This is a genomic window from Mycobacterium sp. 29Ha (genome assembly GCF_032883055.1).
Taxonomy (GTDB): domain Bacteria; phylum Actinomycetota; class Actinomycetes; order Mycobacteriales; family Mycobacteriaceae; genus Mycobacterium; species Mycobacterium gallinarum.
Genome location: NZ_JAMQTI010000033.1, coordinates 1 through 56,731, shown reverse-complemented (window position 1 = coordinate 56,731; position 56,731 = coordinate 1). Strand labels below are relative to the sequence as shown.

General features: G+C 66.5%; 58 protein-coding genes and 1 pseudogene (1 of these 59 cut by a window edge). 20 read left to right on the top strand and 39 right to left on the bottom strand.

The annotated features are described in order from the left end of the window. The 4 genes from trpC to M1248_RS29875 form a co-directional block, all read right to left on the bottom strand. Window positions 1-779: the 5' portion of an indole-3-glycerol phosphate synthase TrpC gene (trpC, locus tag M1248_RS29890; protein WP_163727702.1), read on the bottom strand. The gene continues 40 nt to the left of window position 1, outside the view; only the first 779 of its 819 coding nucleotides appear in the window; the start codon lies at window positions 777-779; the stop codon falls past the left edge of the window. 72 nt (window positions 780-851) lie between these two features. Next, window positions 852-1,430 (bottom strand): TIGR02234 family membrane protein, encoded by a 579-nt coding sequence (locus M1248_RS29885; RefSeq protein WP_317150572.1) that lies wholly within the window; start codon window positions 1,428-1,430, stop codon window positions 852-854. Further along, complete coding sequence (locus M1248_RS29880; RefSeq protein ID WP_317150571.1) at window positions 1,427-2,953, bottom strand: anthranilate synthase component I; 1,527 nt, start codon at window positions 2,951-2,953, stop codon at window positions 1,427-1,429. The genes M1248_RS29885 and M1248_RS29880 overlap by 4 nt, the downstream gene beginning before the upstream one ends. A gap of 3 nt (window positions 2,954-2,956) precedes the next feature. Further along, the gene (locus M1248_RS29875; RefSeq protein ID WP_317150570.1) at window positions 2,957-3,676 is read right to left on the bottom strand and encodes a phytanoyl-CoA dioxygenase family protein; all 720 of its coding nucleotides are present in this window, start codon (window positions 3,674-3,676) and stop codon (window positions 2,957-2,959) included. Window positions 3,677-3,743: 67 nt separating this feature from the next. Between M1248_RS29875 and M1248_RS29870 the strand changes: the two genes are divergently transcribed. Then, a complete protein-coding gene (locus tag M1248_RS29870) occupies window positions 3,744-4,208 on the top strand; it encodes a peroxiredoxin (protein ID WP_317150569.1) in 465 nt (154 codons plus the stop codon). Continuing rightward, the gene (locus tag M1248_RS29865; protein ID WP_317150568.1) at window positions 4,205-5,005 is read left to right on the top strand and encodes an ABC transporter ATP-binding protein; all 801 of its coding nucleotides are present in this window, start codon (window positions 4,205-4,207) and stop codon (window positions 5,003-5,005) included. Before M1248_RS29870 ends, M1248_RS29865 begins: the two co-directional genes overlap by 4 nt. Before the next feature lie 97 nt (window positions 5,006-5,102). On the opposite strand, the gene M1248_RS29860 is transcribed toward M1248_RS29865, so the two are convergent. The 10 genes from M1248_RS29860 to M1248_RS29815 form a co-directional block, all read right to left on the bottom strand. Beyond that, window positions 5,103-6,095 carry an alpha/beta hydrolase gene (locus M1248_RS29860; protein WP_410506760.1) on the bottom strand — a complete coding sequence of 331 codons (993 nt, stop codon included), beginning with the start codon at window positions 6,093-6,095 and terminating at the stop codon, window positions 5,103-5,105. A gap of 2 nt (window positions 6,096-6,097) precedes the next feature. Beyond that, complete coding sequence (hisI, locus tag M1248_RS29855; RefSeq protein WP_163727681.1) at window positions 6,098-6,448, bottom strand: phosphoribosyl-AMP cyclohydrolase; 351 nt, start codon at window positions 6,446-6,448, stop codon at window positions 6,098-6,100. After that, entirely contained in the window at window positions 6,445-7,218 is a 774-nt protein-coding gene (gene hisF, locus M1248_RS29850; RefSeq protein WP_163727677.1) for an imidazole glycerol phosphate synthase subunit HisF, read from the bottom strand. Before hisF ends, hisI begins: the two co-directional genes overlap by 4 nt. Continuing rightward, window positions 7,219-8,034, bottom strand: coding sequence for an inositol monophosphatase (locus M1248_RS29845; RefSeq protein ID WP_317150566.1), 816 nt, complete (start codon window positions 8,032-8,034; stop codon window positions 7,219-7,221). It abuts the gene before it with no gap. Then, a complete protein-coding gene (gene priA, locus M1248_RS29840) occupies window positions 8,035-8,769 on the bottom strand; it encodes a bifunctional 1-(5-phosphoribosyl)-5-((5-phosphoribosylamino)methylideneamino)imidazole-4-carboxamide isomerase/phosphoribosylanthranilate isomerase PriA (protein ID WP_410506756.1) in 735 nt (244 codons plus the stop codon). 10 nt (window positions 8,770-8,779) lie between these two features. Beyond that, the gene (gene hisH / locus M1248_RS29835) at window positions 8,780-9,397 is read right to left on the bottom strand and encodes an imidazole glycerol phosphate synthase subunit HisH (RefSeq protein ID WP_317150565.1); all 618 of its coding nucleotides are present in this window, start codon (window positions 9,395-9,397) and stop codon (window positions 8,780-8,782) included. Next, window positions 9,394-10,023 carry an imidazoleglycerol-phosphate dehydratase HisB gene (gene hisB, locus M1248_RS29830; protein WP_174262221.1) on the bottom strand — a complete coding sequence of 210 codons (630 nt, stop codon included), beginning with the start codon at window positions 10,021-10,023 and terminating at the stop codon, window positions 9,394-9,396. The genes hisH and hisB overlap by 4 nt, the downstream gene beginning before the upstream one ends. Beyond that, on the bottom strand, window positions 10,005-11,165 hold the full coding sequence (locus M1248_RS29825; RefSeq protein ID WP_317150564.1) for a histidinol-phosphate transaminase: 1,161 nt from the start codon (window positions 11,163-11,165) through the stop codon (window positions 10,005-10,007). The genes hisB and M1248_RS29825 overlap by 19 nt, the downstream gene beginning before the upstream one ends. Next, window positions 11,165-12,490, bottom strand: a complete 1,326-nt coding sequence (gene hisD / locus M1248_RS29820; RefSeq protein WP_317150576.1) for a histidinol dehydrogenase — start codon at window positions 12,488-12,490, stop codon at window positions 11,165-11,167. Before hisD ends, M1248_RS29825 begins: the two co-directional genes overlap by 1 nt. 96 nt (window positions 12,491-12,586) lie before the next feature. Further along, a complete protein-coding gene (locus M1248_RS29815; protein WP_317150563.1) occupies window positions 12,587-13,060 on the bottom strand; it encodes a hypothetical protein in 474 nt (157 codons plus the stop codon). A gap of 104 nt (window positions 13,061-13,164) precedes the next feature. Between M1248_RS29815 and M1248_RS29810 the strand changes: the two genes are divergently transcribed. Continuing rightward, window positions 13,165-13,578 (top strand): nitroreductase family deazaflavin-dependent oxidoreductase, encoded by a 414-nt coding sequence (locus M1248_RS29810; protein ID WP_163727656.1) that lies wholly within the window; start codon window positions 13,165-13,167, stop codon window positions 13,576-13,578. A 3-nt stretch (window positions 13,579-13,581) separates the two neighbouring features. Here the strand turns inward: M1248_RS29810 and M1248_RS29805 are convergent, their stop codons facing one another. Beyond that, window positions 13,582-14,607, bottom strand: coding sequence for an alcohol dehydrogenase catalytic domain-containing protein (locus M1248_RS29805; RefSeq protein ID WP_163727654.1), 1,026 nt, complete (start codon window positions 14,605-14,607; stop codon window positions 13,582-13,584). Between the two features lie 63 nt (window positions 14,608-14,670). Between M1248_RS29805 and M1248_RS29800 the strand changes: the two genes are divergently transcribed. Further along, a complete protein-coding gene (locus tag M1248_RS29800) occupies window positions 14,671-15,237 on the top strand; it encodes a TetR/AcrR family transcriptional regulator (RefSeq protein ID WP_163727651.1) in 567 nt (188 codons plus the stop codon). On the opposite strand, the gene M1248_RS29795 is transcribed toward M1248_RS29800, so the two are convergent. The 4 genes from M1248_RS29795 to nadA are packed head-to-tail and all read right to left on the bottom strand — an operon-like array spanning window position 15,238 to window position 19,220. Beyond that, window positions 15,238-15,717 (bottom strand): hypothetical protein, encoded by a 480-nt coding sequence (locus M1248_RS29795; RefSeq protein ID WP_317150562.1) that lies wholly within the window; start codon window positions 15,715-15,717, stop codon window positions 15,238-15,240. It lies immediately after the preceding gene. A gap of 28 nt (window positions 15,718-15,745) precedes the next feature. After that, on the bottom strand, window positions 15,746-16,612 hold the full coding sequence (nadC, locus tag M1248_RS29790) for a carboxylating nicotinate-nucleotide diphosphorylase (protein WP_163727645.1): 867 nt from the start codon (window positions 16,610-16,612) through the stop codon (window positions 15,746-15,748). Next, a complete protein-coding gene (locus M1248_RS29785; protein WP_163727642.1) occupies window positions 16,612-18,180 on the bottom strand; it encodes an L-aspartate oxidase in 1,569 nt (522 codons plus the stop codon). The genes nadC and M1248_RS29785 overlap by 1 nt, the downstream gene beginning before the upstream one ends. Beyond that, the gene (gene nadA / locus M1248_RS29780; RefSeq protein WP_163727639.1) at window positions 18,177-19,220 is read right to left on the bottom strand and encodes a quinolinate synthase NadA; all 1,044 of its coding nucleotides are present in this window, start codon (window positions 19,218-19,220) and stop codon (window positions 18,177-18,179) included. The genes M1248_RS29785 and nadA overlap by 4 nt, the downstream gene beginning before the upstream one ends. Window positions 19,221-19,267: 47 nt before the next feature. Between nadA and M1248_RS29775 the strand changes: the two genes are divergently transcribed. Beyond that, window positions 19,268-19,960, top strand: coding sequence for an NUDIX hydrolase (locus tag M1248_RS29775; RefSeq protein ID WP_163727635.1), 693 nt, complete (start codon window positions 19,268-19,270; stop codon window positions 19,958-19,960). A gap of 42 nt (window positions 19,961-20,002) precedes the next feature. Continuing rightward, window positions 20,003-21,340: a lipase family protein gene (locus tag M1248_RS29770; protein WP_163727632.1), complete on the top strand. Its 1,338-nt coding sequence runs from the start codon at window positions 20,003-20,005 to the stop codon at window positions 21,338-21,340. Here M1248_RS29770 and M1248_RS29765 read toward each other — a convergent pair. From M1248_RS29765 to bioB, 3 genes are read right to left on the bottom strand one after another with little or no spacing between them, the layout of a single operon-like run. Beyond that, complete coding sequence (locus M1248_RS29765; RefSeq protein WP_163727629.1) at window positions 21,306-21,938, bottom strand: DUF2567 domain-containing protein; 633 nt, start codon at window positions 21,936-21,938, stop codon at window positions 21,306-21,308. The genes M1248_RS29770 and M1248_RS29765 overlap by 35 nt on opposite strands. Next, window positions 21,935-22,126, bottom strand: coding sequence for a hypothetical protein (locus M1248_RS29760; RefSeq protein ID WP_163727625.1), 192 nt, complete (start codon window positions 22,124-22,126; stop codon window positions 21,935-21,937). Before M1248_RS29760 ends, M1248_RS29765 begins: the two co-directional genes overlap by 4 nt. Window positions 22,127-22,137: 11 nt before the next feature. Next, entirely contained in the window at window positions 22,138-23,133 is a 996-nt protein-coding gene (gene bioB, locus M1248_RS29755) for a biotin synthase BioB (protein ID WP_163727621.1), read from the bottom strand. 124 nt (window positions 23,134-23,257) lie between these two features. Between bioB and M1248_RS29750 the strand changes: the two genes are divergently transcribed. Further along, window positions 23,258-23,821 (top strand): TetR family transcriptional regulator, encoded by a 564-nt coding sequence (locus M1248_RS29750; protein ID WP_163727618.1) that lies wholly within the window; start codon window positions 23,258-23,260, stop codon window positions 23,819-23,821. A 2-nt stretch (window positions 23,822-23,823) separates the two neighbouring features. Continuing rightward, the gene (locus M1248_RS29745; protein WP_317150561.1) at window positions 23,824-24,159 is read left to right on the top strand and encodes an MmcQ/YjbR family DNA-binding protein; all 336 of its coding nucleotides are present in this window, start codon (window positions 23,824-23,826) and stop codon (window positions 24,157-24,159) included. Here M1248_RS29745 and M1248_RS29740 read toward each other — a convergent pair. Genes M1248_RS29740 through M1248_RS29725 form a run of 4 tightly spaced genes read right to left on the bottom strand, consistent with a single transcriptional unit; the run spans window position 24,156 to window position 27,837 of the window. After that, window positions 24,156-24,674, bottom strand: a complete 519-nt coding sequence (locus M1248_RS29740; protein ID WP_317150560.1) for a 2'-5' RNA ligase family protein — start codon at window positions 24,672-24,674, stop codon at window positions 24,156-24,158. The genes M1248_RS29745 and M1248_RS29740 overlap by 4 nt on opposite strands. A 2-nt stretch (window positions 24,675-24,676) precedes the next feature. Next, window positions 24,677-25,351 carry a dethiobiotin synthase gene (gene bioD, locus M1248_RS29735; RefSeq protein ID WP_317150559.1) on the bottom strand — a complete coding sequence of 225 codons (675 nt, stop codon included), beginning with the start codon at window positions 25,349-25,351 and terminating at the stop codon, window positions 24,677-24,679. Beyond that, window positions 25,348-26,493 (bottom strand): 8-amino-7-oxononanoate synthase, encoded by a 1,146-nt coding sequence (locus tag M1248_RS29730; protein WP_317150558.1) that lies wholly within the window; start codon window positions 26,491-26,493, stop codon window positions 25,348-25,350. The genes bioD and M1248_RS29730 overlap by 4 nt, the downstream gene beginning before the upstream one ends. 51 nt (window positions 26,494-26,544) lie before the next feature. After that, window positions 26,545-27,837, bottom strand: coding sequence for an adenosylmethionine--8-amino-7-oxononanoate transaminase (locus tag M1248_RS29725; protein WP_317150557.1), 1,293 nt, complete (start codon window positions 27,835-27,837; stop codon window positions 26,545-26,547). 23 nt (window positions 27,838-27,860) lie between these two features. Between M1248_RS29725 and M1248_RS29720 the strand changes: the two genes are divergently transcribed. From M1248_RS29720 to treZ, 4 genes are read left to right on the top strand one after another with little or no spacing between them, the layout of a single operon-like run. Further along, window positions 27,861-30,038 carry an acyltransferase family protein gene (locus tag M1248_RS29720; protein ID WP_317150556.1) on the top strand — a complete coding sequence of 726 codons (2,178 nt, stop codon included), beginning with the start codon at window positions 27,861-27,863 and terminating at the stop codon, window positions 30,036-30,038. Further along, on the top strand, window positions 30,038-32,188 hold the full coding sequence (glgX, locus tag M1248_RS29715; RefSeq protein ID WP_163727596.1) for a glycogen debranching protein GlgX: 2,151 nt from the start codon (window positions 30,038-30,040) through the stop codon (window positions 32,186-32,188). The genes M1248_RS29720 and glgX overlap by 1 nt, the downstream gene beginning before the upstream one ends. A 3-nt stretch (window positions 32,189-32,191) precedes the next feature. Then, on the top strand, window positions 32,192-34,399 hold the full coding sequence (gene treY / locus M1248_RS29710) for a malto-oligosyltrehalose synthase (RefSeq protein WP_317150555.1): 2,208 nt from the start codon (window positions 32,192-32,194) through the stop codon (window positions 34,397-34,399). Beyond that, complete coding sequence (treZ, locus tag M1248_RS29705) at window positions 34,392-36,119, top strand: malto-oligosyltrehalose trehalohydrolase (RefSeq protein WP_163727588.1); 1,728 nt, start codon at window positions 34,392-34,394, stop codon at window positions 36,117-36,119. The genes treY and treZ overlap by 8 nt, the downstream gene beginning before the upstream one ends. On the opposite strand, the gene ilvA is transcribed toward treZ, so the two are convergent. Both ilvA and M1248_RS29695 read right to left on the bottom strand, forming a co-directional pair. Beyond that, window positions 36,116-37,396, bottom strand: coding sequence for a threonine ammonia-lyase IlvA (gene ilvA, locus M1248_RS29700; protein WP_317150554.1), 1,281 nt, complete (start codon window positions 37,394-37,396; stop codon window positions 36,116-36,118). The genes treZ and ilvA overlap by 4 nt on opposite strands. Before the next feature lie 45 nt (window positions 37,397-37,441). Continuing rightward, the gene (locus tag M1248_RS29695; protein ID WP_163727583.1) at window positions 37,442-37,879 is read right to left on the bottom strand and encodes a nitroreductase family deazaflavin-dependent oxidoreductase; all 438 of its coding nucleotides are present in this window, start codon (window positions 37,877-37,879) and stop codon (window positions 37,442-37,444) included. Between the two features lie 90 nt (window positions 37,880-37,969). Here M1248_RS29695 and M1248_RS29690 point away from each other — a divergent pair, with 90 nt between their 5' ends. Then, entirely contained in the window at window positions 37,970-38,164 is a 195-nt protein-coding gene (locus M1248_RS29690; protein WP_083123357.1) for a hypothetical protein, read from the top strand. A 54-nt stretch (window positions 38,165-38,218) separates the two neighbouring features. On the opposite strand, the gene M1248_RS29685 is transcribed toward M1248_RS29690, so the two are convergent. Both M1248_RS29685 and M1248_RS29680 read right to left on the bottom strand, forming a co-directional pair. Then, entirely contained in the window at window positions 38,219-38,455 is a 237-nt protein-coding gene (locus tag M1248_RS29685; protein ID WP_163727580.1) for a hypothetical protein, read from the bottom strand. A gap of 135 nt (window positions 38,456-38,590) precedes the next feature. Continuing rightward, window positions 38,591-38,996, bottom strand: a pseudogene (locus tag M1248_RS29680) (SRPBCC family protein). Between the two features lie 71 nt (window positions 38,997-39,067). On the opposite strand from M1248_RS29680, the gene M1248_RS29675 reads away from it, so the two are divergent. Next, entirely contained in the window at window positions 39,068-39,766 is a 699-nt protein-coding gene (locus M1248_RS29675; protein ID WP_410506759.1) for a hypothetical protein, read from the top strand. 47 nt (window positions 39,767-39,813) lie between these two features. Here the strand turns inward: M1248_RS29675 and M1248_RS29670 are convergent, their stop codons facing one another. From M1248_RS29670 to lspA, 6 genes are all read right to left on the bottom strand, one after another. After that, window positions 39,814-40,614, bottom strand: a complete 801-nt coding sequence (locus M1248_RS29670) for an isocitrate lyase/phosphoenolpyruvate mutase family protein (RefSeq protein ID WP_317150553.1) — start codon at window positions 40,612-40,614, stop codon at window positions 39,814-39,816. Then, the gene (gene dnaE, locus M1248_RS29665; protein ID WP_163727570.1) at window positions 40,614-44,147 is read right to left on the bottom strand and encodes a DNA polymerase III subunit alpha; all 3,534 of its coding nucleotides are present in this window, start codon (window positions 44,145-44,147) and stop codon (window positions 40,614-40,616) included. Before dnaE ends, M1248_RS29670 begins: the two co-directional genes overlap by 1 nt. 118 nt (window positions 44,148-44,265) lie before the next feature. Next, entirely contained in the window at window positions 44,266-44,448 is a 183-nt protein-coding gene (locus M1248_RS29660) for a hypothetical protein (protein WP_163724382.1), read from the bottom strand. A 9-nt stretch (window positions 44,449-44,457) separates the two neighbouring features. Continuing rightward, the gene (gene rarD, locus M1248_RS29655; protein WP_163727567.1) at window positions 44,458-45,402 is read right to left on the bottom strand and encodes an EamA family transporter RarD; all 945 of its coding nucleotides are present in this window, start codon (window positions 45,400-45,402) and stop codon (window positions 44,458-44,460) included. Next, window positions 45,399-46,313 carry an RluA family pseudouridine synthase gene (locus tag M1248_RS29650; protein WP_410506758.1) on the bottom strand — a complete coding sequence of 305 codons (915 nt, stop codon included), beginning with the start codon at window positions 46,311-46,313 and terminating at the stop codon, window positions 45,399-45,401. Before M1248_RS29650 ends, rarD begins: the two co-directional genes overlap by 4 nt. Before the next feature lie 11 nt (window positions 46,314-46,324). Then, on the bottom strand, window positions 46,325-46,900 hold the full coding sequence (gene lspA, locus M1248_RS29645) for a signal peptidase II (protein ID WP_163727563.1): 576 nt from the start codon (window positions 46,898-46,900) through the stop codon (window positions 46,325-46,327). A 42-nt stretch (window positions 46,901-46,942) separates the two neighbouring features. Here lspA and M1248_RS29640 point away from each other — a divergent pair, with 42 nt between their 5' ends. After that, window positions 46,943-47,866 (top strand): asparaginase, encoded by a 924-nt coding sequence (locus M1248_RS29640; protein ID WP_163727561.1) that lies wholly within the window; start codon window positions 46,943-46,945, stop codon window positions 47,864-47,866. Between the two features lie 30 nt (window positions 47,867-47,896). On the opposite strand, the gene M1248_RS29635 is transcribed toward M1248_RS29640, so the two are convergent. Beyond that, window positions 47,897-49,240, bottom strand: coding sequence for a DNA polymerase IV (locus M1248_RS29635; protein ID WP_410506757.1), 1,344 nt, complete (start codon window positions 49,238-49,240; stop codon window positions 47,897-47,899). 48 nt (window positions 49,241-49,288) lie between these two features. On the opposite strand from M1248_RS29635, the gene M1248_RS29630 reads away from it, so the two are divergent. The 3 genes from M1248_RS29630 to M1248_RS29620 are packed head-to-tail and all read left to right on the top strand — an operon-like array spanning window position 49,289 to window position 51,290. Further along, window positions 49,289-50,044 (top strand): ferritin-like domain-containing protein, encoded by a 756-nt coding sequence (locus M1248_RS29630; protein WP_163727557.1) that lies wholly within the window; start codon window positions 49,289-49,291, stop codon window positions 50,042-50,044. Beyond that, the gene (locus M1248_RS29625; RefSeq protein ID WP_163727554.1) at window positions 50,035-51,069 is read left to right on the top strand and encodes a TIGR03617 family F420-dependent LLM class oxidoreductase; all 1,035 of its coding nucleotides are present in this window, start codon (window positions 50,035-50,037) and stop codon (window positions 51,067-51,069) included. The genes M1248_RS29630 and M1248_RS29625 overlap by 10 nt, the downstream gene beginning before the upstream one ends. 14 nt (window positions 51,070-51,083) lie before the next feature. Beyond that, window positions 51,084-51,290, top strand: a complete 207-nt coding sequence (locus M1248_RS29620) for an RNA-binding S4 domain-containing protein (protein ID WP_163727551.1) — start codon at window positions 51,084-51,086, stop codon at window positions 51,288-51,290. Between the two features lie 14 nt (window positions 51,291-51,304). Here the strand turns inward: M1248_RS29620 and ileS are convergent, their stop codons facing one another. Beyond that, window positions 51,305-54,424 (bottom strand): isoleucine--tRNA ligase, encoded by a 3,120-nt coding sequence (gene ileS, locus M1248_RS29615; RefSeq protein WP_317150552.1) that lies wholly within the window; start codon window positions 54,422-54,424, stop codon window positions 51,305-51,307. Window positions 54,425-54,713: 289 nt separating this feature from the next. After that, window positions 54,714-55,286: a hypothetical protein gene (locus M1248_RS29610; protein WP_317150551.1), complete on the bottom strand. Its 573-nt coding sequence runs from the start codon at window positions 55,284-55,286 to the stop codon at window positions 54,714-54,716. A gap of 217 nt (window positions 55,287-55,503) precedes the next feature. On the opposite strand from M1248_RS29610, the gene M1248_RS29605 reads away from it, so the two are divergent. Both M1248_RS29605 and M1248_RS29600 read left to right on the top strand, forming a co-directional pair. Then, window positions 55,504-55,887, top strand: coding sequence for an XRE family transcriptional regulator (locus M1248_RS29605; RefSeq protein ID WP_317150550.1), 384 nt, complete (start codon window positions 55,504-55,506; stop codon window positions 55,885-55,887). A 43-nt stretch (window positions 55,888-55,930) separates the two neighbouring features. Beyond that, the gene (locus tag M1248_RS29600; protein WP_163727537.1) at window positions 55,931-56,668 is read left to right on the top strand and encodes a hypothetical protein; all 738 of its coding nucleotides are present in this window, start codon (window positions 55,931-55,933) and stop codon (window positions 56,666-56,668) included. Window positions 56,669-56,731 lie beyond the last annotated feature (63 nt).

The window sequence follows — 56,731 nt, the reverse complement described above, 5'->3', positions numbered from 1 at the left end:
GTGACCAGATCGGCAACGGCGCCGCGGGGGTCACCACTGGTGACCAGTCCCTCGCCGACGAGCACGGCATCGGCCCCTGCTCCGGCGTATGCGAGTAGATCGGCAGTGCCGCGAACACCCGACTCGGCGATGCGGATGACCCCGCTCGGCAGGCCAGGCGCGATGCGCGCGAAGCAGTCCCGGTCGACGTTCAGTGTCTTCAAATCGCGTGCGTTGACTCCGATGACTTTCGCACCTGCCTGCAGGGCTCGATCCGCTTCCTCTTCGGTGTGCACCTCGACAAGCGCTGTCATCCCGAGCGATTCGGTGCGGTCGAGCATGGACTCCAGCGCCTGCTGTCCGAGCGCGGCGACGATCAGCAGCAACATGTCGGCGCCGTGGGCGCGCGCCTCGTGAATCTGATACGGGCCGATGATGAAGTCCTTGCGCAGCACCGGGATTGACACCGCTGCGCGCACTGCGTCGAGATCGTCCAGAGAGCCGTTGAACCGGCGCTGTTCGGTCAGCACACTGATGATGCGTGCGCCGCCGTCCTCGTATGCGCGAGCGAGCGCCGCAGGATCCGAGATCGACGCCAGCTCTCCGCGTGACGGGCTGGCGCGCTTCACTTCCGCGATCACGCCGATGCCGGGTTCGCGCAGAGCCGCCAATACGTCCAGCGGAGACGGTGCGGCCTTCGCCGCTTCCTTGATGTCTGCGAGCGGTAGAACAGCCTCGCGAGCTGCGACATCAGCACGAACACCCTCAATGATGGTGTCGAGCACGGTTGCCGAACTCATGGGAGTTGATTCCTCTCGGATGATGCCCACAGATCTCTATCGAAGGGTAACGGGTCGCCGCACCCTCCGGTGTCACCGCCCCTCGCCCGGGTCGGTCGGGTCGCGGCCTTCGTCGAGCGCTTCCCACAGCTGTCGCTCCGACATCGCGTCGTCCGATTTGTCCGCCGGAACAGCCGTACGGCGTGCGTAGCGAGCCACACCCGAGACGTTCCTGGACGCCGAGCGCAGCAGCAGCGCGGCACACACGAGTGTGACGACCGCTGCCATCGCCGTGACCAGCGCACCCCCGTAGTGCCGCTGAGTCCCGACCAGGTCGGCGACTGGCGCATCGGCCAGATCAGACGCCCTGACGCCGACATCACGCACCAGCCACAGGCTGATCGCCAGATACGCCATACCGGCGCTGGCGATCGCCGCCAGTACGGCCAGCGCCCGCAACGGCCAACCCCGCACCGCCAGCGCGGCGACGGCGGTGGCCAGCAGCAGAACGGCCAGCGGCACCAGTGCCGTCGACCACGACCCACCGGACAGCGCGATCGTCCTGGGCTGCCCCAGCCCGTCGAACGACGTCACATCGACCCACGTCATCCGCGACGCCCCCCATAACCCCGCCGCGGCCAGCACCAGCCCGAGCTGCGCGATCCGAATCACGGTTCGGTCAGCGTTTCCGCTGCCGCGATGGCGTTCAGCACCGCGCGGGCCTTGTTCGCCGCCTCCGTGTACTCGTACGGCCCGTTGGAGTCGGCCACAACTCCACCACCGGCCTGCACATACGCCGTGCCTGCGCGCATCAACGCCGTGCGAATCGCGATCGCGAAATCGGCGTTGCCCGCGAAGTCCAGATAGCCAAGCACGCCGCCGTATAGCCCGCGACGGGTCTTCTCGACCTCCTCGATCAGCTCCATGGCACGCACCTTCGGCGCCCCGGACAGCGTGCCTGCCGGGAAGCACGCCGTCACCGCGTCCAACGCGGTCTTGTCGTCGGCCAGCTCGCCATGCACCGTCGACACGATGTGCATGACGTGGCTGTATCGCTCGATGTGGCTGTAGTCCTCGACCCGCACGGTCCCCGGCCGGCAGACCCGACCGAGGTCGTTGCGGCCCAGATCGACCAGCATCAGGTGCTCGGCGCGCTCCTTGTCGTCGTGGAGCAACTCCTTCTCGAGCAGCAGATCCTCTTCCTCGGTCTGCCCGCGCCACCGTGTGCCCGCGATCGGATGCGTCGACGCCCGGCCATCCTTGACCGTCACCAGCGCTTCCGGGCTTGATCCGACGATCGAAAAGTCCAGTCCACCTTCATCGTTGGGCACATTGAGCAGATACATGTACGGGCTCGGGTTGCTCACCCGCAGCATCCGGTACACGTCGAACGGATCGGCGTCGGTATCCATCTCGAACCGCTGTGACGGCACCACCTGGAACGCCTCGCCCGCCTCGATGTCGCCGACGAGTTTCTCGACGATCGCCGTGTATTCCTCCACGGTGCGCTGTGAACGGTGCAGCGGCTCGGGCCTGCTGAACGTCGCGACGGTCGACGGGAGGGGCTCACCGAGGGCCGCGGTCATCACATCGAGCCGGCCGACCGCGTCGTCGTAGGCCCAGTCCACCCGCTCGTCGGTGCCGTTCCAGTTCACCGCGTTGGCTATCAGCGTGATCGTGCCCTCATGGTGGTCGACGGCGGCCACGTCGGTGGCCAGCAGCAGCAACATGTCCGGCAGTCCCAGATCGTCCACCGCAAGCGACGGCAGCTTCTCCAGACGCCGCACCATGTCGTAGGCGAAGAACCCCACGAGACCCGACGAAAGTGGAGGCAGGCCCGTCACCGGTTCGGTCTTCAGCAGCTCCAGCGTCGCGCGCAGGGCCGCGAGCGGGTCACCGCCGGTGGGTGCATCCTTCGGGGTGGTGCCCAGCCAGACGGCCTCGCCGTCACGGACCGTCAGCGCCGACGGCGCACCGGCGCCGATGAACGACCACCGCGACCACGACCGGCCGTTCTCGGCCGACTCGAGCAAGAACGTCCCCGGCCGGTTGGCGGCCAACTTGCGGTACGCCGACAGCGGAGTCTCACTGTCGGCCAGCACCTTGCGGGTCACCGGCACCACCCGATGCTCGGCGGCCAGCGCCCGGAAGTCCTCGCGTGAGGTGGTGAGGGCAAGGTTGGCGGTCGATTGCACTCATCAATTCTCCCAGACGCGTGCCAGCGGCGACGACGACGCAGGGGTCAGCGGGCTGGTCAGCACGACCGGCCCCTGCGCCATGAACCGCGGCGTGCGGCCGCGGTGCTCGTCGGCGGCATGCACCGTGAACGGGTGGACGAGGTACATGTCACCGGGCTCGCCGGTGGCGTGCACGACCGATCGCTCAGCGCTCGCGTCGTCGACCAGCCGACCCATCTCGGCCAAGTCCACCGCATTCGGACCCAGCACTCGCGCCACGTCGCGGTGCGATCCGGCCCGAATACGAGTGGGTGCGTCGTCCGGACCGACCTCCGAAAGCAGGGTGAGCAACAGCACCGTGTGCGGACGGCCGGTCACTGCCCACGACCCGTCGGGTTGCGGCGTATTGGCATCGATGTGCCAGCCGCGGTCGTCGTCGCGCGCTGCAACGGGGAACCGAACGGGGATGTTGCCCAACGCGCCTCGCGGCAACCACCCTCCGACACCGCAGACACTGTCCAGGGCTTGCGCCAGCGCGGGGCTGCGCACCAGCTCACCAAACGGCCCCTGCCCCGTCAGATCCGCCACCCAGCGGACCGGGTCCGACCAGCCGGCGGGATGGTCGGGCGACAATCCCAGCTGCTGCCACAGTGCGGTGCGCGCCGCGTCGGCGGCGCCACGCAGGGCTGCCTGCCCGATCTTCGCGTAGCCATGGGACATGAACTCGTCGACATCCAGCATCGGAGGCACGCTCTCACGGACACGGCAACCCGCGCCAACGATTTTCTGTGGGCGTAGCGTGACGCTCATGAAACGTGGTGACCAGGTTGCAGAGTTCGAATTGCCGGACCAGACAGGCACTGTGCGAAGCCTCACGGAGTTGCTCGCGGGCGGACCGATCGCGCTGTTCTTCTATCCCGCCGCGATGACTCCGGGTTGCACCAAGGAGGCGTGTCACTTCCGCGATCTGGCTTCGGAGTTCGCCGCGGTCGGCGCTAGCCGCGTCGGCATCAGCACCGACGCCGTCGAGAAGCAGGCGAAATTCGCTGACAAGCAGAGCTTCGACTATCCGCTGCTGTCGGACACCGGCGGCGCCGTCGCCGCACAGTTCGGGGTGAAGCGCGGATTGTTGGGCAAGCTGTCGCCGGTCAAGCGGACAACGTTTGTGATCGACACCGATCGCACGGTCCTCGAGGTGATAGCCAGCGAGGTCAACATGGACACCCACGCAGACAAGGCGCTGGAGGTGCTGCGCCAACGTCAGTCCGCGTGACGCCGGTTCTCGAACTCGCCGACGTGACGTTCCGTCGCGACGGCAAGCAGATCATCGACGGCATCTCGCTCACCGTGAACGCCGGCGAGCATTGGGCGTTGCTCGGCCCCAACGGTGCCGGCAAGAGCACGCTGCTGGGATTCTGCGCGGCCGTCATGTTTCCGAGCTCAGGCACCGTGCGCATTCTCGGCGAGCAGATGGGGCGCGTGGACCTCGCCCGGCTGCGGCACTCCATCGGTCACGTCAATCCCCGTCACCGGCTGCAGTATTCGTTGACGGTGCGCGAGGTGGTGCTGACGGGTATCACGGCGACCATCGATCTCCCGATGCGTTGGGCGCCCAGTCCCGACGAACTCGGCCGGGCGGACGCGATGATCGACGCGGTCGGCTTGTCGCACAAGACGACTGATGTATGGCCGACCCTGTCGCAGGGAGAACGGGGTCGCACCCTCATCGCCCGCGCGCTGGTATCCGAACCGCGACTGCTGTTGCTCGACGAGCCCACAACGGGCCTCGATGTCGCCGCGCGAGAACAGCTGTTGAAAACCATCGATTCGCTCGACGAGACGCATCCCGACGTCGCGTCGATACTTGTCACCCACCATCTCGAGGAGCTACCGACAACCACGACGCACGCGTTGCTGATCGCCGAAGGGCGCACCATCGCCGTCGGTCCCGCGCGGACAACGGTGACGACCCACAACGTCAGCGCCGCGTTCGACCATCCGGTGGTCGTCGGCTACGACGAAGGCCGATGGACCGCGCGCGCCAAGGTCACCCGCATCATCGACCGCTGAGCGTCAAAGGCGGGTGCATCGGACATCCGCGTGACTTGGCGACTCGCGCCCGTCCGCGCGGGTGAAGCGAGCGCCGGCGTTGGCCGAATCAGCCCGTCTACTCGTCGAGGTACTTTCGGAGATGCTCGACCATGCTGGCCCGAAACTCCCGCATCGACGACGCTTTGGGCTTCACGCCATCGGCGCCGTGGTACATCCCTTCGACCGTGACCAACTCGCACGGCACTCCGGCGGCTTTCAGCCGCGCCGCATAATCGACGTCTTCATCGTGAAACACGTCGAGGTTCCCCACGCCGACCCAGGCGGGCGCGAGCCCAGACAAATCGACTCTGCGTGCGGGAGCGGCATAGTCGGGTGCATCCGACATGCGCGGAGCGCGACCGAGATAGGCCGTCCAGCCGAACGTGTTCGATTCCGGTGTCCACGCGAAACGTCCCTGCCCCCGATGATCGCCGCGCAATGTGGATCTGTCATCCAGCATCGGATAGACAAGGACCTGCGCCCGCAACGGAATGCCCTCGTCGTGGCAACGCTGTGCAACAGCGGCCGCCAGACCGCCGCCGGCGCTCGCACCGACCACCGCGATCCGGGTCGGATCGATCCCCAATTCGTCGGCGTTGGCGCGCATCCAGTGCAGCGCGGCCATGCAGTCATCCAAACCCGCAGGAAATGGGTGCTCGGGCGCCAGACGGTAGTCCGGCGAAACCGCCACCACCCCGAGGTCATTCACCAGGCGGCCGGTGGCGGCACCCTCGAACTCGGGGGTGCCGACGACATACCCGCCCCCGTGGATCCACAGCACCGCCGGACTGGGCACGGCCCGGTACACCGGCGTGAAGACCAAAGTGCGCACAGTTGGCTCGCCGATGTGGCGCTGCGTGACGGAGACGTCGGCTCCCGGCTTCGTGCGCACCTTGAAAATCAACCGAAAGGTCCGCAACTTCTTCGCGGTCAACGAAGCCGCGACATACGGCAACAGCGGGCTGCGCAGCTCCGGCGCGACTCGGCCCACCGCATCGCGAACCTTGAATCGGCTGCGCCCCGCCGCAACGGCAAGCGTCAATCCGACGACCGCCGCGACCCGCTTCAGAGTCACTCCTCCGGCGCCAAAAGCACGTCAGCATCGAAGCAACTGTGCTCGCCGGTGTGGCATGCAGCGCCGACCTGGTCGACTTCCAGCAGCACCGTGTCACCATCGCAGTCCAGTCGCACCGAGTGCACATACTGGGTGTGTCCCGACGTGGCGCCTTTGACCCACTGTTCACCCCGCGACCGCGAATAGTACGTCGCCTCACGGGTTTCCAATGTTCGCGCCAACGCGTCGTCGTCCATCCACGCGACCATCAGCACCTGGCCGGTACCGCGCTCCTGCACCACCGCGGTGAACAATCCGTTGGCGTCGCGCTTGAGCCGGGCGGCGACGTCGGCGTCTAGTGCGCTCATCTCACGACAATCCCTTCTGCCGCCATCGCCGCCTTCACCTGATTGATCGTCAGCTCGCGGAAATGGAACACGCTCGCAGCCAGCACCGCGTCAGCACCTGCAACGACCGCGGGCGCGAAATGTTCTGGCGCCCCTGCGCCACCGCTGGCGATCACGGGGACATTGACCGCCCCCCGCACCGCCGCGATCATCGGCAGGTCGAACCCGGCCTTGGTGCCGTCGAAGTCCATCGAGTTCAACAGGATCTCACCGACACCGAGTTCGGCTCCCCTGGTGGCCCATTCGACGGCATCGATCCCGGTGCCGCGTCGCCCGCCGTGGGTGGTCACCTCCCAGCCCGACGGCGTCGGCTCCTGGTCCCGTGGCACCGTGCGTGCGTCGACCGAGAGCACGATGCACTGCGAACCGAACTGGCGCGACAACTCGGCCAGGAGTTCTGGTCTGGCGATGGCGGCCGTGTTGACCGCGACCTTGTCGGCACCCGCGCGCAACAACACGTCGACATCGGCCACCGACCGCACGCCACCGCCGACCGTCAGCGGAATGAACACCTGCTCTGCCGTGCGCTTGACGACCTCGAGCATGGTCGCCCGTCCGGCCGACGACGCGGTGACATCCAGGAACGTGAGCTCGTCGGCGCCCTCGGCGTCGTATGCGGCGGCTAGTTCGACGGGATCCCCGGCGTCACGCAGGTTCTCGAAGTTCACGCCCTTGACGACCCGGCCGTCATCGACATCCAGGCAGGGAATGATGCGAACCGCAAGGTCCATTCAGTAATCCTCCGGTGCGCCGACCGATTGCAGCAATTCGAGTAGTTCCCCGTGCACGCCCGGCGCCCCGACCAACGCTGAGCGCGATTCGGTGGTCCAATCGGTCCCGTCCAGGTTCGTGACGATGCCGCCTGCCGCCCGCACCAGCGCGACACCCGCGGCGTGGTCCCACACGTGCGCACCGAAGCTGATGGCACCGCCGAGGATTCCGGACGCGGTGTAGGCGAAGTCGACGCCGGTGGCACCGTGCATCCGCATACGCGAGCACTTGCGGCTGAGGTTCTCGATCACCGCGAGCCGGTAGCGCCCCGGTACCTTGCCCCGCGAATCGACGTTGAACGTGCTCACCCCGACGATGGCTTCGGACAGCTTCACGGGCTGTAGCGCCGGCTGCTCAACACCGTTGCTGCAAAAGGGCTTCCCGATGACACCGGTGAACCGTTCACCCGTGAACGGAACCCATGTCAGACCCGCGACGGGTTCGCCATTTCGCAGCAAGCCGAGCAGGATGGCTGCCATCGGCGACCCGGCCGCATAGTTGAACGTTCCGTCGATCGGATCGAGCACCCAGACCAGCGGCGAATCGACGTCGGCGCCGCCGAACTCCTCGCCGTGCACCTCGATGCCGGTCTCCCGCCGCAGCGCTTCGACGACTTGGCGTTCGATCGCGAGGTCCACTTCGGTGGCGAAGTCGTTGCCCTTCTTCTGGACCGCCGAATCGGCTCGGTGACCTTCGATGAACGGCTTGGCCGCATCGTCGAGGATCTTCGTGGCCACGGCGACCAACCCATCGAGGTCCGCCGTATCCAGGGCCATCTACTGTGCCACCGCCGCGAGCGCCTCGGGAAGCGTGAACCGCCCCGCGTACAGCGCCTTACCGACGATCGCGCCTTCCACGCCGCGGTCGGTCAGGGTTGCGATCGCCCGCAGATCGTCGAGGCTGGACACCCCGCCCGACGCGATCACCGGTGCGTTGGTGCGATCGGTGACTTTGCTCAGCAACTCCAGGTTCGGCCCGTTCAGCGTGCCGTCCTTGGTCACGTCGGTGACGACGAAGCGCGTACATCCTTCGCGGTCAAGGCGTTCCAGCACCTCCCACAGGTCGCCGCCGTCGGTTTCCCACCCGCGGCCCCGCAAGCGGTGGTCGTCACCGGAGATCTTCACGTCGAGCCCGACGGCCACCTTGTCGCCGTGCTGAGCGACGACCTTCGCGCACCACTGCGGATTCTCCAGCGCGGCGGTGCCGAGGTTCACGCGGGCGCACCCGGTGGCCAGGGCCGCCTCCAGCGAGTCGTCGTCGCGGATCCCCCCCGACAGTTCCACCGCGACGTCGAGCCGCCCGACCACCTCGGCGAGCAGTTCACGGTTGTTGCCCCTACCGAACGCGGCGTCGAGGTCGACCAGGTGGATCCACTCCGCGCCGTCACGCTGCCAGGTCATGGCGGCGTCGAGCGCCGAGCCGTACTCGGTCTCGCTGCCCGCCTTTCCCTGCATGAGGCGAACGGCGCGGCCCTCGACCACGTCAACGGCGGGAAGCAGTATCAATCTCACGGCCGACAACCTAGAGCCCCTCAATCCAATTGCCCAAAAGCGAAGCTCCGGCGTCGCCACTCTTCTCCGGGTGGAACTGTGTCGCCGATAGCGGTCCATCCTCGACGGCGGCCAGGAACGGGACGGTGTGGGTGGCCCAGGCCAACTTCGCCTCCGGGCTGCCTTCCCATTGCTGCGCGGCATAGGAGTGCACGAAGTAAAACCGGGTGTCGGGATCAAGACCCTTGAACAGGCGGGTATCCGCAGGCGCGTCCACGACGTTCCAGCCCATGTGCGGGATCACCGGGGCATCCAGCCGGATCACCGCACCGGGCCACTGGCCGCAGCCGGTGCTCTCCACGCCGAACTCGACCCCGCGCGCGAAAAGGATCTGCATCCCGACGCATACTCCGAGCACAGGACGTCCCAGGGCAACCCGTTCGGCGATGATCTTCTCCCCACCGATCTGCCGCAGCCCGGTCATGCAGGCCTCGAATGCGCCGACGCCCGGTACCACCAGACCATCGGCGTTCATCGCTGCGTCGGCATCGGCGGTCACCTCGACGGATGCACCCGTCCGCTCCAGCGCGCGCTGAGCCGATCGAAGGTTTCCGGAGCCGTAGTCGAGGACAACGACTCTCGCTGTCATAGCGTACCTTTCGTCGACGGCACTCCTGTGACACGCGGATCGAACTCGACGGCCTGACGCAGCGCCCGCGCGACAGCCTTGTACTCCGCCTCGGTGATGTGGTGCGGGTCGCGGCCGTACAGCACCCGCACGTGCAGCGCGATGCGCGCGTTCATCGCGATGGTTTCGAACACGTGGCGATTGACAACCGTGTGGTAGGGCGCCTCGGATCCGGCAATGGTGAAGTGCAGCATGTGATCCGGCTCGCCGGTATGCACGCAGTAGGGCCTGCCGGACACGTCAACCGCGGCGTGCGCAAGCGATTCGTCCATCGGAATCCAGGCATCGCCAAAGCGACGGATGCCCTTTTTGTCACCCAACGCCTGCCCGAGCGCCTGGCCGAGCACGATCGCGGTGTCCTCGATGGTGTGGTGGCCTTCGATCTCGACGTCACCCTTCGCGCGCACGGTCAGGTCGAAGCTGGCGTGGCTGCCCAGTGCGGTCAGCATGTGGTCGAAGAACGGCACACCGGTCTCGACGGTGACGTTGCCGGTGCCGTCGAGGTCGAGTTCGACCACGATGTCCGATTCCTTGGTTTTGCGTTCGATCTTCGCGATACGGGACGTGGTCACTGTGCTCCTATGGATACGAGTTCGGTAGCCGCCAGTCGACCGCTGACCTCGAGCAGCGCATCGTTCTCTTCGGCAAGTCCGGTGGTGGCGCGCAGGTAACCGGGAATGCCGACATCCCGGATGAGGACCCCGGCAGCAAGATAACGCTGCCAGGTGGCGGACGCGTCGGCGAATTCACCGAACAACACGAAGTTGGCATCGCTGTCGATAACGCGAAAACCCATGCTGCTCAACGCTTCCGCGACTCGGTTGCGCTCGGCGATCAGCGTGGCCACGCTGCCCAGAGTGTCGTCGGCGTGGCGCAGCGCTGCTCGGGCGGCCGCCTGGGTCACCGCCGACAGGTGGTACGGCAGCCGGACCAGCAGCATGGCATCTATTACCGCGGGGGCGGCGATGAGATAGCCGAGCCGTCCGCCGGCGAACGCGAACGCCTTGCTCATGGTGCGGGTGACGACGAGCCTGCTCGGGTACTCATCGATCAGGTTGACCGCGCTGAGTTCGCTCGAGAACTCGCCGTAGGCCTCGTCGACGATGAGCATTCCGGTGGACATCGCTTCCAGGAGGGACCGCAGGTGCTCCAGCGAAACGCTCTGTCCCGAAGGGTTGTTGGGGCTGGCGAGAAACACGATGTCCGGTGTGTGCTCCTTGATCGCCCCGACAGCGACGTCGACGTCGAGGCTGAAGTCGTCGGCGCGGTTCGCGACGAGCCACTTCGTCTGCGTCCCGTCGGAGATGATCGGGTGCATCGAGTACGACGGGACGAACCCGATGGCGCTACGTCCGGGGCCGCCGAACGCCTGCAGAAGCTGCTGCAGGATCTCGTTGGAACCGTTTGCCGCCCACAGGTTCTCGACATCGAGGGCGACACCGGTCTGCGCACTGAGGTACGCGGCGAGATCTGCCCGCAATGCCACCGCGTCACGATCCGGGTAGCGGTGCAGCTCCCCCGCAACTGCTCGGACCGATTCGGTCACATCGTCAACGAGAGCCTTCGTCGGGGGGTGCGGGTTCTCGTTGGTGTTCAGCCGCACCGGCACCTGCAACTGCGGCGCACCGTACGGCGACTTACCGCGCAGATCTTCGCGCAACGGAAGGTCGTCCAGGGAAACTGATCGACCGGGCGGCTGCGCTTTCACTTCTTCGCGCAAGCGGCTCATCACCTTTCGAACCTCCGCCGGACCGCTTCGCCGTGGGACGGCAGGTTCTCGGCCTCGGCGAGCGTGATGACGTGCCCGGACACGTCCTTGAGCGCGGCCTCGTCGTAGTCGACGACGTGGATGCCGCGCAGGAACGTCTGCACGGACAGTCCGCTGGAGTGCCTGGCGCAGCCGGCGGTGGGCAGCACGTGGTTCGATCCCGCGCAGTAGTCGCCGAGGCTCACCGGCGCGTAGGCACCGACGAATATTGCACCGGCCGAACGGATTCGGCCGGCGACGTTGCGGGCGTCGACGGTCTGGATCTCCAGGTGCTCGGCCGCGTAGGCGTTGACCGTACGTATGCCTGCCTCGAGGTCGTCGACCAAAACGGTCGCAGATTGCTTACCGCTCAGCGCCGCCGTCACCCGCTCGCGGTGGACCGTGGTCTCGAGCTGCTTCGCCAGTTCCTTGTCGGTGGCGTCGGCCAGCTCGGTGCTGGTGGTGACCAGCACGCTGGATGCCATCTCGTCGTGCTCGGCCTGGCTGATCAGGTCGGCGGCCACGTGCACGGGGTCAGCGGTGTGGTCGGCCAGGATCGCGATCTCGGTCGGGCCGGCCTCTGCGTCGATTCCGACCTGGGATCGGCAGATCCGTTTCGCCGCGGTGACCCAGATGTTGCCCGGCCCGGTGACCATATCGACCGGGGCCAGCTCGGTCCCGTCCGTGTCGGTGCCACCGAAGGCCAGCAGCGCGACGGCCTGCGCGCCGCCGACGGCCCACACCTCGTCGACACCCAGCAGCCGCGCGGCCGCCAGGATCGTGGGGTGCGGCAGGCCTTGGAAGGGACCCGACTGTGCCTGTGGCGGGCTGGTGATCACCAACGAATCGACACCCGCCATCTGGGCGGGCACGACGTTCATGACCACGCTGGACGGATAAACGGCGTTGCCGCCGGGGACGTAGAGGCCGACGCGCTCGACCGGCACCCACCGTTCGGTCACGGTGGCGCCGGGGGCGAGCGTCGTCGTGGTGTCGGTACGGCGCTGGTCGGCGTGCACAGCACGGGCGCGGTCGATCGCCACGTCGAGCGCGGCACGGACGTCGGAGGGCAGTTCGTCGAGCGCGCTCTGCAGATGAGCCTCGGGCACCCGAACCTGCGTGGGTCGCACGCCGTCGAACGATTCGCCGAATTCGAGGGCAGCCTCCGCGCCGCGATCGGCCACCGCTGTCACGATGGGCCGAACCTTCGGCAGCACCGCATCGACGTCCACGCCACCGCGCGGCAGGGCCGACCTCAGGCGAGCAGCCGATAGCTCGGTGCCCCGCAGATCGATGCGGGCGAGCAGGACTGACGAATCACTCACGTAGCCATTGTCCCAGAACAGGCCAAATCGTTATCGGCTGCGCCACGCAGCGTCGCCCCAGGAGTCACGACGGCGTGCTTACTTGCAGAGATCGGCGATCTCGGCGCTGGACGCGTCGGCTTCCTTCAGCCTCGCCGACTGGGCCGGATCGGAGTTCGGGATACCTGCGATCGAGTGCGCCCCGATATCCATCAATTGGTTGGCGAACGTGCGGATGGCGTCCGTCAGATCCTGCGATGTATCCGGCTGCAGACGAGCCAGCAGGTACTGACCACCTTCGACGAGCGACAGGCGCGCGTTGGCGGCGACGGCCATCGAGCCGGTGACGTCCTCGGGGCCGCCCGGGGGTTGCAGGTTGGTATTCGTCTGGACACCGGTCCGAACGACGTTGAACGCCTCGCAGATGGTGGCCTTGGGGTCGTCGGCGGCATCGCCGGTGAAGACGGAAACCGATTCTCCTGACTGAGCTGACTGGGACTTCGACTCCTTGATCAATACCCAGGCGGCCAGGCCCACCGCTGTGAGCGCGATGACGAGGGCCAAGACGGACACGATAGAACTCTTGGCAGACGCCGCTGTCTCAGGCATGCGGCCGACAGTAGCGCCAGCTTCGGGGTCTTCGATTCGATTCTCATCGTCACGTAGTGTCCAGATTCATGTCCGCCAAGGATCACCCCAACAACGCGCCGGGCGTCCCGATGGTCTATCCGCCCACGTTCGAGCGCCTGCAGATCAAATACATGAACCCGATGGTCAAGCGGATCGCGCGGTTCATGCCCGGCGTCGCGAAGATCCAGCATCGCGGCCGCAAGTCCGGCAAGAGCTACGAAACCGTCGTCACCCCCTTCCGTAAGGGCAACACCCTCGCGATCACGCTCGGCCACGGCAAGACCGACTGGGTCAAGAATGTGCTCGCCGCCAACGAGGCCGATGTGCTCTTCGGCTCGCGCACGATCCACATCGTCAATCCGCGGATTCTGCCCGCGGGTAGCGGAGGAGCCGAGGACCTACCGTTCATGGCACGCGCACAAGCGAAGAAAATGGCGATCCTCGTCGCCGACATCGCCTGAGCGCTAACGCATGAAAACCGTCTTGCCCGTCATCACGGGCCAGACGTCGGCCGCCGCATCCCACGGCGCCACGCGGTCTACCGCGGGAGTGACATCGCACCCCGCCTGTAGTAGTTCGATGACCTGGGGAATGGCGGCACGGGCGTTGACCCGGCCCGTGACGAACCTGATCCCGCGCGTGTACATCGACAGCAACGGCATCTCAACCGCGCCCTGGTAGTAGATGCCGGTGTCGGTACACACGCCATCGGGCCACGTCCCGCGTAGCGTCGCTGCCAGCACATCGGGGTCGGCAGAGGTGTGGACGGTGACCGGGTAGCTGCCCAGTGATTTGTCCGGTTTCGGTATGTCATGCACTGTGGCCCCCAGCTTTTCGGCTGCGGCCAGCCGGTGTGGATCGATGTCGACATAGTCGACGCGGTAGCCGAGCGCGACGCCGAGTCCCGCCGCGTACAGGCCGATGGATTGCCGTCCGGCGACGAGGACACGTCGATCCCCGTCATCGAGCGCGTCGAGTTCGGCCCGGTAGGGACCGACGCCGCGCCAGCCGTCGACGATGTTGTCCGAAAGCGACGCGATGCCGATGGGATCCACCCCGCGCGGTATGGGCACCAGCATTGCGTCGGCGTACGGCACGTGCACCAGATCGGCCATGAATCCACCGCCGTCGAACCCGGCGAGCGGCGCCATTCCGTACATGGCCATCAGCGGCACCGCGCCGCACGATCCCGTCACTCCCCTTCGGCATTCGCGGCATTGCCCGCAGCTGATCTGGAACGGAATCACAACCTGGTCGCCGGGCGCCACACCCTGTACGGCATCCCCCACGGCGACGACCTCACCGATACCCTCGTGCCCGATGGCATGTCCGGGCGGCATCGGAAGCCTGCCCTGCGCGACGGCCACGTCGAGGTCGCAACACGCCACCACCGACGGGCGAACTATGGCCTGCTCAGGAGCTTGGATCTCGGGCTCGGCGGTTTCGCGCCAGGCGTATGCGCCCATCTCCTCGAATACCAGCTGTTGCATCGGCGCCCCTTCTTTAGCGACTGTTCAAGTATTCTTGAGTGACCTTTCAAGTAAAGTCAAGGGATGCCCCGCCCCGATCGGAGCCGCACCGCACTCGTGGACGCCGCCGCCATGCTCTTTCGCAGGCAGGGCTATGCCGCAACCGGCGTGAATCAGATCTTGGAGACCGCTGACGTCAAGGCCGGATCGCTGTACCACCACTTTCCCGACGGCAAACAGCAGTTGGCCGCCGCCGTGGTGGACACCGCCGGAACCGACATCGAGACGCGACTGCGGCAGTTCCTCAGCAGCGGATTGCCGGTGTCCGACATCGTCGACGGCTGGATCGATCTGATGTCCTCGGGGCTGGCGATGGACCGGCGCGACGGCTGCCCCATCGAACCGATCGCGACCGAATCGGTGAACGCCAGCCCGCTCGTTCGTGAAGCATCGTCTCGGGCATTTCACGCGTGGCAGATGGCCATCGCGGACCGACTGCGCGATGACGGCTGGGCCGAGGCCGACGCCAATGAGACGGCGCTCGCCGTCATCGCGCTGCTCGAAGGGGCGCTCATCCTCTCGCGCATCGCGGGTGACAGTGCCGCACTCGACGCCGCGAAAGCGGGCGCGCGCACACTGCTCGCCAGATAGCTATTTGCACAACTGCTCGAGGCTGGTGTTCGCCTCGTCCGCATCCTTCAGTCGCTGCGCCTGCGCGGAATCGTCGTTCGTGACGCCGGCCGTCGCGTTCGCACCGATATCCATCAAGTTGTCGGCGAACTCGCGGACCTTGGCGGCCAGATTTTCCGGAGTCGCGGGGTCCAGCCGCGCGATCAGGTACTGGCCGCCGTCGTTCAGCGAGACCCGCGCGTTGGCTGCCACCGCCTGCGCGCCGGTGACGTCACCCGCCCCGCCCGCCGGCATCAGGTTGGTATTGAGCGAAACACCCCGCCGCACGACGTCGACCGCCGTACAGGCCCTGGCCTTGGCATCGGCGACCTGTGCCGCGTCATAGTCCCTGTTCGCGGGGTCCGACCGGTACAGCGACCAGGCGGCCACCCCGAGCGCGGCAACCGCCACGACCAGGCTGATGATGGTCAGCACCACGAGGCGGCGCGAGACGACGTTCACGATGCGCCATCGTAATGGCTTGTGCTGATTAGAGATCCAGCCCGATGTCCAGCACGGTCACCGAGTGAGTGAGCGCACCGACCGCCAGGTAGTCCACGCCGGTACCGGCGTACTCGGCTGCCGTATCGAGCGACAATCCGCCCGAGGACTCCAGCTCGGTTGCAGGCGAGCGCGCATCGCGGCGCTGCACCGCGATCTGTGTCTGCCAGACCGGGAAGTTGTCGAGCAGCACGAGTGCCTGATCCCCCAGGTTCTCGGCGAACACCTCGTCGAGTTGCTCCAGGGAGTCGACCTCCACCTCGCATGGCAGATCCGGTGCGGCCGCCCGTACGGCACGCAGCGCGGCCACCACCGAGCCTGCGGCCGCGACGTGGTTGTCCTTGATCAGCGCGGCGTCGCCCAGCCCCATCCGGTGGTTCACACCGCCGCCGACTCGGACCGCGTACTTCTGCAGAGCCCGCAGTCCGGGCAACGTTTTGCGGGTGTCCCGGATCTTGGCTCCGGTACCCGCGACGGCGGCCACCCACTGTGCGGTCGTGGTGGCGATACCCGACAGGTGACACACCAGGTTCAGCGTGGTCCGCTCGGCGGTCAGCAAGCCCTGCGTCGGCGCTTCGACGGCCAGCACCACCCCGCCCGCGTCGAGCCGCTCACCGTCGTCGACACGATGCTTGACGACGTACCCGCCTGCACCGATCACCTCGTCGAGTACCAGCAGCGCGATGTCCACACCGGCGATGACGCCGGGTTGCCTGGCGACCATAGACGCGGTCGTCGTGGCATCCGCGCCGACTGTCGCCAGCGTGGTGACATCCGGGCCGTACCGCAGGTCCTCCTCCAGTCCGCGGGCGATCACCTTGCGAGCCTCGGTCAGTTCATCGGCAGTCAGTTCCATCAGGCGCACACCACCGCGGGCACCAGACTGCGGGCCATCGTCGGGTCGGCATCCGGATAGTCGGCGCGGTGGTGACAACCCCGCGATTCGGTGCGCTCCAACGCGGCCGTCATCACCGCACCCGCCGTGCATGTCAGCGCAACATCTTCGAAATCCCTGCGCGAGTTGAGCTTCCGCGGAGTCGCGGTCTCCAAGGCATGTCCCAGCGAACGCAGGCCGGCATCGTCTCGGACCACCGCCGCATACCGCGTCATCGCCCGCTGCAGATCGCCCCTCGGCAGTGCGCGTCGAGTCGTGGACTCCGGCGCTGCCGCGGTAGTGGTCCCGGCATCCGAAGCGTGTGCGGCTGCGGCCATTCCGGCCCGGCCACCGACGACGAGGCCTTCGAGCAGGCTGTTGGAGGCCAGCCGGTTCGCGCCGTGCATCCCGGTCCGGGCCACCTCCCCCGCCGCGAAAAGACCCGCCAGTTCGGTGCGCCCATGCACATCGGTCACCACTCCGCCGCAGCTGTAGTGCGCACCCGGGACCACGGGGATGGCTTGACGCGTCGGATCGATACCAGCATCCCGGCATGCCGCCGTGACCGTGGGAAAGCGTTTCTTGAAGCTCTTGATGCCGCGCGCGTCGAGGTAGACACAGGGGTCACCGGTCTCGGTCATCCGGGCGTTGATCGCAGCGGCGACGATGTCGCGCGGCGCAAGGTCGCCCATCGGGTGCACTCCTTCGGTCACCGAGCGACCTCTTGAGTCGACAAGGACCGCCCCTTCACCACGAACCGCCTCGGTGATCAGCGGCCGTCTCCCGCCGGCATGCCCGTCGAACAGCATGGTCGGGTGGAACTGGATGAACTCGAGATCGGATACCGGCAGCCCGGCCCACATCGCCAGCGCCACGCCGTCACCGGTGGAACCGTCGGGATTCGTGGTCGCCGAGTAGAGGTGCCCCAATCCGCCGGTCGCCAAGATCACCGATCGGGTGTGAATGATTCCTGGGCCATCGTCGTTGAGCGTCAGGACACCGGTGACCGCGCCGTCTTCGTGCAGAATCTCCAGCGCGACGTGGCTGCGTCGGATGTCCAACCGAGCGGCGGCGACGTCGAGGGCACGCTGCACTTCCGCACCGGTTGCGTCGCCTCCGGCGTGGATGATCCGCCTGCGCGAATGACCACCCTCACGCGTCAGGGACCACTGTCCGGGTGCCGCTTCGTCGAAGCGCGCACCGTCTTCGACGAGATCACGCACCGCGCGGTAGCCATCGGCGACGATGGAACGCACCGCTTCCGGGTCACACAAACCGGCCCCCGCCGCCAACGTGTCGGCTACATGCGCGTCGACCGAATCGCCTTCTTCCCGAAGGACTTCCGGCAACACGACCGCGATGCCACCCTGCGCGTAGAACGTGGCGGTGTCGCCGGCCTTGCTTAGTACCATCACCTTCTGGCCCCGACGGTGCGCGGCGAGCGCGGCGCACAGACCCGCCACACCGGTGCCGATGACGACGACATCGGCACGCTGCTGCCAGTAGCCAGCTAGACGGCCTGAGCCGCCGCAGGCGGCCCGGCGCGTCACTCGCCGCCGCCGGGTTGTCCGATCTCGATCATCCGCAGCACGCTGGCACGGGCCAGACGGGCGGTCTCGGGATCGACGTCGACTTCGTCCTTGCCTTCCACGAGGCAGCGTAATAACGCCGCCGGGGTGATCATCTTCATGAACTTGCACGACGCCCGGTCGTTGACCGCTTGGAAATCGACTTCCGGTGCGGCGCGGCGCAACTGGTGCAGCATCCCGACCTCGGTCGCGACCAGCACCTGGCGCGCCCGGGTCTCGCGGGCCGCGTCCAGCATTCCGCCGGTGGACAAGATCTTGACCCTGTCCTCGGGGAACGCACCTTCGCCTGCCAAATACAGAGCCGAAGTGGCGCAACCACATTCCGGATGCACGTAGAGTTCGGCATCCGGGTGGGTGCGGGCCTGATCGGCGAGTTCGTCGCCGTTGATCCCTGCGTGCACATGGCATTCGCCGGCCCAGACGTGAAGGTTCTTGCGACCGGTCACCCGGCGCACATGGGCGCCGAGGAACTGGTCCGGGCAGAACAGCACCTCCCGGTCCTCCGGGATCGACGCGACGACCTCGACCGCGTTCGACGAGGTGCAGCAGATGTCGGTCTCGGCTTTCACCGCGGCGGTGGTGTTGACGTATGACACGACCACTGCGCCCGGGTGTTCGGCTTTCCACTCGCGGAGTTCGTCGGCGGTGATCGAGTCGGCCAGTGAGCAGCCCGCCCGCTGATCAGGTATCAGCACGGTCTTGTCCGGAGACAGGATCTTCGCGGTCTCGGCCATGAAGTGCACACCGCAGAACACGATGGTGTCCTCGGGAACTTCGGCGGCGATGCGGGACAACGCCAGCGAGTCACCGACGTGGTCCGCGACGTCTTGGATGGCGGGCAGCTGGTAGTTGTGCGCCAGCAGCGTCGCACCGCGCAGATCGGCCAGGCGGCGCACCTCGGCGGCCCACTCCTGATCGCCGTCAACGCCCGAATATCCGTTCGGACCAGCAACGATGTGGTCCGCCAGATCGTTAGCGGGCATGCGATCCAGAACCGTCATAGCCGCCTCCTTAGGCTTCTCGAGGTTTTCGACTTACAATCGAAAACATGCCCCATAGTAGCACCGAGCATGAGGTGTTGGCCGCCGTGTTCCAGGTTCGAGCTGTCGACTCCCCGAAACCCGCACTTCACGTGCTGTTGTGGCAGCGTGCACTCGAACCGGAAGCGGGAAAATGGGCCCTGCCGGGCGGCAGCTTGCGTAGCGACGAGGACCTGACCAGCTCCGTTCGGCGCCAACTGGCCGAAAAGGTCGACTTGCGTGAGGTTGCCCACCTTGAACAGCTTGCGGTTTTCTCCGATCCGAGCCGCGTGCCGGGCACCCGCACCATCGCGTCGACGTTCCTCGGGTTGGTGCCCTCCCCCGCTACCCCGGAGCTGCCGCCGGACACCCGATGGCATCCGGTCGACCATCTGCCGCCGATGGCGTTCGACCACGGCCCGATGGTCGAGCACGCCGTCGTCCGCCTCGTCGCCAAGCTGTCGTATACGAACATCGGGTTCGCCTTGGCGCCAACTGAATTCGCCGTGTCGACACTGCGCGACATCTACAGCGCTGCGCTGGGCCACCCAGTCGACGCGACCAACTTGCAACGCGTGCTGGAACGACGCAACGTCATCACCCGCACCGGTACGACCGCTCGATCGGGCCGCAGCGGCGGTCGTCCTGCCGCCTTGTATCGGTTCACCGATTCCCGCTACCGGGTGACCGACGAATTCGCCGCATTACGCCCCCCAGGGTGAGTCGGCTGGCTTCTTAACGCTCTCTTAAGCAACAATGGCCAGATGGATCTGGGCAGCGTCGCGCCAGCAGCTGGTGCAGAGTGGATCGGGCACGTCCCCCACGAGGAGCTGGTAGGCGGTGCTCGGCCGCAGCTGCCGTCCGATGACCCTTTCTACGAACCGCCCCCGGGCTTCCAGCACGCCACTCCGGGCACCGTCCTGCGCAGCAGGGACGTCGAGCTGGCGTTCATGGGCCTGATCCCACAGCGCACCCGGGCCACCCAGCTGCTGTATCGCACCACCGACATGCACGGCAACGCCGACGCGGCCGCGACCACCGTCATCGTGCCCGCAGAGCGCGCGCCGGCCGCCGTCACGCCGGTGATCTCCTACCAATGCGCCATCGACGCCGTGACCTCACGCTGCTTCCCCTCGTACGCGCTGCGGCGCTACGCGCATGCAACGGGGTCCGTCGCACAATTCGAGTTCCTCCTGGTCGCCGCCTGCCTCGCTGAGGGCTGGGCGGTGTCGGTGCCGGACCATGAGGGCCGCCTGGGCATGTGGGGCGCCCCGTACGAACCCGGCTATCACGTGCTCGACGGCTTGCGCGCCGCCGTCAGCTCCAAGCGCCTGGGGCTGTCAGCCGATGCGCCGATCGGCCTATGGGGCTACTCCGGCGGCGGCCTGGCCACCGCATGGGCCGCCGAGATGAGCGGGACCTATGCGCCAGACCTGAACGTCGTCGGTGCGGTACTCGGGTCACCGGTCGGCGATCTCGGCCATACCTTCCGCCGACTCAACGGCACGTTCGCGTCCGGGCTCCCCGCACTTGTCGTCGCCGCGCTGTCGCACATCTATCCCGATCTGGACCGGCTCATCCAGGAGCATGTCACCGAAGAGGGCAAGGTGCTCCTCCAGCGACTGCACACGATGACGACCGCCGAGGCGATGGTCCGGATGGCCAAGAAGGACATGGGCGATCTGCTCGACTGGCCCCTGGAGCAGATTCTCGACAGCCCTGCGGTCCAGCACGTCTTCGCCGACATCAAGCTCGGCGTCGCCGCACCGGCTCCGCCGGTATTGATCGTGCAGGCGGTCCACGACCAGTTGATCTCGGTCGAGAACATCGACGAGCTCGCGGAGATGTACAGATCGGGTGGTGCGTCGGTGACCTACCACCGGGACATGTTCAGTGAGCACATGTTGCTGCACCCTATGTCCGCACCGATGGCGCTGCGCTGGCTCATCGATCGGTTCGCCGGAAAGCCGGTGTCCGAGCACATGGTTCGGACGAAGTGGCCGACGCTGCTGAATCCGATGACCTACGTCGGCATGGCGCGACTGGCGAAAATCGTGGCCAAGGTGGTCACGGGTCGGACGGTGGAACGGTCCCCGCTTTAGCGATCGCATCGTCGACCTCGGACTCGACGGGCGGCCAGGCGCCGAGATCGTCGCGCGGGATCGACACCGCGATGAGCGCGTAGACCAGCGCCGCTATCGCCGCGGGGAACAGGATGGTCAGGGCGATCAGCAAAGGTGAGTGCCCGAAGAACACCGGGGGCGCCTCGATCACGTAGTGCACGCGATGCTCGGGTGAAATCGGCGCGCCGGCAACATCGATGGTCCCGTACCGCCAATGCACCAGTGCCGCACCGACTCCCGATGCCACTCCGGCAGCGGCCGCGGATCCGAGACCGAGTGCCGCGACCATCAACGGGCCGCGGTGTGCACGCCATTGCCACACCAGGACGGCCGCCACGACCGCCATCACACACAGCATGCCGACCACCAGGAAGGCAGCGACGAAGAAGTGGTCGGCCTCGTTACCGAGGTGCGCCCTGACCCGGTCGCCGCTCTTCGTCAACGCCACCACGCCGTGAATGGGCGGGGCCAACCACGCCCACAGCGCGCCGATCAGCGCGCCGGTCAGCGCCAAGCCGGCGGCGACGGTGATCGCTGCGCGATTACGCGAAATACGGGGCGGGGCAAGCTTATTCATCGCTGCTCCAGATCCTTCGAGTCGGTGACGCCGTGCCGAGAGCATTTCGCCGACCAGCCGTCAGGACGCACCTGCACGATCATCCGGCGACCGCACTGCGCGCAAAACCGGGGCGGCTCGAGGCCGAGTTGAGCCGCCGCCGGCAGCGGCGTGCCGTCGGGCTCACCCGTATAGACGTTGAACGCCATGACTCAATGGTCTACAGGGTGGCGTTGAGGGCCTTGATGGGCATCTGCAGATCGTCGAGCAACTGCAGGTCTGATTCGGCCGGTCGGCCCAGCGTCGTGAGGTAGTTGCCGACGATGACGGCATTGATGCCGCCGAGGATGCCCTGCTTTGCGCCGAGGTCGCCCAGCGTGATTTCTCGGCCCCCGGCGAATCGGAGCATCGTGCGCGGCAGCGCGAGCCGGAAGGCCGCGACGGCCTTGAGGGCCTCCGATGCCGGTAACACGTCGAGGTCACCGAACGGCGTACCCGGCCTCGGATTGAGGAAGTTCAGCGGCACCTCGTGCGGATCGAGTTCGGCGAGGTTGGCGGCGAACTCCGCACGCTGTTCCAGCGTTTCGCCCATGCCGAGGATGCCGCCGCAGCAGACCTCCATGCCGGCCTCGCGGACCATCTGCAGGGTGTCCCAGCGCTCTTCCCAGCTGTGGGTAGTCACGACGTTGGTGAAGAACGACCGCGCGGTCTCCAGATTGTGGTTGTAGCGGTGCACGCCCATCTCGGAAAGGCGCTCGACCTGCTCCTGCGTGAGCATGCCCAGCGAGCAGGCAATCTGGATGTCGACCTCGTTGCGAATCGCCTCGATACCTGCGGCAACCTGGGCCAGCAGCCGCTCGTCGGGGCCGCGCACGGCGGCGACGATGCAGAATTCGGTGGCCCCGGTCTTCGCGGTCTGCTTGGCGGCCTCCACCAGGCTGGGGATGTCCAGCCAGGCACTGCGCACCGGTGATGCGAAAAGACCCGACTGCGAACAGAAGTGGCAGTCCTCGGGGCAGCCGCCGGTCTTGAGGCTGATGATGCCCTCGACCTCGACGTCGGGTCCGCACCACTTCATCCGGACCTCGTGCGCGAGCTCGAGCAATTCGTCGAGGTTCTCATCGGGCAGGCGCAGCACCTGCAGCGTCTGATCCTGGTCGAGGCCTTCGCCGCGCTCCAGTACCTGGTCGCGTGCCTTCGCCAGAATGTCGCTCACCCGTTAGGTCCTCTCGATCGAACTTGAACACACCGGCGGGCCGGTAATTGAACGCACCGGCGGGCCGGTAATTGAACACACCGGCGAGCCGGTAATTGAACAGCGTTCAGGTTAGGCTACCGGTGTGCAGCTCCACAAACGCGACGTGGTCGAGGCGGCGGCGAAACTGCTGGACGACTACGGCATCGCCGACCTCACGATGCGACGGCTCGCACGTGAGCTCGGCGTGTCCCCCGGCGCCCTGTACTGGCATTTCGCTAACAAGCAGGAGCTCCTCGGCGCCATTGCCGACCGCATTCTGGACGGTGTACCGACCGCGCGCGGCGCCGTCGAGGTCTGCAACCGGCTTCGCGACGCGCTGCTGTCGCACACCGATGGCGCCGAGCTGGTGTCGGCCAGCTTCGCGGCCGGTCAGTCGTCGGCGATGAAGCAGATTCTGGCGGTCCTGGCCCAGGCGGTGTCGGAGGCGGGAGTGGACTCCGCACACGCCGAGCTGGCCGCCCGCACGGTCGTCTATTACGTGCTCGGCTTCACGGTGGACGAGCAGTCCCGGTTGCAATGGGACGCCGCGGGAGCCGAGCTGCCCGCGTGGCAGTCGGTGTTGGCCGACGACGCCAGCGCACGGTTCGCATTCGGACTGCGTCTGTTCGTCGACGGCATCAAGGTCTCGCAGGCCGTCTACGAGTAGACGTGATTACCGTCGACGACGTGCGCCGCATCGCCTCGACCCTGCCGAGGTCTTACGAGGCCGTTGTCCGCGATGAGATCCGCTTCCGCGCAGGACGGCTCGTGTACGCCGCGTTCTCACGCGACGAGACGGTGATGGGCGTCGCGTTTCCCAAGGCGGAGCGCGCGGCGATGGTCGCCGCCGAACCCGACAAGTTCATGCTGCCGCGCAAATCGGAGATGCGATACAACTGGATTCTGGTACGGCTCGACGCGATCGAACTCGACGAGTTGCGCGAGCTCGTGATCGACGGCTGGCGAATGTGCGTGCCGAAAAGCGTTGGGGCAGAAGTCTCTTAGATTGGATACTCGCGTTTGGCGTTGCCGTCCCAATGCCTGATGCGGACAATTGTCGCGGGCAGGTCGCGTCCTAAACCCGTCACCGTCAGCGCCGCTTGCAGCTTCTCGGCCGGCACCCGGCGCGCCAACGTCACATGCGGCGTCCACTGGCCGGGGTCAGAGTGCGGAAGCGGACCATTCGGCATGTGCGGCAGACAGGCATCGAGCACATCGGCGTGCAGGGCCAGCAGCTCAGCTGACGGAACGATCAGTCGCACCAGTGTGAAATCCCGTCGACCGAACAGCATGGGCGCGCCGACGGTGCATCGAAGCGGCAGCCGCCGCAACAGCGGCCGCAACGCGTCATGCACCGATTCGTCCATGCTTTCGGCTACTACCAGGGTGACGTGCGGCCTGTTGCTGGGCGCGGTGTGCGCGGCCTGACTGCGCACGCCCGCCTCGGTGAGGTCGTCCCAGCCACTCCGGATCGCCGCCTCGGTGTCCGGGTCGAACAGCATCTCGACGGAATGCACCATCCCTAAAGACTCGCAATCCAGTCGGGATCGAACGCCGACGAGCACACCGCCTCGAACTCGGTGGGACTTGCGCCACCGAGGCCCGCAGGCAGTGCCGCACGCAGCGGCGCCAGCCTGCTCAACGCCTCGCGATTGCCCTCCTCGGCCGGACCCGGTTCAGACGGCCAGGTGCCGATCACCAGTCCGGCGCACGGAATCCCTTGGGAAGCAAGCGCTTCCAACGTCAGCGCGGTGTGGTTCAACGTGCCAAGACCCGCAGCGACCACGATCAGCACCTGTGCGGCCAAGTCCATCGCGACGTCGCGCAGCGTCACACCGTCCTCGCCGAGTTCGACGAGCAGACCGCCGGCGCCCTCCACCAGCACCAGCTTTGCTGGCCCATCGCCGGCCTCGCGCACCGACCCGACCAGTTCGCAGCGCGTCGGCAACCGCAGGCCCGCTCGCTGCGCGGCCGCGACCGGGGCGAGCGGCTCCGGGTATCGCCAGGTACCGCGCAAGTCACTCGCGCCGGAAAGCCGCGCGATGTCGGCGAGGTCGTCGTCAGCCGGGCTGCCGGTCTGCACGGGTTTGCACACCGCGACATCGATGCCCGCCAGCCGCGCGCAACACGCCACGGCGGCCGTTGCGATCGTCTTGCCGACGCCGGTATCGGTCCCGGTGACGACGAGCGTGCTCACGGGCGCGTAGAGAGAACGTCGGTGAGAACCTCACGCGCCAGAGCCATCTCGTCAGCGGAGAGCGACGCGCGGGCCGTCAGCCGCAGCCGCGAGGTGCCCGGTGCGACGGTGGGGGGCCGGAAGCAGCCCACCCGGACACCGCGGTCCAGACACGCGACGGCGGCGGCCAGCGCCACCTCGGGCTCACCGAGGATCACCGACACCACCGCTGAATCAGGCCGTTCGGCGACACCGCTCACCGCGGCGAGTGCCGCCGCGTGATCCAGGACCGCCTGCGCGCGCCAGGGCTCTGCGATCAGGACGTCCAGCGCCGCCCACGCCGCTCCCACCGCCGCGGGGGCCAAACCGGTGTCGAAAATGAACGGCCGCGCGGCATCGATCAGGTGGTCGCGCACCGCGGCGGGTCCCAGCACCACACCGCCCTGACTTCCCAGCGCCTTGGACATCGTCGTGGTCATCACCACGTCCGGCGCGCCGGCCAAACCGATCTCGTGCACCAGACCGCGACCCCCGGTCCCCCGCACCCCCAGCGCGTGGGCCTCGTCGACGAGCAGCAGTGCGCCGTGCCGGCGGCACACGTCGTGCAGCGCCCGCAACGGGGCGACCACCCCGTCCGCGGAGAACACCGCATCGGTCACCACGACCGCGCGCTCCTCGTCGCGGCCGGCCAGTGCCGCCTCGACGGCCGCGACGTCACGATGCGGGGTCACCACGACCCGGGCGCGCGACAGCCGGCACGCGTCGACCAGGGACGCATGCGTCAGGGCGTCCGAGACCAGGAGCGACCCGGCGCCGGACAGTGACACCACAGCGCCCAGATTCGCGGTGTAGCCCGACGAGAACACCAGCGCCGATTCGGCTCCGGTGAAGTCGGCGAGTGCGTGCTCGAAGCCTTCGTGGATCTCGGTGTTGCCGGTGACGAGGCGTGATCCCGTTGACCCGGCACCCCACGTGCGCAGCGCGGCTACCCCGCCTTCGATGACATCGGGATGTTGCGACAGGCCAAGGTAGTCGTTGGAGGCCAGGTCCAGTTCGGCGCCAACGGGTGGGCGGGTGCGCAGGGACCGCCGGAGGCCGGCGGCGCGACGCTGCTGCTCGACCTCGTCGAGCCACGCCAGCGGCGATAGACCGGTGCGGGTCACGGCACGCTCCTACGACTTGAACACGCCGGCGGACCGGCAATTGAACACCGTTCAGGTTAGTGCACGGGCGACGCCAACCATCGCCGAGGTGATCTGTGCAATCTCCTCGGGCGTACAGATGTAGGGCGGCATCACGTAGACGAGGTTGCGGAACGGCCGCAGCCACACCCCGTGGTCCAGCGCAGCCGGTGTCGCGATCCGCAGGTCGACGGCTTGTTCCATCTCGATGACGCCGATGGCGCCCAGCACCCGCACGTCGGCCACTCCCGGCATCGACTCGGCGGGCGACAGGCCGTCGCGCAGGCCGGATTCGATAGCGCGCACCGACGCACGCCAGTCCCCGGCGAGCAACAGCTCGACCGAGGCCACCGACACCGCGCACGCCAGCGCGTTGGCCATGAACGTCGGGCCGTGCATCAACGCGCCTGCGGCACTGGCGCTGATGGTGTGCGCGATGTCATTCGTGCACAGCGTCGCGGCCAGCGTCAGATAGCCGCCCGTGAGCGCTTTACCCACGCACATGATGTCGGGGCTCACCGCGGCGTGGTCGGCGGCGAAAAGCTCACCGGTGCGCCCGAACCCGGTGGCGATCTCGTCGAAGATCAGCAGCACCCCATGGCGGGTGCAGATCTCGCGCAGGTCGGCCAGATAGCGCGGATCGTGAAACCGCATTCCGCCGGCGCCCTGTACCACCGGTTCCACGATCACCGCGGCGAGCTCGTGCGCGTGCTCGGCCAGTAGCTTTTCGAAGTCCGCGATGTAGGCGGCGTCGTACCCGGCGGGTACCGGCGGCGCGAACACCTGTGGGGCGAGCACGTCACTCCATAGGGTGTGCATGCCGCCATCGGGATCGCACACGCTCATCGGGGTGAACGTGTCGCCGTGATAGCCGCCGCGCCACGTCATCAGCCGGTGTTTGTCCCAGCGTCCGGTGCTGCGCCAGTACTGCAGCGCCATTTTGACGGCGACCTCCACCGAGACGGACCCGGAGTCGCTTAAGAACACGGCGTCCAGCCCGTCGGGTGTGAGCTGCACCAGCAGCTGCGCGAGCCGTGCCGCGGGTTCGTGGGTCAGACCGCCGAACATGACGTGATTCATGGTCGCCAGCTGGCTGGTGATCGCCGCGTCCAGCGACGGATGCCCGTGACCGTGGATCGCGGTCCACCAGGACGCCATCGCGTCGAGGACCCGCACCTCCTGCCCGTCGCGGTGCAGGGTCAGCCAGGCCCCGCGGGCACCCACCGCCACCAGCGGGGCCAGTGCCTCTGCGCCGATCGTGCTGTACGGATGCCAGACGTGGGCGGCGTCGATGGCGCTGATCTCGGCGGGCGTCAGTGCTGCCACCTTCGGTAGATTATCCGTCGACCATGATGACCCTCGCCCCTGCCCGGCCGGCGCCCGTCGCCGACCCGGGACCACCGTCACGCGAAGCCACCGCGACGAGGCCCGCGCGCGCACCGGAAAGCTACCGGCACGACCTCGACGGACTGCGCGGCGTCGCGATCCTGCTCGTCGCGGTGTTCCACGTGTGGTTCGGCCGCGTCTCCGGTGGTGTCGACGTCTTCCTCGCGCTGTCGGGCTTCTTCTTCGGTGGACGGCTGCTGCGCACCGCCATGACGCCCGGCGCATCGCTGTGGCCGATGCCCGAAGTCACCCGACTGGTTCGCAGGCTGCTGCCCGCACTCGTGGTCGTGCTTGCTGCCGCCGCGGTGCTCACAATCCTCATCCAGCCCGAAACCCGTTGGGAGACATTCGCAGACCAGAGTCTGGCAAGCCTGGGTTACTACCAGAATTGGGAATTGGCCAACACCGCATCGGATTACCTCCGTGCCGGCGAAGCCGTCAGTCCGTTGCAGCACATCTGGTCGATGTCGGTGCAAGGCCAGTTCTACATTGCCTTCCTCGCCCTGATCTTCGGCTGCGCCTTACTGTTTCGCCGCATCTTCGGCCGCCATATGCGGATCGCATTCATCGTGTTGCTCAGCGCGTTGACAATCGCGTCGTTCGTGTACGCGATCTTCGCCCACAACGCCGATCAGGCCACCGCGTACTACAACAGCTTCGCCCGTGCGTGGGAACTGCTGCTCGGCGCATTGGTCGGTGCACTGGTGACGAACCTCCGCTGGCCGATGTGGCTGCGCACGACGGCTGCGGTGATCGCGCTGGCCGCGATCCTCGCGTGCGGCGCCCTGATCGACGGTGTGCACGAGTTCCCCGGTCCGTGGGCGCTGGTGCCGGTCGGCGCGACCATGCTGTTCATCCTGTCCGCGGCGAACCGGGTGGCCGACCCGCACACCGACGGTCGCATGCCCGCCCCCAACCGCCTGCTGGCCACCGCGCCGTTCGTCGCGCTGGGTGCGATGGCGTACTCGCTCTACCTGTGGCACTGGCCGCTGCTGATCTTCTACCTGTCCTACCTCGGACATACGCGCGTCAACTTCGTCGAGGGCGCGGTCATCCTGGTGGTGTCCGGTGTGCTGGCGTGGCTGACGACGAAGTACATCGAGAACCCGCTGCGCTATCGCGCGCCGGCCGTGTCAGCTCCAACGGTCCCGCTGCGCGCCCGCCTGCGCAGGCCGACGATGGCGCTCGGCTCGGTGGTCGTCCTGTTGGCGGTGGCGTTGACCGCGACGTCGTTCACCTGGCGCGAGCACGTCACCATCGAACGCTCGACAGGCAAAGAGCTGACCGGACTTTCGTCGCGCGACTATCCCGGTGCCCGCGCACTCATCAACAAGGCCAAGGTGCCGAAGCTGCCGATGCGCCCGACGGTGCTCGAGGCCAGAAACGACCTCCCCCGCACCACCGAGGACGGCTGCATCAGCGACTTTGACAACGTCGGTGTCATCACCTGCAACTACGGCGATGATTCCGCGACCCGCACGATCGCACTTGCGGGCGGTTCCCACGCCGAACACTGGATCACCGCCCTGGACCTGCTCGGTCGGATGCACAACTTCAAGGTCGTCACCTACCTGAAGATGGGCTGCCCGCTGACCACGGAGGAGGTCCCGCTGGTCATGGGAGACAACCGTCCGTACCCCAAGTGTCACGAATGGAACGAGCGGGTGATGGACAAGATCATCGCCGACCGCCCGGACTACGTGTTCACCACCGCGACGCGACCGTGGAACATCAAGCCGGGTGACGTGATGCCTGCCACATACCTCGGAATCTGGCAGACGCTGTCCGACAACAACATTCCGATTCTGGGGATGCGCGACACCCCCTGGCTGGTACGCAACGGCCAGCCGTACTTCCCCGCCGACTGCCTGGCCGACGGCGGCAACGCCATCTCCTGCGGCGTCAAGCGGTCCGACGTCCTGTCGCCCTACAACCCCACCCTCGACTTCGTCGCGCGGTTCCCATTGCTCAAGCCGCTGGACATGAGCGACGCGGTGTGCCGTAAGGACATCTGTCGCGCAGTCGAGGGAAATGTGTTGCTGTATCACGATGCCCACCACATCTCGACGACCTACATGCGCACGATGACCACCGAACTCGGACGCCAGATCGCGGCCGCCACCGGTTGGTGGGTCGACTGATGACATCCGGCGCTCCGGCCTCGGTACCAACCGTCTGGCCGGGTACCACGTACCCCCTCGGCGCCACCTACGACGGTGCGGGGACGAACTTCTCGCTGTTCTCGGAGATCGCCGACCGGGTCGAGTTGTGCCTGATCGGCAAGGACGGCAGTGAGGAGCGCATCAACCTCGACGAAGTCGATGGCTACGTATGGCACTGCTACCTGCCCACCGTGACGCCCGGGCAGCGTTACGGGTTCCGGGTGTACGGACCATGGGAGCCGTCCGCGGGACATCGCTGTGACCCGAGCAAGCTGCTACTCGATCCGTACGGAAAGTCGTTCTACGGTGACTTCGATTTCAGCCAGGCGCTGTTCTCCTATGACTTGACCGCCGACGACCCCGCGAGCGGCGGGACGCCGCCGATGGTCGACTCGCTGGGACACACCATGACCAGTGTCGTGATCAACCCCTACTTCGACTGGGCATCCGACCGCGCGCCGCGAACGCCGTACCACCAGACGGTCATCTACGAGGCGCACGTCAAGGGCATGACGCAAACCCATCCGGGCATCCCCGAGGAGATGCGCGGGACGTACGCGGGACTCGCGCATCCGGTGATCATCGACCACCTCAAGTCGCTCAACGTCACGGCGATCGAACTCATGCCGGTACACCAGTTCATGCACGACCATCGTCTGCTCGACCTCGGATTACGAAATTACTGGGGCTACAACACATTCGGCTTCCTCGCGCCGCACTACCAGTACGCGGCGAACAAGCACGCCGGTGCAGCCGTCGCGGAGTTCAAGGCGATGGTGCGGACCTTCCACGAGGCCGGCATCGAGGTCATCCTCGACGTCGTCTACAACCACACCGCCGAAGGCAACCACCTCGGGCCAACGATCAACTTCCGAGGCATCGACAACGCCGCGTACTACCGGCTGATGGACGACGACAAGCGGCTGTACCGCGACTTCACGGGCACCGGTAACAGCCTCAACCCGCGGCATCCGCACACCCTGCAGTTGATCATGGACTCACTGCGGTACTGGGTGCTGGAGATGCACGTCGACGGATTCCGGTTCGACCTGGCATCCGCGCTGGCCCGGGAGTTTTTCGAAGTCGACAGGCTGAGCGCGTTCTTCGACATCATCCAGCAGGACCCGGTGATCAGTCAGGTCAAGCTGATCGCCGAACCGTGGGATGTCGGCGAGGGCGGCTATCAAGTCGGCAATTTTCCTGGTTTGTGGACCGAGTGGAATGGGAAGTATCGCGACACTGTGCGCGATTACTGGCGGGGCGAGCCCGCAACCCTCGGCGAATTCGCTTCGCGGCTGACCGGGTCGTCGGACCTCTATGAGGCGACCGGTCGGCGTCCCGGCGCGAGCATCAACTTCGTCACCTGCCACGACGGTTTCCCGCTCGCGGACCTGGTGTCCTATAACGAGAAACACAACGAGGCCAACGGCGAGGACAACCGCGACGGCGAAAGCCACAACAGGTCGTGGAACTGCGGTGTCGAGGGCCCCACCGACGATCCCGAGATCCTCGCGCTGCGGGGTAAGCAGATGCGCAACATCATGGGCACGTTGATGCTGTCGCAGGGCACCCCGATGATCTCCCACGGCGACGAGATCGGACGTACACAGCGAGGCAACAACAACGCCTACTGTCAGGACTCGGAGATCTCGTGGATGGACTGGTCGCACTGCGACAAGAACGCCGACCTGCTCACCTTCACCCGCAAGGTGAGCAAGCTGCGCAAGCGGCACCCGGTGTTTCGGCGGCGACGCTTCTTCGAGGGCACGCCGATCCGCAGTGGCGACCAGGTTCGCGACATCGCGTGGCTGACTCCGGCGGGCAGCGAGATGACACCTGAAGACTGGGGTTCGGGCCTGGACAAGTGCGTGGCCGTGTTCCTCAACGGTGAAGCGATCACGGCGCCCAACGAACGCGGCGAACGCGTGGTCGACGACTCGTTCCTGCTCTGCTTCAACGCACACAGCAAGCCGGTGGAGTTCGTCGCGCCCGATCTCGGCTATGCCGCCGAGTGGACCGCGGACATCGACACCGCCGACCCCAAGGGCGACACCGACCTCGTCGTTGCCGCCGGCGAGCGACTGACGCTCGCGTCGCGGTCGCTGCTGGTGCTGCGTAAGACCGCGTAGCTCATGCATCCACTCTCTACGTACCGACTCCAAATGCGCGGCGACTGCTTCACATTCGCTGATGCGGAGAACCAACTCGACTATCTCGATGCGCTCGGCGTTTCTCACCTCTATCTGTCCCCGATCCTCACCGCCGCCGAAGGTTCGACCCACGGCTACGACGTCACCGACCCCCTGACGGTCTCGGCCGCGCTCGGTGGTGCTGACGGTTTGGCCCGATTGTCGGCGGCAGCACGGTCGCGCGGCATCGGGCTCATCATCGACATCGTCCCCAACCACGTCGGCGTGGACGATCCGCAGCAGAACCAGTGGTGGCTGGATGTGCTGACGCACGGCCGTGATTCGCCGTACTCCTCCTACTTCGACATCGACTGGGACCTGGATCCCGATGGCCGTATCGTGCTGCCGGTGCTCGGCGAGGACGGCGATGACCCGCCGCCGGGCTATCCCGCCGACAACACGCACTACCGAGCGATCGGCTGGCGCAACGGCATCTGCGGGTATCGGCGCTTTTTCTCCATCACGTCGCTGGCCGGCCTGCGTCAGGAGGACCGCGCCGTCTTCGACGCGACGCACGCCGAGGTCAAACGCTGGTTCGACGAGGGGCTTGTCGACGGTATCCGGATCGACCACCCCGACGGATTATCCGATCCCGCAGGTTATCTCGAATGGCTGCGCGAACTCGTCGGACCGCAGGCATGGATCGTCGTCGAGAAGATCCTCGCCGTCGACGAACCGCTGGAGCCCACGTTGCCTGTCGACGGCACCACGGGGTACGACGCGTTACGCGAAATCGGCGGCATATTCGTCGACCCCTCCGGAGCGGGCGCGCTGACCGGTCTCTTCGACTCCGCGGGTCAGGCCTACAGCACGTTGCCCGCACTGGCCACCGAACTCAAGGTCCAGGCCGTCACCGACACCCTCAAGAGCGAACTGGCCCGGCTGTGCCGCACGATCACGACCGCGACCGGCGCCGACCAACCCGATGTGCCCATCGCGGTGGCGACGCTGCTCAGTCACATCGAGGTCTACCGCTCCGACTACCGTGGGCTGTCGCTGATACTGCCGATCGCCTTCGCCGATGCCACCGCCGAACGGCCTGAACTTGCAGCCGCTTTCGCGATCATCGCGTCCGCGCTGGCCGTCAGCACCGAGACCAACGTGCGGCTGCAGCAGCTGTGTGGCGCGGCGACGGCGAAGTCGATGGAGGACTGCCTGTTCTATCGCGACGCGCGGTTGGTGTCGCTGAACGAGGTCGGTGGCGAACCGCAGCGCTTCGGTGTCAGCGTCGCCGAGTTCCACGAGCGCGCCGCCGTGCGCGCGCAGATGTGGCCGCACGCCATGGTCACCTTGACGACCCACGACACCAAGCGCGGCGAGGATGTGCGCGCGCGCATCGGAGTGCTGTCGCAGATACCGGCGCTGTGGGCGGAGCTGGCCGGCAAGTGGGCGCTGGCCGCCCCGCCACCGGATGCCGCGACCGGACTGTTCCTGCTGCAGAACATGTTCGGGGTGTGGCCCGTCGACGGCACCATCGACGCCGAGCTACGTGACCGGCTGCACGCCTACGCAGAGAAGGCCATCCGCGAGGCCGGGACGCAGACCACCTGGAACGAGCCGAACGACGAATTCGAGTCCGCGATTCACACCTGGATCGACGCCGTGCTTGACGGCCCCGTCGGTGCCGAGATGACGTCGCTGGTGGCACGCGTTGACCTTCATGCGCGCAGCGACGCACTCGGCCAGAAGCTGATCGCACTCACCGCGCCCGGCATTCCGGACATCTATCAGGGCACCGAGTTGTGGGAGGACAGCCTCGTCGACCCCGACAATCGCCGGCCGGTGGACTACTCAGCGCGCACGCACGCACTGGAGGCGTTGCGGCATCCGAAGATTCGGGTCGTGGCCGCGGCGTTGCAGCTCCGTCGGGAGCGCGCCGCCAGCTTCAGCGACGGTGGCTACACACCGGTACGGGCGGACGACCCATCAGCCGAGCATCTGGTGGGATTTCTTCGCGGCGACGACGTCCTGACCGCCGTCAGCCGGCACACGGTGCGGCTGTCGGAAACCGGTTGGGGCGACACCGCATTGGAGCTGCCCGGCGGGCAGTGGACCGACCGCATCTCGGGAATGCGGTTCAGCGGCCGGGTGCTCGCCGTTGAATTGTTCGCGGAACTGCCCGTAGCCCTCCTTGAGCGCACCGATGGCTGAATTCGCGGTGTGGGCGCCCATTCCCGAGCGGGTCCGGGTCGACGTGGACGGCACCCTGCACGAGATGACCGGATCGGCCGACGGGTGGTGGCGTGCCGACGTCGACGCCGCCACCGGGGCACGCTACGGTTTCGTCCTCGACGACGACCCGACGGTCCTGCCGGATCCGCGGTCCCCGCGTCAGCCAGACGGTGTACATGCCCGATCGGCGCTCTGGCGGCCCGACCCCAGCGCATGGACCGACGGCGACTGGGCCGGCGCACCGATCGACGGCCGGGTGATCTACGAGCTGCACATCGGGACGTTCACGCCGGGCGCGACGTTCGATTCGGCGATCGAGAAGCTGGACTATCTGGTGGATCTCGGCGTCGACTTCGTCGAAGTCATGCCCGTGAACGCCTTCGGCGGAACGCACGGCTGGGGCTACGACGGGGTGCTGTGGTACGCGGTGCACGAACCGTACGGCGGCCCCGACGCACTGGTTCGCTTCATTGACGCATGCCATCGGCGCGGGCTTGGTGTGCTGATCGACGCGGTGTTCAACCACCTCGGCCCGTCGGGGAACTACCTACCGCGGTTCGGTCCCTACCTTTCCTCGGGCAGCAATCCGTGGGGCGAGTCGATCAACATCAGCGGGCCGGACGCCGACGAAGTGCGCACCTATATCCTCGACTGCGCACTGCGCTGGATGCGCGACTTCCACGCCGACGGCCTGCGCCTGGACGCCGTACACGCCCTCGTCGACACGACGGCCATTCACATCCTCGAGGAGCTGTCCGCCGAAACCGACGCGCTGGCCGAAGAGTTGGGCCGGCCGCTGTCGCTGATCGCCGAAAGCGACCTCAACGATCCTCGACTGATCACCCCGCGCGACCGCGGCGGCTTGGGCATGACCGCACAGTGGGACGACGACATCCACCACGCGATCCACGCCGCCGTCTCGGGCGAACGTCAGGGCTACTACTCGGATTTCGGTTCGGTGGAAACGCTGGCGCAGACGTTGCGGCACGGGTACTTCCACGCCGGCACGTACTCGTCGTTCCGGCACCGGCGACACGGCCGCCCGCTGGATACGGCGACGATCCCGGCGAGCCGGCTGCTCGCCTACACGCTGACCCATGATCAGGTGGGCAATCGAGCGTGCGGCGATCGCCCTTCGCAGAACCTCACCTTCGGCCAGCTGGCGGTCAAGGCTGCGCTCGTACTCGGATCCCCCTACACCGGAATGCTTTTCATGGGCGAGGAATGGGGCTCGTCATCGCCGTTTCAATTCTTCACCTCACACCCCGAGCCGGAATTGGCCAGAGCCACCGCGGAGGGTCGCAAGCGCGAGTTCGCCGAGCATGGGTGGGATGCAGACGAGATCCCCGATCCACAGGACCCCGCCACCTACGAACGTTCCAAGCTGAAGTGGCAGGAGATCGACGAGGGCGAACACGGCCGGCTGCGTCACGTGTACCGGCAGCTGATCTCGTTGCGGCACAACGAACCCGACCTCGCCAATCCGTGGCTGGACGACATGCAGGTCGACTACGACGAGGACCGGCGGTGGATCGTGATGCAGCGCGGGTCGCTGGTCATCGCGTGCAACCTCGGGGCCGAGGCTGTCGACGTTCCCGTCACTGGCGAGGTGGTGCTGGCGTGGGATGATCCGTCAGCCGTCGACGCGAATTCGACGACGTTGCCCGCTCGATCGTTCGCGGTCCTTCGTCGCTCCTAGAGCAGGTAGCGATACGCAGGCGAGCCGGGCTCCAGCGTTTCGACGTGGATGTCGGACGCCTTCATTCGTTCGAGCAAACCGTCGAAGTCGGTGGCCGAGCCGAGTTCGATACCCACCAGCGCCTCACCGGTTTCGCGGTTGTTGCGCTTGACGTACTCGAACAGCGTGATGTCGTCGTTGGGGCCGAGCACTGTGTCGAGAAACCGCCGCAACGCACCCGGCTCCTGCGGGAAATCCACCAGGAAGTAGTGCTTGAGTCCGAGGTGCACCAGCGAACGTTCGAGCACCTCGCCGTAGCGGGATACGTCGTTGTTGCCACCCGAAATCACGCACACCACAGTTGATCCGGGCTCCAGCCGCGCCTCGAGCAGCGCTGCCACCGACAGCGCGCCCGCGGGCTCGACGATGATGCCCTCGTTCTGGTAAAGGTCGAGCATTGCGGTGCAGATTGCGCCCTCGTCGGCGGTGGTGATCGAAACCATGTCTCCCGCCGCGGCCAGGACCGCGTAGGTCAGCGTTCCCGCACGGTTCACCGCCGCGCCGTCCACGAACTGGTCGACATGCTCGAGGGTCACCGGTTGCCCCGCGGCCAGGGCGGCGATCATCGACGCCGCACCTGCCGGCTCGACGCCGAGCACCGACGTGTTTCTGGTCCGTTCGGCCAGATACGTGGTGATGCCGGCGATGCAGCCGCCGCCGCCGACCGGAACGATGACCAGATCCGGTTCGTCGTCGAGCTGGTCGAGAATCTCGGTGGCGATCGTGCCCTGCCCCGCCATCGTGCGCAGATCGTCGTACGGCGGGACCAGCGTGGCTCCGGTGCGCGCGATGTCGTCCAGCGCCGCTGCCGCGGCCTCGTCGTAGGTATGGCCCGTCACGATCAACTCGATGAACTCGCGTCCGTGATACCGGATGCGGTCACGCTTCTGCTTGGGCGTGTTACCCGGCACATAGACCCGGCCGCGGATACCCATCGATCGGCAGGCCATCGCGAAGCCCTGCGCGTGGTTGCCCGCCGATGAGCACACGACACCGGCAGCGATCTCCTCGGCCGACAGCTGCATGAGAATGTTGTGGGCGCCACGCAACTTGTAAGACCGCACAACTTGCTGATCTTCGCGCTTGAGGTAGACGTTTGCGCCGGTGGCCTCGGACAGCCGCTCACTGAACTGCAGCGGACTGCGCAGGACCACATCGGAAATGCGCTGAGCGGCCTCATCGATGTCGGCCGCAGACAGCGACGACGCGATCGGGCTCTGGCTCAGTTCAGCGGACACCGATCAATGGTGCCACCTACCTAGCCGTTCTCCGAAATGGACGGGTTAGCCAACCGGGGTCAACACGAACACCGGGATCTGCCGGTCGGTCTTGGTTTGGTACTCGGCATAGTCGGGCCACGCCTCGACCGCACGCTCCCACCAGACCGCCTTTTCGTCGCCGAAGACTTCACGAGCCTCGTAATCCCTCGTCACAGCGCCGTCCTGGAGTTCGACGCGAGGATGCGCCTTGACGTTGAAGTACCAGACCGGGTGCTTCGGGGCACCGCCCAACGATGCGACAACCGCGTACTGGCCATCGTGTTCCACCCGCATGAGCGGGGTTTTCCGGATCTTGCCGGTCTTGGCGCCGATTGTGGTCAGCAGGATGAGGGGCTTGTCCTTCATCTCGACGCCCTCGGTGCTGCCTGTTTGCATGATCTTGTCGGCATGATCGCGGACCCAATCCCACGGACTGGCCTCGTATTCTCCGGAAAGTGGCATGTCAGACAGCTTAGGCCGACTACAAAAAGTGAGTCACCTCATCCGGTGTTTCGGTTGCCCGAAAACTCACTTACGAGCTATCGTCAAACCATGACCGTGCGCGACCAAGTGAGTATCGCCGGAGTTCCCTGGCCGGTGTACAAGGTGCTCGCCCTGGCTGTGGCGGCAATCGTGCTCGTCATCGTTGCCGTCGCGACGGCAAGCGCTGCACCGGCGGTGCTGGCCGCAGCGGCCGCCGGCACCGTGGTGTGGCTCGGCCTCGGCGCCTTTCAATCGACTGACTGAGCTGTCGACAAATCAGGCCCTCCCCGAATAGGGAGGGCCTGACTCGTATTTGGATCAGCGGTGGTAGCCCGGCACCTTGGCCTCGACGCGGGCCACACCGTGCAGGTGATGCACCGGCGCGGGGTGGGCCTTGACGACCGGCGCGTACGAGTAGCCTGGGCCGCTCGGTGCGGTCGAGGTGGCCGCGTTGGCCATGCCCGCCATTCCCAGGCCGGCTGCGCCGATGATGCCGGCCGACATGATCGGCAGTGCGATGAAACGGGTGATCCGGGTGTTGAAGTTGGTGGTCATCTGATGCTCCTGCTTTAGTGCTTCGCGCCGGTTTGCCGGCATGACTAAAGAATGCCGTGGCCAGCCTGTTCGGTCTGTCCGCCGATCGGCCGCCACACCGGGGGAATTCAGGTGTCCCCCAATCGGGGGAACCGACTATGACGCCTCAACCAGACCCTTCAGCGTGGCCAGGTCCGCTGCGACCGCGGCCACGTCGTCGGCGAGCTCTTCATCGGTCATGCCCGGGCGCCGCCGAACGGAGAAAACCACCTCACATGCCGTCTCACCCATCCCGGCGGGGACGACCCGAAACGGGTTGTACACCTGCTCCCCCGACGGCATCCGCACCACATGGTCCAGCACCCCGAACCGGTTCGGCGGGGCGAACTCCACTGTCACGGTGCCCATCGGCGAATCGGCGACCCAGCCCTCCGGGCTCTGTCGGAGCTCGCCGGCGGCCAGGCCGGCGGCCCACTGCGGCCAGGTCTGCGGATCCGCCGCGAATTCGTAAGACGACGTCGGGTGCAACGTCGATCCAAATGCTGACGTGTCGCGATTCCATACCTCCATCGTGGCGCACACACTTGCCTGATGGACACCACACCCGAACCCCCGAAGCCGGTCGAGGAGTTCATGCGTCGCGCCGAGGCCATGGCGTCGGACGCTGAACTTCGCGTTCCGTCGTGGCTGCGTCCCGGCGACCCGGAAAACCGAATGCCGGTGCTGACGGCCCTGATGGTGGCAATCGCCCTGCAACTCGCGATACCGAAGAGCTACACGGTGGTTCCGCGATGGCCGCTGATCGCCATGGAGATATTGCTCCTCATCGTGCTGGTGGGATTGAACCCGCTGCGGCTGAAGCGTCAGACGATCTTCGGCACGTGGGCGAGCTATGTGCTGCTGGCCGCCATCACGATCGACAACAGCCTGTCGGCGCTGATCCTGGACATCCGCATTCTGTCCGGCGAGGTGAGCAACAACGCCGCTGTCCTGCTCGGCAGTGGCGCCGCGATCTATGTAACGACCGTCATCGTGTTCGGGATCTGGTACTGGGAGTTGGACCGCGGAGGGCCATTCGCCAGACGCCACGGCAGCCGTCCCTACCCCGACTTCATGTTTCCGCAGATGACGGAACGTGAACTGGCGCCGCCGAACTGGCGTCCGGAGTTTTTGGATTACCTGTACGTCAGCATCACCAATGTGGTGGCGTTCTCGCCGACCGACACCATGCCGATGACGCGTCGGGCGAAGGTGATGATGACCGCGCAGGCACTGATTTCGTTTACGACGTTGGCACTCGTGATCGCAAGAGCGGTGAATGTCCTGGGCTGATATCGGCCGAATACACTGGTGCCGGTTCGGATTCTGCGCTACGCGTGCTAGCGATCCGTGAACAGGCTGTTGAGCTCGTCGAAGCTCGCCGATTCTGCCAGCCCCGCGAATGACCCGTCTTCGACAATGCGACGCGCGGCCGAGAGGAACGCGCCCCACGCGACACGCGTCAATGCGGATCCGACACTGACCCGCCGCACCCCGAGCTCCGCGAGATCGTTGACCATCAGCCCCGTATCCGACGACATCAGCACGTTGACGGGTGCGGGACGCAGCGCGTCGACGAGTGCGGAGATGTCTTCTCGCGTCCGCATTCCCGGTGCATAAAGCACGTCTGCTCCCGCCTCCGAGAAAGCCTGCAACCGAGTGATCGCCTCGCGCAGCGGATCGGGGTGATCGTAGAGAAAGCACTCCGCGCGTGCGGTGAGGAGTACATCGGCGCCGTCGATTGCGGCGTACGCGACGCGTATCCGTTCAACCGCCTCCGGCAACGAGTACAACGGCTCCTCGGCGCCGCCTCTCGTGTCCTCGATCGACAAGCCGGCGACACCGGTTGCCACACATCGACGGACGTTGGCGGCCAGCCCGTCCAGATCGTGGGCGTATCCAGCCTGGAAGTCGGCGTTCACCGGCAACTCGACCGCGTCGACGATCTCGGCGATGTTGCGCAGCGCGCCCTCAACGCCCAGCGCCGTCGGCGTATCGGGTAAACCCTGAGCAAAACAGGCACCGGCACTCGTCGTGGCCAGTGCGGGAAAGCCCATGGCCGCGAGCGCGATCGCGGTCCCGCGGTCCCACGGATTCGGAATGACGAAGCAGCCGCGTTCGTGCAGTTCGCGAAACGACATCAGCCCAGGCAACCGGGGCCCAACAGCGCCTTCAGATCACCCATCAACGCCGATGAGGCCGTCACCCTCAGGGATGCGTCGAGTTCCAGTGTGGTGATGCGCTCGCCGCTGATCAGCCGCAGGTGCACCTGCGCGGTTCCGGGATGGCGGGCCAGCACCTGTTTGAGTGCGGTCACCTTGTCGACCGTGCATTGGCGGGTCGGAAGTGTGACGGCCACCGGACGATTGACCTGAGCACTCGAAAAATCAGGTACGACAAGGTCGTTGGCGATCAGTGAGATCCTGTCGTCACGGATGGCAACCTTGGCCCCCACGAGGACCACCGCATCATCGGCGATCTCGGCACCGAACGTCGAATACGTCTGCGGAAAGAACAACACCTCGATACCGCCGGTGAGGTCTTCCACTTGCGCGGACGCCCAAGGCAACCCGTTCTTGTTGACCCGCCGGTTGACCGACGCCAGTATGCCGCCGATCCGCACCTGGGTGTCGTTGGCGACGTCGCCGTCGAGAATCGCCGGAATCGCCGTGTCGACCTGCGCCGTCAGCAGGTGGGCGATGCCGTTGAGTGGATGGCCGGACACATAGAGGCCGAGCATTTCGCGCTCCAGTGCCAGCTTGTGCTTGTCCTCCCACTCCTCGTCGGGCACCTTGATGGTGAACACCGCGTCGGTGGCCGTGTCGGCACCGCCGAACAGGTCGAACTGACCCATCGCCTCGGCCTTCTTCGTCCCGAGCACCGAATCGACCGCATCGGTATGGATCAGGAACAGGCCCTTACGCGGGTGGCCCAGCGAGTCGAACGCGCCCGCCTTGATCAGCGATTCAGTGACCTTCTTGTTGCAGGCGGCGATGTCGATCTTGTTGAGGTAGTCCGAGAAGTCGACAAACTTACCCTTCGCGGTGCGCGAACCGATCAGCGAGGCAACGACATTCGCGCCGACGTTGCGCACCGCGCCCAGCCCGTACCGGATGTCCTCACCCACCGAGGCGAAGTTGAGGCTCGACTCGTTGACATCGGGCGGTAGCACCGTGATGCCGAGTCTGCGGCAGTCGGCGAGATAGACCGCCGCTTTGTCCTTGTCGTCACCGACCGACGTCAGCAGCCCGGCCATGTACTCAGCCGGGAAGTTGGCCTTCAGATAGGCGGTCCAGTACGACACCAGGCCGTAGCCGGCGGCGTGCGACTTGTTGAAGGCGTAGTCCGCGAACGGCAGCACCGTGTCCCACAGCGCCTTGATGGCCGCCGCCGAGAATCCGTTGGCCTTCATGCCGTCGGAGAAGCCCTCGAATTCCTTCTCCAGGACTTCGCGCTTCTTCTTGCCCATGGCTTTTCGCAGAATGTCTGCTCGGGCGAGCGAATAGCCGGCGACCTTCTGCGCGATGCGCATGATCTGCTCTTGGTAGACGATCAGCCCGTAGGTCTCGGCGAGGATCTCGCGCAGCGGTTCTTCCAACTCCGGGTGGATGGGCTTGATCGCCTGGCGGTTGTTCTTACGGTCGGCGTAGTCGTTGTGGGCGTTCATGCCCATGGGTCCTGGCCGGTACAGCGCGATGACCGCGACGACGTCCTCGAACCCGGTGGGCTGCATGCGGCGCAGCAGATCGCGCATCGGGCCGCCGTCGAGCTGGAACACCCCGAGCGTGTCACCGCGGCCCAGCAGCGCATACGCGGCCGGGTCATCGAGCGGCACAGTTTCGAGGTCGAGATCGATTCCGCGGTTTGCGCGGATGTTCTCCAGGCAGTCGCCGATGATCGTGAGGTTCCGCAAGCCGAGGAAGTCCATCTTCAGCAGACCGATGGCCTCACACGAGGGGTAGTCCCAGCCGGTGATGATGGCACCGTCCTGCGGCCGCTTCCACAGCGGAATCGCGTCGACCAGCGGCTCGCTGCTCATGATCACCGCGCACGCGTGCACACCGGCGTTACGGACCAGACCCTCCAGACCGCGGGCCGTCTCGTAGATGGTGCGCACGTCGGGGTCGGTGTCGATCAGCCCGCGAACCTCGGCGGCCTCCTTGTACCGCTCGTGGTTCGGGTCGGTGATGCCGGACAGCGGGATGTCCTTGGCCATGATCGGCGGCGGCAGCGCCTTGGTGATCCGGTCGGCGATCGCGAAGCCGGGCTGGCCGTAGTTGACTCGGGCCGAATCCTTCAACGCCGCTTTGGTTTTGATGGTACCGAAGGTGATGACCTGGGCCACCCGGTCGCTGCCCCACTTGTTCGCCGCGTAGCGCAACATCTCGCCGCGACGACGGTCGTCGAAGTCGATGTCGATGTCGGGCATCGACACACGTTCGGGGTTCAGGAACCGCTCGAACAGCAGCCCGTACGGGATGGGGTCGATGTTGGTGATACCCAGCGCGTAGGCGACCAGCGATCCCGCGGCCGAACCTCGTCCCGGCCCCACCCGGATCTCCACCGAGCGCGCGTAGTTGATGAGGTCGGCGACGATGAGGAAGTAGGACGGGTAACCCTTCTCGCAGATGACCTTGATCTCAAAGGCGGCCCGCTCGACGTACTCGGTGGGAACCGCCGCACCGGGGAAGCGGCGCTGCAGACCGGCGTCGACCTCATGCTGCAGCCAGCTCGCCTGGTCGTGGCCCTCGGGAACCGGGAAGATCGGCATTCGGTCTTTCGGCGTCCAGACGTCAGCGTAGCTCTGCACCCGTTCGGCGATCAGCAGTGTGGAATCGCATGCGCCCGCGACCTCGCCGTCCCAGAGCGCGCGCATCTCGGCGGCCGATTTCAGGTAGTAGCCGTCGCCGTCGAACTTGAACCGATTGGGGTCCGACAGCGTCTTGCCGGTCTGCACACACAGCAGCGCCTCGTGGTTGCGGGAGGCATCGCGGGTGACGTAGTGGCAGTCGTTGGTTGCCAGTGGCGGGATGCCGAGCTTCTGGCCGATCTCCAGCAAGCCCTCGCGGACCCGGCGCTCGATGTCCAGGCCGTGGTCCATCAACTCGAGGAAATAGTTGTCGGGTCCGAAGATCTCCCGCCACTTGGCGGCCGACTCGAGCGCCTCACGTTCCTGCCCGAGCCGCAGCCGCGTCTGCACCTCGCCCGACGGGCAGCCGGTGGTGGCGATGATGCCCTCGGCGTTTTCGGCGATGATCTCGGCGTCCATGCGCGACCACTTGCCGAGCTGGCCCTCGAACGACGCCAGCGACGACAGCCTGAACAGGTTGCGCAAACCGGTCGCATTCTCGGCGACCATCGTCATGTGGGTATAGGCGCCGCTGCCCGACACGTCGTCGGACTTCTGCGACGGGTCGCCCCACTGGACGCGTTTGGTGTCGAAACGTGAACCCGGTGCGATGTAGGCCTCGACGCCGATGATCGGCTTGATGTCCACGTCGGTCGCGGCGTTGTAGAACTCGCTGGCGCCGAACATGTTTCCGTGATCCGTCATGCCGATCGCGGGCATTTCGAGCCGTTGCGCCTCGGCCAGCATCGGCTGGACCTTCGCGGCACCGTCCAGCATCGAATACTCGGTGTGGTTGTGCAGATGCACGAAGGACGACGAGTTCATAGGGACGCCAGTCTATGGCGGTCCTCCGACAGATCTCGGCGTGTCGCGGTGCGTGTCTTGCGGCCCGCCAATCGACAGGAAACCGCCGACCACAGGGCGTTATCGACCGCGCAACACCTTATCGAGGCTCTGCGACCACTGCAGACGTGGGCAGATGAGTGGGCTGCCGGTCAGAACGCAGCCGATCCAGCCTGAGCAACCGCTTGACCTCGGATTTCGCCGGCAGTTGCCATCCGAGTTGGGCGACGACGCCAGTCGCGACGAGGCCTGCAACCATCGCGGTGAACCAGAAGCCGGGCATGCTCCAACGCTAGGGCGCAGGACGCGCCGAGGAATCGGGTGTTTCCCTATGTTCTGGTTCGCGTTCCGGGTTGCGGGGGCTCTCCGGCGACGTGGTGCGCGCCCGCCGCAGCGCATCGGCGCTGAACACCAACAGGGCGAGCCAGATGAGCGCGAATCCCACCCAGCGCGCGGGCGGCATCGGTTCGTGGCCGACGAATATGCCCCAGGTCAGTTGCATCGCCGGGGTCACGTAGAAGAGCAGCCCCATCGTCACCAGCGGCAGCCGCTGAGCCGCCGCGGCGAACAGCAACAGCGGCAGCGCCGTCACCGCACCTGAAAAGACGAGAAGCGCGATGTGGCCGGCGCCGAAGTCGGTGAAGGTACCCGGCCCCGCGCCCTCGAGCACGGCGATATAAGCCAGCGCGAATGGTGCGGCTACCGCTGCTTCGATACCGACGCTGACCCGCGGATCGGTCGGTACCACCTTCTTCACCGCGCCGTAGAGTCCGAACGACAGCGCGAGCCCGAGTCCGATGACCGGGGGTGCGCCGACCTCCACCGTGAGCACGACCACGGCGACCACGGCGATTGCCAACGCGCCGAGCTGAGCACGGTTGAGCTTTTCGCGAAAGATCAACAGCCCCAACGCGACAGTGACCAACGGGTTGATGAAGTACCCCATTGCGGCGTCGACGACGTGGCCGTTGTTGACGGCGTAGATGTAGATGCCCCAGTTGATGGAGATGAGCGCCGACGCGCACACCAGCAGCAGCCAGACCCGAGCGGTGATGGTGCGCAGGTCACGAAGCCGGCGCGCCGCGGCGATGACGAACACCATCAGCACGCACGTCCACACGATGCGGTGTGACAGCACTTCGAGCGCACTCGCCGGTTTCAGAAGCGGAAAGAAGGCGGGGAACACACCCCACATCGCGTAGGCGCCGATGCCGTAGAGAAGCCCGGTCGTTCTCACAGCTCGTGGTGCCGCAACACTTCGAGCGCGTGCTGCAGATCAGGTGGGTACGGACTGGTGATCTCGACGTGCCGTCCGTCGGCAGGATGCGCGAACGCCAGAGAGCGGGCGTGCAGCCATTGGCGCTCCAGCCCTAGCTTGCGGGCCAGCGTCGGGTCCGCGCCATAGGTGAGGTCACCCGCGCACGGATGGTGTAGGGCCGCGAAATGCACCCGAATCTGGTGTGTGCGACCAGTTTCCAGATGGACGTCGAGCAGGCTGGCGGCTTGATGCGCCTCCAGTGTGTCGTAGTGGGTGATGCTGTGCCTGCCCCCCTCGGTGACCGCGAATTTCCAGTCGTTCCCGCGATGACGTCCGATCGGCGCGTCGATGGTGCCACTGGACGGATCGGGATGGCCCTGCACCAGTGCGTGATAGCGCTTGTCGACGGTGCGCGCCTTGAAGGCGCGCTTGAGCACCGTGTACGCGCGTTCCGAGAGCGCCACCACCATGACACCGGAGGTGCCGACGTCGAGTCGATGCACGATGCCCTGACGCTCATGGATTCCCGACGTGCTGATGCGGAAACCCGCCGCGGCCAGGCCGCCGAGCACCGTCGGTCCGTGCCAGCCGACCGTGGCGTGCGCAGCGACACCCGGCGGTTTGTCGACCGCGACGATGTCGGCGTCCGAGTAGAGAATCTCCATGCCCTCGATCTCGACGGGCGTATTCTCCACCGGCGCAGGCGCTTCCGGCAGGCGTACTTCCAGCCAGGCCCCGGCGACCAACTTGTCGGATTTCCCCGCGGGCGCACCGTCGACGTCGACGCCGCCGTCTTCGGCCAGTGCCGCCGCAGCCGTCCGCGACAGTCCGAGGAGCCGCGCCAGACCCGCGTCGACGCGCATGCCTGCCAGCCCTTCCGGGACCGGCATCGAGCGGGTGGTCACTCTGACGAGTCGCCCGTACGGCGCCCGACGGTGTCGAAGTCGAAACCGAACAGCGACAGCGCGACGAGCAGGATCGCCCCGCCGACCACCGATGGGTCGGCGACGTTGAACACCGGCCACCACCCGACGGAGAAGAAGTCGACGACGTGGCCCCGCAGCGGGCCGGGCGACCGGAAGAATCGATCGACCAGGTTGCCCATCGCCCCGCCGAGGATCATCCCGAGGCCGAGTGCCCACCACGGCGAAACCAGACGGCGGCCCATCCAGATGATCCCGATGACGACCCCGGTCGCGATCAGCGTCAGCACCCAGGTGTAGCCGGTGGCCATCGAGAACGCGGCGCCCGAATTGCGGACGAGGGTCCACGTGACGGTGTCACCGATGATCGAGACGGGCTGGCCGGGGGTGAGCAGCCTGACCGCGAGCACCTTGGTGACGATGTCGGCGATCAGCACAATTCCCGCGACGGTCAGCAGCAGCCGAAGCCGGCGCCGCGGCGCGGGTTGCTCCTCCTGCGTCGGTGCCTCGGTGCCAGTCGTGGCCTCGTCCGACGCCGGGGATTCATCAGTCACTCCCCCATCATTCCAGGGCCGGAATACGCAAGAATTCCACCCATGGCCCGCCTCGTCGTCATCACCACCGGCGGCACCATCGCCACCAGCGCCGACGACCGCGGCGTGAAGCGCCCGACCCGAACCGGCGCCGACCTTACTTCCGGGCTCGACGTGCAGGTCGTCGACCTGATGGCGGTGGACAGCTCGATGCTCACGCTCGCTGACTGGGACCGGATCAGCGCGGCGGTGCGCTCTGCGTCCGACGTCGACGGCGTCGTGATCACGCACGGCACCGACACGATGGAGGAAACGGCGCTGTGGCTGGAGTTGACGTATGACGGGCGGGCCCCGGTCGTGCTCACCGGGGCGCAGCGCAGTGCCGACGCCCCCGACGCCGACGGTCCGGCCAATCTGCGCGATGCGCTGACGGTCGCCGCGAGCACACACGCGCAGGGCCTGGGTGCACTGGTGAGTTTCGCGGGCGCGGTGTGGCAACCGCTCGGCCTGCAAAAGGTCGCGACGGCGGATCTGCGGGGTTTCGCGGGGGTGGCGATCGGCTCGGTGTCGGATGCGACGTTCGCAGTACAGGCCACTAAGGACCGCCCGTTCCTTGCGGCCGCCTCCGCGGCGAAGGCGCCGAGGGTGGACACCATCGCGGTGTATCCGGGCGGCGACGCTGTGGCGATGGACGCGTGCGTCGCCGCGGGTGCGCGAGGTCTGGTACTTGCGGCCCTGGGTTCGGGCAATGCGGGCGCCGCCGTGATCGAAGGCGTACGACGGCATCGCCGCGACGGTGTCGCCGTCGCGGTGTCGACACGCGTGCCCGATGGGCGGGTCAGCCCCGGGTACGGCCCGGGCCGTGACCTCGCCGACGCCGGAGCGGTCATGGTGCCGCGACTGCGCCCGCCCCAGGCCCGCGTCCTGCTGATGGCCGCGCTGGCAGCCGGTTCGCCCGTCGCGGACGTGTTCGCGCGCTGGGGCTGATGTGCAGGAACCGTGAGCGTTCCGCGTCGGCTAACTCTGGTGGCGGCTGAGCTCGTCGAGATAGTCCGCCCAATCCAGGCTGTCGACGGGGTTGGCCCGGGCGATCTCCGGATCGTCCGCGCGCAGCGTGTGCACCGGGCCCGGTCCGGTTCCGCGGGTCTCGAAACGCACCGTCATCACACCGTGGCCGGCGCCCTGGATCCACCCATGCCCGTGGGTGGTGTGCACGACGTCGTCGCCGATCCGCCAGGCCGGCGGCGTGGCTGCGGTCTCCGTCAACGTCGGCGGCAACTGCGAGCCCGAGACCTCCTCCGCCAGCAACTCGAGATCGGGGAACAGCGACTCCTGCTGAACCTCAGACAGTCCTGAAAAGCCAACGCCGACAAGGCGGATGGGCCCCACCTCGATCGGGTCGAGTAGCAACCGCCGAGCGGTCGCAATCAGGTTGGCGGCATCGGTGGTGGCGTACGGCAGCGTGGCCGACCTGGTGAGGATTCCCATGTCGGACTTCTTCAGCTTGACCGTGATGGTTCGCGCGCCGCGACCGTCCTTCTGTAGCCGGGTGTGGGCGTGTTCACCGATACGCGCTACGGCTTCCCGTAGTTGGTCGAGGGTCGTGAGGTCCTCGGGGAACGTCGACTCGGCGCTGATCTGCTTGGCGGGCGAATTCTCGGCGACGGGTCGGTCGTCGATGCCGCGGGCCAGCCGGTGCAGCGCCGCGCCGACGGTGCCGCCGAGGATATCGGCGGCTTCGGCATCGCTCAGTGCGGCGAACGCCCCGATGGTGTCGATGCCGAGTCGGTGCAGCTTTTCCTCGGCGACCGGTCCGATGCCCCACAGCCGGCGCACGGGCAGCGCGTCGAGCACCACCCGCTCCTCGCTGCGCGAGACCACCCGGATGCCGTTGGGCTTCGCGAGGTCCGAGGCGATCTTGGCGACCTGCTTGCCCGAGCCGGCGCCGACGGACGCGACCAGCCCCGTTTCGCCGAGCACCCTGGACTTCAGCGTCCGGCAGAACGCTTCGACGTCGTCGGCCGAGGCGCCCGCGAGTTCGGCGGGCTCACCGAAAGCCTCGTCGAAGGAGAGCTGCTCGAGCACCGGGACGAAGCCGCGCACGGTGTCGAACACCCGGCGGCTGGCGACGCCGTAGACGACACCACGCGGCGGCAGGACAACGGCGGTGGCGCCCACCATTCGCCTGGCCATGTGCATGGGCATCGCGGAGCGGGCGCCGAACACCCGGGACTCGTAGCTCGCGCCGGCGACCACCCCGCGGCCGCCCAGCCCACCCACCAGCACCGGCCTACCACGGAGGGTGGGTCGGGTCAGCTGTTCGACCGACGCGAAGAACGCGTCCATGTCGAGATGCAGCACCCACCGACCTTCCACACCCGCCGATGCTATTTCGCTAGCCTGACGTCCATGGCGCAACGTGTCGGTCAACGGAGCGGCTTCGGCCGGTGGGTCGACCACTTCGAAGCCAACGACGACGTGCACCGTCGGGTGGACGCCGCGATCGACTTCGACGCAGACTGCACCGTCCCCGAGACCGTGCGTCGGCCGCTGATCGCCTCGGTACGCAGATTCCAGCTGGGCGAAAGCGGCGACGGCCGGCAGCTGATCCGCAACGCCGAGCGTGCAGGCGACTCCGAATACGTGCGTGCGATAACCCTTTTCGTCGCCGAAGAGCAGCAGCATGCCGCGCTGCTACTGCGGCTGCTCGGATACCTCGGTGGCGCCCCGATGAGCACACACTGGTCAGACGCCATCTTCGTCCGCTTACGCCGTCTGCTGGGCCTGCGTACCGAGTTGATGGTGCTGACCGTCGCCGAGGTCGTCGCCCTGTCCTATTACGGGGGGCTGGCCGCGGCGGGCCCGGATCCGGTGACGCGCGCCGTCGCTGCTCGGATTGTCGACGACGAGAACGCCCACGTGCGGTTTCAGCGCGACCGCCTGCGTGCCGGTTTCGCGGATTCGCGGGCATCGATGCGCGCACTAGCCTTGGGCCTGTGGTGGGTGGTCGCGGTCGGTGCGACGGTGGTCGTCGCCGTCGATCACCGGGGTGTGCTCGATGCGATCGGCTATCGACGCACGAAGTTCGTCCGCGACGTCCTCGCCGATTTCGCGGGGCTGGCGACGGCCGTCATGTTCGACCGAAAGTCCTTGTCGTGGACGTGATCACGTCGCTCCCAGCGAGCGCGGAGCTGAGCGAAGTCGCCGACGAGGCGCAACGTATCGAGGAGATGGGCTTCGATGCCGTCCACGTGTCCGAGACCGTTCGCGATCCGTTCGCCGTCTGCACCCTGGCGCTGGAGCACACCACGACGCTGGTGGTCCGGACCAGCATGGTGGTCGCTTTCGCCCGCAGTCCGATGGTCACCGCCTACTCGGCGTGGGAACTGGCCCGCTACTCCGGTGGCCGCTTCGAGCTCGGCGTCGCCACGCAGGTGAGGGGCAACATCGTCGGACGGTTCTCGATGCCGTGGACCGACCCTGCCGCGCAGCTGCGTGACTATGTCGCATCCCTGCGCGCGATTTTCGCCGCCTTCGCGAACGGCCAAGGCGTGGACCACCACGGCAGCCACTACACATTCACCCGGCTGCAGCCGTACTTCAATCCGGGCCCCATCGAGACGGCTCCCCCGCCGATCTGGACGGGCGGCGTCAACCGCAGGATGTGCCGACTCGCCGGCGCCGTCGCCGACGGCTTCGTCGCGCATCCCACCAGTTCGCACCCGGCGGTGCTGCGCGAGTACGTCCTGCCCGCGCTCGCCGACGGTGCGGCGAAGGAGGGGCGCACCGACGGCGGCCCCCGGCTGGTCGTCGTGCCGCGGGTCATCTCGGGACGTGACGACGCGGCTGTCGCCGCCGCGCGTGACGAGCTTCGGACCGAACTCGCCTTCCTGTACTCCACGCCGGCGTATCAGCGCACACTCGAGCTGTTCGGACTGGGCGACGTCGCTGCCCGCCTCAGCGAGCACGCCCGTCGCAAGGAATGGTCCGCGCTCGCCGATGTACTCACCGATGACGTTGTGAGTCAACTCGTTCCGCAGGGGACCTACGAGGAGCTACCCGGTGTTCTCGCGTCCTGGTACGCCGGGGTGTGCGACGGGATCTCGCTCGACGTGCCGTCTGATCCGGCCGATGACGACGAGTTCACCTTGATGCTCGGCCGCGTCAAGGCGATCCCGTCCCGGATTTAGGGACAGGCAACCACGTGGACGATGTGCCGATTCGCGACGAGACGATCCGCCTGGGTCAGTTCCTGAAACTGGCGGGGTTGATCGACAGCGGAGCAGACGCCAAGGCGGTCATCGCCGACGGGCTGGTCATCGTCAACGGCGCAGTCGAGCGCCGCAGGGGCCGACAGCTCCGCTCGGGTGACACCGTGGAGTTCAACGGCCGTCGCGCACGGGTGAGCTGACACAGCCGCTCGGATCAGACCTTCGCGATCTCCACCCGTACGCCGTCACCGATCTCGCTACCGTCCGTGAGGTCACCGAATTCGAAGCTGGTGGCCAGGATTTCACGCGCTATGAGCTCGCTGTGTGTGCGCGCCCAGCTCTGGTGGGCGGCAGGCACCGACATCACCACCGAGATGCGGTCGGAGACGTCGAGCCCCGTCGACTTGCGCAGCTCCTGCAGTTCGCGGATGCGGTCCTTGGCCCAGCCCTCGGCCTCCAGCTCATCGGTGACGGTGCCGTCCAGCACCACCAGCCCGGCGCCGTCGGGCAACGCGGCGGTGTACTCGGGGTCGGCCGCCACCAGCCGGGAGCTGTATTCCTCGGGGAGGAGGAGCGCGGGCCCGGCCTTCAGCGTCCCGTCGGCATTCGCGATCGCCTCGCCGGCCTTGACTGCCTTGATGGCGGCCTGAACGTCCTTGCCGAGCCGCGGACCGGCCACCTTCGCGTTGACGGTCAGCTCGAACCGACCGTAGTTGGCGATGTCGTCGGTGAGCTCGACCTCCTTGACGTTGAGCTCGTCGGCGATCAAGTCGCGGTACCGCTCGAGCCGCTGCGGGTCGTCCAGGGCCACGGTGAGTTTCGGCAGCGGCAGCCGCACTCGCAGCTTCTTGGCCTTGCGCAGCGACGAGCCGGCCGAGGCGACCACGCGAACGAGGTCCATGTCGGCCACCAACTGCGGATCCTTCGGCAGCAGGTCTGCGTCCGGCCAGTCGGTCAGGTGCACCGAGCGCTCCCCGGTCACACCGCGCCAGATCACCTCGGTGACGAGCGGCAGCAGCGGAGCGGCGAGCCTGCCGCACACTTCCAGCACGGTGTGCAGCGTGTCGATGGCGTCGGGATCCTCTTCCCAGAACCGCGAACGCGACCGTCGGACATACCAGTTCGTCAACGCATCGGTGAACTGACGCAGCTGGTCGCACGCTCCCGAGATGTCGCAGACATCCATGGAATCGGTGAGTTCGTCGCGCAGCACGGCGAGCTTGGCCAGGATGTAGCGGTCCAGCACGTTCGCCGAGTCGGTCCGCCACGTGCCCTTCTTCGGCGCGTAAAGCGTCAGGAAGGTGTAGGCGTTCCACAGAGGCAGCAGCACCTGCCGGACACCCTCGCGGATTCCCTGCTCGGTGACAATCAGGTTGCCGCCGCGCAGGATTGGCGACGCCATCAGGAACCAGCGCATGGCGTCGGAGCCGTCGCGGTCGAAAACCTCGGTGACGTCGGGGTAGTTGCGCAGCGACTTGCTCATCTTCTGGCCGTCGTTGCCCAGCACGATGCCGTGCGCCACACAGGTCTTGAACGCCGGACGGTCGAATAGCGCAGTGGCCAGGACGTGCATGGTGTAAAACCACCCACGGGTCTGCCCGATGTACTCGACGATGAAATCGGCGGGGTTGTGATCGTCGAACCACTCCGCGTTCTCGAATGGGTAGTGCACCTGTGCATACGGCATCGACCCCGAGTCGAACCACACGTCAAAGACGTCCTCGATGCGGCGCATCGTCGACTTTCCCGTGGGATCGTCCGGGTTCGGCCGGGTCAACTCGTCGATGTAGGGACGATGGAGATCGTCCGGCCGCACGCCGAAGTCGCGTTCGAGCTCGTCGAGACTGCCGTAGACGTCGACGCGCGGGTATGCCGGGTCGTCGGACTTCCACACCGGAATCGGGCTGCCCCAGTACCGGTTTCGCGAGATCGACCAGTCGCGGGCGCCCTGCAGCCACTTACCGAACTGGCCGTCCTTGACGTGCTCGGGGTACCAGGTGATCTCTTGGTTCAGCTCGACCATGCGGTCGCGGAAATCGGTCACCTTGATGAACCACGACGACACGGCGCGATAAATCAACGGGTTCCGGCAGCGCCAACAGTGCGGATAAGAGTGGTCGTATGTCTCGTGGCGCAACAGCACCGCGCCGTTGACAGCCGCCGAGCGCGCCTGGTTCTTCAGATCGCGGATGATCTGCGGGTTCGCATCGAACACGTGCTGGCCGGCGTATTCGGGCACCGTCGCGTCGAACCTGCCCTTGGTGTCGACCGGCGTGACGGCGACGATGTCGGCCGCCTGGGCCGTGGCCATATCGTCCTCGCCGTACGCCGGCGACATGTGGACGATGCCGGTGCCGTCCTCGGTGCTGACGAAGCCCGCAGGCAGCACCTGAAACGCGTTGCGCGCCCCTTCGCTGTCCATGAAGTACGGAAACGGCGGAAGATAGCGCGTGCCGAGTAGCTCGCGTCCGCTGTAGGTGGCCACCACCTCGGGCTCGTCTCCTACCTCGCGGGCATAGGCCGCCAGCCGCGCCTGTGCCAGCACGTAGCGGCGGCCATCGGGTGCCCGCACGCAGACGTAGGGGATGTCGGGGCCCACCGCGACCGCCTGGTTCGACGGCAGCGTCCACGGCGTCGTTGTCCAGATCAACAGGTGGGCCCCCTCCAGATCTCCAGAGACCACCTTGAACCCGACGGTCAGCGCCGGGTCCTGGCGCATTTGATAGACGTCGTCGTCCATCCGCAGTTCGTGGTTGGACAACGGCGTCTCGTCGTTCCAGCAGTACGGCAGCACCCGGTTGCCCTCGTAGGCCAGGCCCTTGTCCCACAGCTGCTTGAACGCCCAGATCACCGATTCCATGAAGCCGAGATCCAGCGTTTTGTAATCGTTGTCGAAGTCGACCCACCGAGCCTGGCGGGTGACGTAGGCCTGCCATTCGTCGGTGTACTTGAGCACCGAAGCGCGGCACGCCTCGTTGAACTTCTCGATGCCCATCTCTTCGATCTGCGCCTTGTCGGCGATGCCAAGCTGACGCTGCACCTCGAGTTCGGCGGGCAGGCCGTGAGTGTCCCAGCCGAAGCGGCGATCCACCTTGTAGCCGCGCATGGTGCGGTAGCGCGGCACGATGTCCTTGACGTAGCCGGTCAGTAGGTGGCCGTAATGCGGAAGACCATTGGCGAACGGCGGACCGTCGTAGAACACATAATCCGGCGATCCGTCCCGGCGCGCGATGCTGGCACGGAACGTGTCGTCGGAGTTCCAGTAGTCCAGGACGTCGGCTTCCAGCGCCGGGAAATTGGGCGCTCCAGCGGCCGGCTTCGGATAGGCGGTCACGTGTCTCCTGTGCCTGATTGTGGCCTCCTGGCCACGGAAGCCATGAGGTCAAAGGCACGGGGACGACGTCGCGCGGTGCGCGAGCGCCGCGGTACCACCCCGCTTGCGTACATCACCTGATTCGACGATGTACGCCGCTCACTTAGGGCGATGACGAGCCCACCCGTTCGGTTCTACTGAGCTGGAATCAGCCGTTCTTCCGAAGGCTCCCCGGTGATGGCCGGATCGACGCCGTTCTCGCCAAGTCTAAGTGACGAGCGCAAATCGCATCCACCGCGCGCAGTAGCTCTCAGACGGCAGGCAGCGCGTCCGTGGTCATCTCGTAGAGCGCGAGCGGGAACTGCTCGGCAAGCTCTTCGATGGTGTACGGCTCGAAATAGCTCGTGTCGTACCACCAGTCCACGTGAATCAGCCCTTGGGTGCGGTACACCCGCATCTCCAGCGCGTGGCCCAGCCCCGGAGGCGTCTCCTGCACCGGCACCGGCACCGAGCTGTCGGGCACCTGGCCCAAGTAGTTGAAGTACACCTCCGACATCCCGCCGTCGGTGTGCTCGGCTGCCGAGGCCAGGGCGTTGTGCACGCCGCGGAGAATGTCGGTGGCGCTGGCCTGTGCAGCCGTCACGCACATCACCGGGACCGCGTCCAGCAGGCTGGCGCGTTCGCTGGCCACGTCGATGGGGACGATGCCCTCACCGAGCGTCTTGGCGATCGTGCGAGCGAGCGCCGCAAGGAGGAGTTCGTCGGTTGGCGCACCCAGCCACTCGGAGGCTCCGTCGAGTTCGGCGGTGAGTTCCTCGTTGTCGAGAGTCGACAGCCGCACCATGCCCGCGGCGCGAGAAGCGACCGGGACGTCATGATCCACCACGTGGATCGTTGCTAATGCAATTTCAGTAAAGGACTTAAAGGCCTCTTTAGCCGTCATACGCAACTGAGAAGCAACCATGGCCCCACGATAGCCCAAGTGTCCCAAATTTGGGATAGGCCTCCCGAAACTGTGACGGTGGTGTCAATTAAGGCAAAGCCTTCCGGTTTGCGGTTCGCACTGCCCATTTTATGAAGATTGCTTTATTGTATGAAGGGTGCCACGTACCGACGAGAACGGCAGACAGCTAAAAGCCCTGCTTGATTACCTACTTGACGGCGACGTTGACGCCAAAGACATTTACGACGCGCTCGGGATCTCGAGTAGTACGTACTACCGGCGCATCAAAGAAGCCGACTACCCTGACGCCGAAGAATTGCGCCGAGTGTCGGATAGATTCGGCGTCAGCTACCCAGACCTGCAGATCAGGTTCGGCCTGATGAGCGAACAAGAGGTGTGGAGCTACATCGAGTCTGCGCCATTCGGCAGGACCGTTCTGCGCGAGGCTTTGGACACCCGGACGCCCATCCGAGCCAGCCATCGAACCCGCGCGCCAAGGCTTTCCGAGCTGAAACCGCGCAGTGACGCGCCCCCGCTGTAGCTCTATACTTTGCTGAGTACACCGCGGCTCGAAAGCGACATTCATGGGTCTGACAACTCTTATTGCGATCACGCTTTGCTGTATCGCGTGGAGTTTGTGGATTCGCCGAGTCACATGGTCGTCCCGTTGGGAGTTCGCCGCAACTCTGAACATCGCTTTGCAGGGCGGCGCGGTACTGCTTATGTCACCGTGGGCCTCGGAGACCCTGGGCGCCTTTCTCCACTCGCTCACAGGTAAGTGGAACCTCGAGGACTACATCGGCCACGATCTGTACATCGTCGCCGCGTCGGCGGTCGTGTACAACGCGCTGGGCCGGTTGCAGCAGGATCACGAACTGCAGCGGTCGTTCAAGCAGTACGTGGAGTACCCCGCGACGCTGTGCATCCCCCTGCTGCTGGTGGCGTTCACCCTCGGTAACGGCGCGAAGATCTACAAGGCCGACTTCTTCCAGGTGCCGACCGACTTCTGGCTGAACATGTACTGGCTGCTGCTGTGCGGCACGCTCATCTACCTGCTGGGGTACGGCGCCCGGGCGCTGCTCGTCTTGCGTAAGGACCCGCGCTCACGCACGGTCGCCAACATCTACCTCGTGTCGTCGGCCGCCGGCATCGCCGCCTGCCTGGTCCGACTCGCCACCGCCTTCATTCCCCAGCTGCAGACCGTCAACGCCGGCACCGCGCTGACGTGGATATTCGCCTGCATGTGCGGCGCCGGTTTCGCCATCACCTCTGCGGAGTCCTGGCGCAAGAAGACCAGGTGGTTTTCGACCGCCAAGCGCTGAGCGGAGTTCGGCCTAACTGTACTGCCCAGGCAGGTTGGTCAACCGCGTTATAGGCGGGACCTT

Excerpts from the sequence above, each read along its gene's own strand:
- M1248_RS29875 (WP_317150570.1), bottom strand. The coding sequence starts at position 3,676 with ATGCTGGATGTCGACGAGTTCATGTCCCATGGCTACGCGAAGATCGGG.
- M1248_RS29870 (WP_317150569.1), top strand. The coding sequence starts at position 3,744 with ATGAAACGTGGTGACCAGGTTGCAGAGTTCGAATTGCCGGACCAGACA.
- hisI (WP_163727681.1), bottom strand. The coding sequence starts at position 6,448 with ATGAGCGCACTAGACGCCGACGTCGCCGCCCGGCTCAAGCGCGACGCC.
- hisF (WP_163727677.1), bottom strand. The coding sequence starts at position 7,218 with ATGGACCTTGCGGTTCGCATCATTCCCTGCCTGGATGTCGATGACGGC.
- M1248_RS29845 (WP_317150566.1), bottom strand. The coding sequence starts at position 8,034 with ATGGCCCTGGATACGGCGGACCTCGATGGGTTGGTCGCCGTGGCCACG.
- hisH (WP_317150565.1), bottom strand. The coding sequence starts at position 9,397 with ATGACAGCGAGAGTCGTTGTCCTCGACTACGGCTCCGGAAACCTTCGA.
- M1248_RS29825 (WP_317150564.1), bottom strand. The coding sequence starts at position 11,165 with ATGAGCCGCTTGCGCGAAGAAGTGAAAGCGCAGCCGCCCGGTCGATCA.
- M1248_RS29810 (WP_163727656.1), top strand. The coding sequence starts at position 13,165 with ATGTCCGCCAAGGATCACCCCAACAACGCGCCGGGCGTCCCGATGGTC.
- M1248_RS29805 (WP_163727654.1), bottom strand. The coding sequence starts at position 14,607 with ATGCAACAGCTGGTATTCGAGGAGATGGGCGCATACGCCTGGCGCGAA.
- M1248_RS29800 (WP_163727651.1), top strand. The coding sequence starts at position 14,671 with ATGCCCCGCCCCGATCGGAGCCGCACCGCACTCGTGGACGCCGCCGCC.
- nadC (WP_163727645.1), bottom strand. The coding sequence starts at position 16,612 with ATGGAACTGACTGCCGATGAACTGACCGAGGCTCGCAAGGTGATCGCC.
- nadA (WP_163727639.1), bottom strand. The coding sequence starts at position 19,220 with ATGACGGTTCTGGATCGCATGCCCGCTAACGATCTGGCGGACCACATC.
- M1248_RS29775 (WP_163727635.1), top strand. The coding sequence starts at position 19,268 with ATGCCCCATAGTAGCACCGAGCATGAGGTGTTGGCCGCCGTGTTCCAG.
- M1248_RS29770 (WP_163727632.1), top strand. The coding sequence starts at position 20,003 with ATGGATCTGGGCAGCGTCGCGCCAGCAGCTGGTGCAGAGTGGATCGGG.
- M1248_RS29765 (WP_163727629.1), bottom strand. The coding sequence starts at position 21,938 with ATGAATAAGCTTGCCCCGCCCCGTATTTCGCGTAATCGCGCAGCGATC.
- M1248_RS29760 (WP_163727625.1), bottom strand. The coding sequence starts at position 22,126 with ATGGCGTTCAACGTCTATACGGGTGAGCCCGACGGCACGCCGCTGCCG.
- M1248_RS29740 (WP_317150560.1), bottom strand. The coding sequence starts at position 24,674 with ATGGTGCATTCCGTCGAGATGCTGTTCGACCCGGACACCGAGGCGGCG.
- M1248_RS29720 (WP_317150556.1), top strand. The coding sequence starts at position 27,861 with ATGATGACCCTCGCCCCTGCCCGGCCGGCGCCCGTCGCCGACCCGGGA.
- glgX (WP_163727596.1), top strand. The coding sequence starts at position 30,038 with ATGACATCCGGCGCTCCGGCCTCGGTACCAACCGTCTGGCCGGGTACC.
- treY (WP_317150555.1), top strand. The coding sequence starts at position 32,192 with ATGCATCCACTCTCTACGTACCGACTCCAAATGCGCGGCGACTGCTTC.
- treZ (WP_163727588.1), top strand. The coding sequence starts at position 34,392 with ATGGCTGAATTCGCGGTGTGGGCGCCCATTCCCGAGCGGGTCCGGGTC.
- M1248_RS29695 (WP_163727583.1), bottom strand. The coding sequence starts at position 37,879 with ATGCCACTTTCCGGAGAATACGAGGCCAGTCCGTGGGATTGGGTCCGC.
- M1248_RS29690 (WP_083123357.1), top strand. The coding sequence starts at position 37,970 with ATGACCGTGCGCGACCAAGTGAGTATCGCCGGAGTTCCCTGGCCGGTG.
- M1248_RS29685 (WP_163727580.1), bottom strand. The coding sequence starts at position 38,455 with ATGACCACCAACTTCAACACCCGGATCACCCGTTTCATCGCACTGCCG.
- M1248_RS29675 (WP_410506759.1), top strand. The coding sequence starts at position 39,068 with ATGCGTCGCGCCGAGGCCATGGCGTCGGACGCTGAACTTCGCGTTCCG.
- M1248_RS29670 (WP_317150553.1), bottom strand. The coding sequence starts at position 40,614 with ATGTCGTTTCGCGAACTGCACGAACGCGGCTGCTTCGTCATTCCGAAT.
- dnaE (WP_163727570.1), bottom strand. The coding sequence starts at position 44,147 with ATGAACTCGTCGTCCTTCGTGCATCTGCACAACCACACCGAGTATTCG.
- M1248_RS29660 (WP_163724382.1), bottom strand. The coding sequence starts at position 44,448 with ATGCCCGGCTTCTGGTTCACCGCGATGGTTGCAGGCCTCGTCGCGACT.
- M1248_RS29650 (WP_410506758.1), bottom strand. The coding sequence starts at position 46,313 with ATGCCGGTCCCGGAAGGGCTGGCAGGCATGCGCGTCGACGCGGGTCTG.
- M1248_RS29640 (WP_163727561.1), top strand. The coding sequence starts at position 46,943 with ATGGCCCGCCTCGTCGTCATCACCACCGGCGGCACCATCGCCACCAGC.
- M1248_RS29630 (WP_163727557.1), top strand. The coding sequence starts at position 49,289 with ATGGCGCAACGTGTCGGTCAACGGAGCGGCTTCGGCCGGTGGGTCGAC.
- M1248_RS29600 (WP_163727537.1), top strand. The coding sequence starts at position 55,931 with ATGGGTCTGACAACTCTTATTGCGATCACGCTTTGCTGTATCGCGTGG.